General features: G+C 64.1%; 54 protein-coding genes, 1 tRNA gene and 2 pseudogenes (1 of these 57 only partly in view). 21 read left to right on the forward strand and 36 right to left on the reverse strand.

Features of this window, described 5'->3' with window-relative positions; all coding sequences use genetic code 11:
• Positions 1-262: 262 nt before the first annotated feature.
• On the reverse strand, positions 263-1,201 hold the full coding sequence (gene rpoH / locus EVC45_RS30610; protein WP_129961918.1) for an RNA polymerase sigma factor RpoH: 939 nt from the start codon (positions 1,199-1,201) through the stop codon (positions 263-265).
• A gap of 517 nt (positions 1,202-1,718) precedes the next feature.
• On the opposite strand from rpoH, the pseudogene EVC45_RS30615 reads away from it, so the two are divergent.
• Positions 1,719-1,790 (forward strand): annotated as a pseudogene (locus EVC45_RS30615) (acyloxyacyl hydrolase); the annotation flags it as partial.
• Between the two features lie 59 nt (positions 1,791-1,849).
• Positions 1,850-2,233 carry a nuclear transport factor 2 family protein gene (locus tag EVC45_RS30620; RefSeq protein ID WP_129961919.1) on the forward strand — a complete coding sequence of 128 codons (384 nt, stop codon included), beginning with the start codon at positions 1,850-1,852 and terminating at the stop codon, positions 2,231-2,233.
• 179 nt (positions 2,234-2,412) lie between these two features.
• Here EVC45_RS30620 and EVC45_RS30625 read toward each other — a convergent pair.
• Both EVC45_RS30625 and ybiB read right to left on the reverse strand, forming a co-directional pair.
• Positions 2,413-3,444, reverse strand: a pseudogene (locus EVC45_RS30625) (2-isopropylmalate synthase); the annotation flags it as partial.
• 451 nt (positions 3,445-3,895) lie between these two features.
• Entirely contained in the window at positions 3,896-4,867 is a 972-nt protein-coding gene (gene ybiB, locus EVC45_RS30630) for a DNA-binding protein YbiB (RefSeq protein ID WP_129961920.1), read from the reverse strand.
• Between the two features lie 221 nt (positions 4,868-5,088).
• On the opposite strand from ybiB, the gene EVC45_RS30635 reads away from it, so the two are divergent.
• On the forward strand, positions 5,089-5,787 hold the full coding sequence (locus EVC45_RS30635; protein WP_129961921.1) for a fumarylacetoacetate hydrolase family protein: 699 nt from the start codon (positions 5,089-5,091) through the stop codon (positions 5,785-5,787).
• A gap of 34 nt (positions 5,788-5,821) precedes the next feature.
• Positions 5,822-6,466: a maleylacetoacetate isomerase gene (gene maiA, locus EVC45_RS30640; protein WP_129961922.1), complete on the forward strand. Its 645-nt coding sequence runs from the start codon at positions 5,822-5,824 to the stop codon at positions 6,464-6,466.
• Between the two features lie 113 nt (positions 6,467-6,579).
• Here the strand turns inward: maiA and ftsY are convergent, their stop codons facing one another.
• A complete protein-coding gene (gene ftsY / locus EVC45_RS30645) occupies positions 6,580-7,737 on the reverse strand; it encodes a signal recognition particle-docking protein FtsY (protein WP_129961923.1) in 1,158 nt (385 codons plus the stop codon).
• 250 nt (positions 7,738-7,987) lie between these two features.
• Between ftsY and rsmD the strand changes: the two genes are divergently transcribed.
• Together rsmD and coaD are read left to right on the forward strand one after the other, a co-directional pair.
• Positions 7,988-8,602 carry a 16S rRNA (guanine(966)-N(2))-methyltransferase RsmD gene (gene rsmD / locus EVC45_RS30650; RefSeq protein WP_129961924.1) on the forward strand — a complete coding sequence of 205 codons (615 nt, stop codon included), beginning with the start codon at positions 7,988-7,990 and terminating at the stop codon, positions 8,600-8,602.
• Between the two features lie 100 nt (positions 8,603-8,702).
• A complete protein-coding gene (gene coaD / locus EVC45_RS30655) occupies positions 8,703-9,212 on the forward strand; it encodes a pantetheine-phosphate adenylyltransferase (RefSeq protein WP_129961925.1) in 510 nt (169 codons plus the stop codon).
• Positions 9,213-9,371: 159 nt separating this feature from the next.
• Here coaD and EVC45_RS30660 read toward each other — a convergent pair whose 3' ends face one another.
• A complete protein-coding gene (locus tag EVC45_RS30660; protein WP_129961926.1) occupies positions 9,372-9,596 on the reverse strand; it encodes a hypothetical protein in 225 nt (74 codons plus the stop codon).
• A gap of 338 nt (positions 9,597-9,934) precedes the next feature.
• Positions 9,935-10,282, reverse strand: a complete 348-nt coding sequence (locus tag EVC45_RS30665; protein ID WP_026228530.1) for a transcriptional regulator — start codon at positions 10,280-10,282, stop codon at positions 9,935-9,937.
• Positions 10,283-10,375: 93 nt separating this feature from the next.
• On the opposite strand from EVC45_RS30665, the gene EVC45_RS30670 reads away from it, so the two are divergent.
• The 3 genes from EVC45_RS30670 (at position 10,376) to EVC45_RS30680 (ending at position 12,499) form a co-directional block, all read left to right on the forward strand.
• On the forward strand, positions 10,376-10,573 hold the full coding sequence (locus EVC45_RS30670; protein ID WP_129961927.1) for a hypothetical protein: 198 nt from the start codon (positions 10,376-10,378) through the stop codon (positions 10,571-10,573).
• Between the two features lie 936 nt (positions 10,574-11,509).
• Complete coding sequence (locus EVC45_RS30675; protein ID WP_129961973.1) at positions 11,510-12,139, forward strand: hypothetical protein; 630 nt, start codon at positions 11,510-11,512, stop codon at positions 12,137-12,139.
• Between the two features lie 102 nt (positions 12,140-12,241).
• Positions 12,242-12,499, forward strand: coding sequence for a YfhL family 4Fe-4S dicluster ferredoxin (locus EVC45_RS30680; protein WP_129961928.1), 258 nt, complete (start codon positions 12,242-12,244; stop codon positions 12,497-12,499).
• Positions 12,500-12,573: 74 nt separating this feature from the next.
• On the opposite strand, the gene hisC is transcribed toward EVC45_RS30680, so the two are convergent.
• The 8 genes from hisC to EVC45_RS30720 all read right to left on the reverse strand — a co-directional run bounded on the left by hisC (position 12,574) and on the right by EVC45_RS30720 (position 19,833).
• Entirely contained in the window at positions 12,574-13,653 is a 1,080-nt protein-coding gene (gene hisC, locus EVC45_RS30685) for a histidinol-phosphate transaminase (RefSeq protein WP_129961929.1), read from the reverse strand.
• Positions 13,654-13,703: 50 nt separating this feature from the next.
• Positions 13,704-14,309, reverse strand: a complete 606-nt coding sequence (pth, locus tag EVC45_RS30690; RefSeq protein ID WP_129961930.1) for an aminoacyl-tRNA hydrolase — start codon at positions 14,307-14,309, stop codon at positions 13,704-13,706.
• Between the two features lie 149 nt (positions 14,310-14,458).
• On the reverse strand, positions 14,459-15,076 hold the full coding sequence (locus EVC45_RS30695) for a 50S ribosomal protein L25/general stress protein Ctc (protein ID WP_129961931.1): 618 nt from the start codon (positions 15,074-15,076) through the stop codon (positions 14,459-14,461).
• A gap of 163 nt (positions 15,077-15,239) precedes the next feature.
• Entirely contained in the window at positions 15,240-16,196 is a 957-nt protein-coding gene (locus tag EVC45_RS30700; RefSeq protein ID WP_129961932.1) for a ribose-phosphate pyrophosphokinase, read from the reverse strand.
• Positions 16,197-16,258: 62 nt separating this feature from the next.
• Positions 16,259-16,335 (reverse strand) — tRNA-Gln (locus tag EVC45_RS30705).
• A gap of 52 nt (positions 16,336-16,387) precedes the next feature.
• Complete coding sequence (gene ispE, locus EVC45_RS30710; protein WP_129961933.1) at positions 16,388-17,269, reverse strand: 4-(cytidine 5'-diphospho)-2-C-methyl-D-erythritol kinase; 882 nt, start codon at positions 17,267-17,269, stop codon at positions 16,388-16,390.
• 90 nt (positions 17,270-17,359) lie between these two features.
• Positions 17,360-17,992 carry a lipoprotein insertase outer membrane protein LolB gene (gene lolB / locus EVC45_RS30715; protein ID WP_129961974.1) on the reverse strand — a complete coding sequence of 211 codons (633 nt, stop codon included), beginning with the start codon at positions 17,990-17,992 and terminating at the stop codon, positions 17,360-17,362.
• On the reverse strand, positions 17,992-19,833 hold the full coding sequence (locus tag EVC45_RS30720; RefSeq protein WP_129961934.1) for a tetratricopeptide repeat protein: 1,842 nt from the start codon (positions 19,831-19,833) through the stop codon (positions 17,992-17,994). Before EVC45_RS30720 ends, lolB begins: the two co-directional genes overlap by 1 nt.
• A gap of 89 nt (positions 19,834-19,922) precedes the next feature.
• Between EVC45_RS30720 and mutM the strand changes: the two genes are divergently transcribed.
• On the forward strand, positions 19,923-20,753 hold the full coding sequence (mutM, locus tag EVC45_RS30725) for a bifunctional DNA-formamidopyrimidine glycosylase/DNA-(apurinic or apyrimidinic site) lyase (protein WP_129961935.1): 831 nt from the start codon (positions 19,923-19,925) through the stop codon (positions 20,751-20,753).
• Between the two features lie 7 nt (positions 20,754-20,760).
• Positions 20,761-21,894 (forward strand): A/G-specific adenine glycosylase, encoded by a 1,134-nt coding sequence (gene mutY, locus EVC45_RS30730; protein ID WP_211193500.1) that lies wholly within the window; start codon positions 20,761-20,763, stop codon positions 21,892-21,894.
• A gap of 67 nt (positions 21,895-21,961) precedes the next feature.
• On the opposite strand, the gene EVC45_RS30735 is transcribed toward mutY, so the two are convergent.
• The 11 genes from EVC45_RS30735 to kdsD all read right to left on the reverse strand — a co-directional run bounded on the left by EVC45_RS30735 (position 21,962) and on the right by kdsD (position 31,393).
• Positions 21,962-22,597 (reverse strand): LON peptidase substrate-binding domain-containing protein, encoded by a 636-nt coding sequence (locus tag EVC45_RS30735; protein WP_129961936.1) that lies wholly within the window; start codon positions 22,595-22,597, stop codon positions 21,962-21,964.
• 39 nt (positions 22,598-22,636) lie between these two features.
• Positions 22,637-23,530, reverse strand: coding sequence for an RNase adapter RapZ (rapZ, locus tag EVC45_RS30740; RefSeq protein ID WP_129961937.1), 894 nt, complete (start codon positions 23,528-23,530; stop codon positions 22,637-22,639).
• 98 nt (positions 23,531-23,628) lie between these two features.
• The gene (gene hprK, locus EVC45_RS30745) at positions 23,629-24,597 is read right to left on the reverse strand and encodes an HPr(Ser) kinase/phosphatase (RefSeq protein WP_008921706.1); all 969 of its coding nucleotides are present in this window, start codon (positions 24,595-24,597) and stop codon (positions 23,629-23,631) included.
• 78 nt (positions 24,598-24,675) lie between these two features.
• Positions 24,676-25,191 (reverse strand): PTS sugar transporter subunit IIA, encoded by a 516-nt coding sequence (locus EVC45_RS30750; protein WP_083421008.1) that lies wholly within the window; start codon positions 25,189-25,191, stop codon positions 24,676-24,678.
• A gap of 335 nt (positions 25,192-25,526) precedes the next feature.
• Positions 25,527-25,883, reverse strand: a complete 357-nt coding sequence (gene hpf / locus EVC45_RS30755; protein WP_027199628.1) for a ribosome hibernation-promoting factor, HPF/YfiA family — start codon at positions 25,881-25,883, stop codon at positions 25,527-25,529.
• A gap of 170 nt (positions 25,884-26,053) precedes the next feature.
• Positions 26,054-27,571, reverse strand: a complete 1,518-nt coding sequence (locus EVC45_RS30760) for an RNA polymerase factor sigma-54 (RefSeq protein WP_129961938.1) — start codon at positions 27,569-27,571, stop codon at positions 26,054-26,056.
• A 189-nt stretch (positions 27,572-27,760) separates the two neighbouring features.
• Positions 27,761-28,537: an LPS export ABC transporter ATP-binding protein gene (gene lptB / locus EVC45_RS30765; RefSeq protein WP_129961976.1), complete on the reverse strand. Its 777-nt coding sequence runs from the start codon at positions 28,535-28,537 to the stop codon at positions 27,761-27,763.
• A gap of 17 nt (positions 28,538-28,554) precedes the next feature.
• Positions 28,555-29,226, reverse strand: a complete 672-nt coding sequence (gene lptA, locus EVC45_RS30770; RefSeq protein ID WP_129961939.1) for a lipopolysaccharide transport periplasmic protein LptA — start codon at positions 29,224-29,226, stop codon at positions 28,555-28,557.
• A 39-nt stretch (positions 29,227-29,265) separates the two neighbouring features.
• Positions 29,266-29,853: an LPS export ABC transporter periplasmic protein LptC gene (gene lptC / locus EVC45_RS30775; RefSeq protein ID WP_129961940.1), complete on the reverse strand. Its 588-nt coding sequence runs from the start codon at positions 29,851-29,853 to the stop codon at positions 29,266-29,268.
• On the reverse strand, positions 29,850-30,410 hold the full coding sequence (locus tag EVC45_RS30780) for an HAD family hydrolase (RefSeq protein ID WP_129961941.1): 561 nt from the start codon (positions 30,408-30,410) through the stop codon (positions 29,850-29,852). Before EVC45_RS30780 ends, lptC begins: the two co-directional genes overlap by 4 nt.
• Complete coding sequence (gene kdsD / locus EVC45_RS30785) at positions 30,410-31,393, reverse strand: arabinose 5-phosphate isomerase KdsD (protein WP_129961942.1); 984 nt, start codon at positions 31,391-31,393, stop codon at positions 30,410-30,412. Before kdsD ends, EVC45_RS30780 begins: the two co-directional genes overlap by 1 nt.
• 205 nt (positions 31,394-31,598) lie before the next feature.
• Here kdsD and EVC45_RS30790 point away from each other — a divergent pair, with 205 nt between their 5' ends.
• The 5 genes from EVC45_RS30790 (at position 31,599) to purU (ending at position 36,914) form a co-directional block, all read left to right on the forward strand.
• Positions 31,599-33,596, forward strand: coding sequence for a monovalent cation:proton antiporter family protein (locus tag EVC45_RS30790; protein WP_129961977.1), 1,998 nt, complete (start codon positions 31,599-31,601; stop codon positions 33,594-33,596).
• 81 nt (positions 33,597-33,677) lie between these two features.
• Positions 33,678-34,244: an adenine phosphoribosyltransferase gene (locus EVC45_RS30795; RefSeq protein ID WP_129961943.1), complete on the forward strand. Its 567-nt coding sequence runs from the start codon at positions 33,678-33,680 to the stop codon at positions 34,242-34,244.
• Positions 34,245-34,403: 159 nt separating this feature from the next.
• Complete coding sequence (locus tag EVC45_RS30800; protein WP_129961978.1) at positions 34,404-35,018, forward strand: LysE family translocator; 615 nt, start codon at positions 34,404-34,406, stop codon at positions 35,016-35,018.
• Positions 35,019-35,090: 72 nt separating this feature from the next.
• Entirely contained in the window at positions 35,091-35,969 is an 879-nt protein-coding gene (locus tag EVC45_RS30805; protein ID WP_129961944.1) for a DUF4743 domain-containing protein, read from the forward strand.
• 75 nt (positions 35,970-36,044) lie between these two features.
• The gene (gene purU / locus EVC45_RS30810; RefSeq protein WP_129961945.1) at positions 36,045-36,914 is read left to right on the forward strand and encodes a formyltetrahydrofolate deformylase; all 870 of its coding nucleotides are present in this window, start codon (positions 36,045-36,047) and stop codon (positions 36,912-36,914) included.
• Positions 36,915-36,987: 73 nt separating this feature from the next.
• Here the strand turns inward: purU and EVC45_RS30815 are convergent, their stop codons facing one another.
• The 3 genes from EVC45_RS30815 to uvrA all read right to left on the reverse strand — a co-directional run bounded on the left by EVC45_RS30815 (position 36,988) and on the right by uvrA (position 42,496).
• Positions 36,988-38,214, reverse strand: coding sequence for a PepSY domain-containing protein (locus EVC45_RS30815; protein ID WP_129961946.1), 1,227 nt, complete (start codon positions 38,212-38,214; stop codon positions 36,988-36,990).
• 288 nt (positions 38,215-38,502) lie between these two features.
• Positions 38,503-39,588: an AI-2E family transporter gene (locus EVC45_RS30820; protein WP_129961947.1), complete on the reverse strand. Its 1,086-nt coding sequence runs from the start codon at positions 39,586-39,588 to the stop codon at positions 38,503-38,505.
• 34 nt (positions 39,589-39,622) lie between these two features.
• A complete protein-coding gene (gene uvrA / locus EVC45_RS30825; RefSeq protein ID WP_129961948.1) occupies positions 39,623-42,496 on the reverse strand; it encodes an excinuclease ABC subunit UvrA in 2,874 nt (957 codons plus the stop codon).
• 307 nt (positions 42,497-42,803) lie between these two features.
• Here uvrA and EVC45_RS30830 point away from each other — a divergent pair, with 307 nt between their 5' ends.
• Entirely contained in the window at positions 42,804-43,991 is a 1,188-nt protein-coding gene (locus EVC45_RS30830) for an MFS transporter (RefSeq protein ID WP_129961949.1), read from the forward strand.
• Between the two features lie 147 nt (positions 43,992-44,138).
• Positions 44,139-44,681, forward strand: coding sequence for a single-stranded DNA-binding protein (locus EVC45_RS30835; RefSeq protein WP_129961950.1), 543 nt, complete (start codon positions 44,139-44,141; stop codon positions 44,679-44,681).
• Positions 44,682-44,823: 142 nt separating this feature from the next.
• Here EVC45_RS30835 and EVC45_RS30840 read toward each other — a convergent pair whose 3' ends face one another.
• Positions 44,824-45,624 carry a DUF4239 domain-containing protein gene (locus EVC45_RS30840; protein WP_129961951.1) on the reverse strand — a complete coding sequence of 267 codons (801 nt, stop codon included), beginning with the start codon at positions 45,622-45,624 and terminating at the stop codon, positions 44,824-44,826.
• 261 nt (positions 45,625-45,885) lie between these two features.
• Here EVC45_RS30840 and EVC45_RS30845 point away from each other — a divergent pair, with 261 nt between their 5' ends.
• Entirely contained in the window at positions 45,886-47,607 is a 1,722-nt protein-coding gene (locus EVC45_RS30845) for a methyl-accepting chemotaxis protein (protein ID WP_306770806.1), read from the forward strand.
• Between the two features lie 172 nt (positions 47,608-47,779).
• Here the strand turns inward: EVC45_RS30845 and EVC45_RS30850 are convergent, their stop codons facing one another.
• The 7 genes from EVC45_RS30850 to EVC45_RS30875 all read right to left on the reverse strand — a co-directional run bounded on the left by EVC45_RS30850 (position 47,780) and on the right by EVC45_RS30875 (position 54,526).
• Positions 47,780-48,586, reverse strand: coding sequence for a c-type cytochrome (locus EVC45_RS30850; protein ID WP_129961952.1), 807 nt, complete (start codon positions 48,584-48,586; stop codon positions 47,780-47,782).
• Positions 48,583-50,208, reverse strand: coding sequence for a b(o/a)3-type cytochrome-c oxidase subunit 1 (locus EVC45_RS30855; protein WP_129961953.1), 1,626 nt, complete (start codon positions 50,206-50,208; stop codon positions 48,583-48,585). Before EVC45_RS30855 ends, EVC45_RS30850 begins: the two co-directional genes overlap by 4 nt.
• Complete coding sequence (locus EVC45_RS30860) at positions 50,195-50,767, reverse strand: cytochrome C oxidase subunit II (protein ID WP_129961954.1); 573 nt, start codon at positions 50,765-50,767, stop codon at positions 50,195-50,197. The genes EVC45_RS30855 and EVC45_RS30860 overlap by 14 nt, the downstream gene beginning before the upstream one ends.
• A 2-nt stretch (positions 50,768-50,769) precedes the next feature.
• A complete protein-coding gene (locus tag EVC45_RS45810) occupies positions 50,770-50,946 on the reverse strand; it encodes a hypothetical protein (protein ID WP_168991561.1) in 177 nt (58 codons plus the stop codon).
• Between the two features lie 51 nt (positions 50,947-50,997).
• Positions 50,998-52,347 (reverse strand): cytochrome c, encoded by a 1,350-nt coding sequence (locus EVC45_RS30865; protein WP_129961955.1) that lies wholly within the window; start codon positions 52,345-52,347, stop codon positions 50,998-51,000.
• Positions 52,344-53,069 (reverse strand): c-type cytochrome, encoded by a 726-nt coding sequence (locus tag EVC45_RS30870; protein WP_129961956.1) that lies wholly within the window; start codon positions 53,067-53,069, stop codon positions 52,344-52,346. The genes EVC45_RS30865 and EVC45_RS30870 overlap by 4 nt, the downstream gene beginning before the upstream one ends.
• Positions 53,070-53,623: 554 nt before the next feature.
• On the reverse strand, positions 53,624-54,526 hold the full coding sequence (locus tag EVC45_RS30875; protein ID WP_129961957.1) for a LysR family transcriptional regulator: 903 nt from the start codon (positions 54,524-54,526) through the stop codon (positions 53,624-53,626).
• Positions 54,527-54,621: 95 nt separating this feature from the next.
• On the opposite strand from EVC45_RS30875, the gene EVC45_RS30880 reads away from it, so the two are divergent.
• Positions 54,622-56,013: an MFS transporter gene (locus EVC45_RS30880; RefSeq protein ID WP_129961958.1), complete on the forward strand. Its 1,392-nt coding sequence runs from the start codon at positions 54,622-54,624 to the stop codon at positions 56,011-56,013.
• A gap of 205 nt (positions 56,014-56,218) precedes the next feature.
• Positions 56,219-56,460, forward strand: the 5' end (the start) of a protein-coding gene (locus tag EVC45_RS30885) for a response regulator transcription factor (protein ID WP_129961959.1). Its footprint extends 427 nt past the window's final position; only the first 242 of its 669 coding nucleotides appear in the window; the start codon lies at positions 56,219-56,221; the stop codon falls past the right edge of the window.

Consider the following 56,460-nt stretch of genomic DNA (forward strand, 5'->3'; position numbering starts at 1 on the left):
AGCGACTGGGGGCGAGAATCATGCCGGGCCCGGCTGGCCAAATCCCCAATTATCGGGGAGTGAAGATAGTAACGGGGCGGGCTGACACGAACGCGCGGCCGCGGAGATGCAGGAAGAAAGCGCAAAGAATAAAAAGCCCCGCCGTCTTGCGAGGGCGGGGCTTGAGCGCGCTGGTCGCCAAATGACGCGCGACCGACTAACGTGTGTCGTTCTTACCTATGTCATGCGCGGGACGCAGGTAAGCGCGCATGGCTTCGACGCTTTACGCGGCGTATTCGGTCAGCGCACCGCGCATCTTCTTCATGGCGCTGGCTTCGATCTGGCGGATACGTTCGGCCGACACACCGAACTCGTCGGCCAGCTCGTGCAACGTCGAGCCGCCCGAGCCGTCGTCGGCGACCTTCAGCCAGCGTGCTTCGATGATGCGGCGGCTGCGCGGATCGAGCGCATCGAGTGCGCTGGCGATGCCGTCGCTTTGCAGCCGGTCGCGCTGACGCGAAGCCAGCACGGCGGTCGGCTCGCTATGCGAGTCAGCCAGATAGGCGATCGGCGCATACGACTCTTCACCGTCTTCGACCTGCCCTTCGAGCGCGATATCGCCGCCCGACAGACGCGTTTCCATCTCCGCGACCTCTTCGCGCTTCACGTTCAGTTCCTTGGCGAGACCTTCGATCTCGTCCGGCGTGAACGCGCCGAGACCTTGCTTGTGGCTGCGCAGGTTGAAGAACAGCTTGCGCTGCGCCTTGGTGGTGGCGACCTTCACCATGCGCCAGTTGCGCAGGATGTATTCGTGGATCTCGGCCTTGATCCAGTGCATCGCGTACGACACGAGGCGCACGTTTTGCTCCGGATCGAAGCGCTTGACCGCTTTCATCAGGCCGATGTTGCCTTCCTGAATCAGGTCGGCGTGCGGCAACCCGTAACCGAGGTAGTTGCGCGCGATCGACACGACGAGCCGAAGGTGCGACAGCACGAGCCGGCGCGCGGACTCCAGATTGTCGTGTTCGCGCAATTCGGTGGCGAACTGGCGTTCTTCCGCCGGCGTCAGCATCGGGATCCGGTTGACCGCCTGGATGTAGGCGTCGATGTTGCCCAGTTGACCGGACAGCAGCGAGGAATGCGAGAGCGCCAGTGCACCTGCCGAAGCGGCCTTAGCCGATGACGGGCTCAAAGTACTCGGAAGGGTCATTGCATGGCTCACGTATGAAACTCCTTTGGAATCAGACAATAGCGTACTCAGTAAACGACTCCAGCGATGGATGTTAGCACTCTGATCTGCCGAGTGCTAATACTTAGAGGTCGCAGGGGTATCGAAGTTCCCAAAAATCCTATTGATTTTCTGCTTTTGATAGCCATCATACGCTCTATTTTGTCCGTCTGTTTGACCTATACAAGTTGCGGTCTTATTCCGTACGACTCTCGCAATTCGCTTATATATGCATATTTTGAAGTAGATAATTTCGAAAATTTTGACTGTCTTCGTTTAATGTGCGTCGCCGGATTTGCGCCTAAAGTAAAGGAAGCAGTCGCTTAATAACCCTAAGGTGAGGGGCCAAATCAACTGCCGCATTTTCGTTTTTGCGTGGACTTTCTCTAAATGCCAGCCTCACCCTCGAGTTCGGGTGTCAGGTGCGGCCTCCGCGCCCGAACCGGACTTCGTGGCAAACCTGCGACTTGCATTCCCTCCTGATCCGCGAGGCGCACCTTGCGTCACCGTCTACCGCCTTCAGCATGTTTCCAATCGCGGTATCAAAGAGCCGAATCCTGGTATAAATTTCAGCCAGCTATAGGTGCAATATCACGTCTGACCGTGGCCGCCTGCGGCTCGCGGTGTTCGAGGGGCTCTGCAATGGCGGCAAAGATGATCGAAGCGATTCGCGGACTCGAGCGAGAGCGTTTTCGCGCGATGGTCGACGGCGATGGGCAGTCGCTCGACACGCTGCTCGCGGACAACGTGAGCTACGTCCATACGAATGGCAAGCGCGAAACGAAGCGGCAGTTCATCGACGGGATCGTTGCGGGGCGCCGCCGTTATCGGCAGATCGAGGTGCAGTCGCAGGACGTGTTGCCGGCCGGGCGCGAAACCTACGTGGTCACGGGCCGCGCGCTGATCGAGATGGAGGCGAACAACGGCGCGCTGCTGTTTCCGATTGCCTATACCGCGATTCACACGCACGAAGACGGGCAATGGCGGCTGATCGCATGGCAGGCAACGCGCTGCGCGCTGGAGTGAGATTCCGAAGACGTGGGCGCGCCTCGTGAGCGGGCCCGCGGCGACGGCGCAATGCGAGGTGTGTGCACCCCGCTGCCGCAGGCTCGACGCTTAGTTCAGATTCACGCGGTCAAGCATTCGTCAGCTTTGTCGTGCCTGCTTGCGCCGTGCTTCCCCGCCTCGGCATTCGCGTCGCGCGCCTCGTGCGTGCCGCGCATCGCGGCCTCTCCCGCATACGGATGGCGCGTCGCCACCGGAAGCCGCGTGCAGCGTTCGGCCACGCGCCTGATCTTCGCGAGATCCGAGAAATCCAGAGCGCTGTCGATACCCATCGCGTCGAGATTCATCGCGAGCGTGACGAGATCGACGTTGCCGGTGCGCTCGCCGTTGCCGAACAGACAGCCTTCGATACGATCCGCGCCCGCCAGCAGCGCGAGCTGCGCCGCGGCCACGGCGGTGCCGCGATCGTTGTGCGGATGCACCGACAGCACGATGCTGTCGCGATACCCGAGATTGCGGTGCATCCATTCGATCTGGTCGGCAAACACGTTCGGCGTGGCCGCTTCGACGCTCGCCGGCAGGTTGACGATCATCTTGCGATCGCGTGTCGGCCGCCACGTTTGCGCGACCGCGTCGCATACCTCGCGCGCGACCGCGTCGCATACCTCGCGCGCGACCGGCAGCTCGGTCGTGTTGAAGGTCTCGGGCGAGTACTGGAAGGTCCAGTGCGTACCCGGCCGCGCCTGAGCGTGTTCCTTGATGAGACGCGTGCCTTCGACGGCGAGCGCCTTGATCTCGTCCTTCGACTGCTGGAACACGATGCGCCGGAACGACGGGCAGATCGCGTTGTACAGATGCACGATCGCGCGCGGCGCGCCGTCGAGCGCATCGAACGTGCGTGCGATCAGCTCCGCGCGCGACGGCACGAAGACTTCGATCGTGACGTCGTCGGGAATGCGCCGCTCGTCGATCAGCTTGCGCACGAAGTCGAAGTCGGTCTGCGACGCCGACGGAAAGCCGACTTCGATTTCCTTGAAACCGATCGCGACCAGCATCTCGAAGTAGTCGAGCTTCTGTGCGGCGCTCATCGGTTCGATCAGCGCCTGGTTGCCGTCGCGCAGGTCGGTGCTCATCCAGACGGGCGCGGCGTCGATCGTGCGACCCGGCCATTTGCGGCCGTTCAGCCGCACGGCGGGAAAGGGACGGTACTTTTCAGCGGGATTGCGCAACATGGTGAGGTGCCTCATTCGTGGTGTCGTCGGCGGAGGGTGGGGACGTCGAGCGGTTGGCCGACTGCCACGCATGCACGGTGTGCGTGCCGATGCCGGGCGGCAACGAGTGGGCGCGCAGCCTGCGGCGTCATGACGCCGCGGGCGAATGAACAGACGAACGCGGATGCGGCCCAGGCAACGTGCATTTGATCCTCTCGCATCGTCCGCGCGGTAAACGGACGAATGCAAACGACGACGGGTTGTGGAGTACTACGACGGGGGTGAAGCGAAACTGCGGGAAGGACCGCCGACGGCAACCGGAGCTGCCAGCGCGCGGCGCTACGCGTGACTTACGCCAGGCGTAGCGATAGGGGCCGCGCTAGGCGGCCGGAGATAATTCGGAGGGTGTTCGGAAGGGAACGCATGAGGCCAACTGTATGACGGTGCGCGCTGGCCTGTCAACCCGCGGCCGTCAGGCCGCCGTCTTCGCGATATCGACGATCAGCTCGACCTGCCGCTCGATCGCGCCCGGCACCGGCGCTTCGCCGCGCAGCACCGCGTCGATCCAGGCGGCCGTGGTCGCCGCGTCGCGTGCTTCGGGCAGCTCGACTTCGGGCGCATCGGGCGACGAGCGCTCGTGCGGCAGCCGCGTCTCGCAGATACCGTCATGCAGCCAGTCGACCTGCACCTGGCGGCGCGTATCGGCGACCGCCTCGCCTTCGGTGCCGCGCGCGAGCAGCGCACCGCCGACGGCCGCGTCGGGATGCGTGATGAACAGCTGCGTGAGACTGTCGCGATACGGCGGATGCGTGTAGTTCACGAGCCGCAAGCCTGCGGGCGCGAACGGCTGCAACAGCTTCACGAGCGTATGCGTCGAATTGCGCACGCCCATGCGCCGGCGCAGCGTGAGCAGGCGCGCGAGCTTGGGCGCGAGCACGTCGATCGACGCGAACGCGACGCGACGCTCCGCCAGACCCGCTTCGATCTGCGCGTGTGACTGCGCGTGGGCGATGCGCAGATGCGCGAAGATTTCCGCGCTGGTCACGCGCCCCGGATCCTCGGTGACGCCGTGCACGAGCACCGGCACACCTTCGCGCGCGAGCAGCAGCGCGAGCAGCGGCACGAGGTTCGGCTGCTTGCGCGCGCCGTTGTACGACGGAATCGACACCGGCCGGAACCCGCCGTGTGGCAGCCGCACCGGCTCGAACGACGTATGCGCGGCGGCCAGCATCGCGGCGAGTTCGTCGGCGGTTTCGCCTTTCACGCGATACGCGAGCAGCACCGCGCCGAGCTCGAGATCGGCGACGCGGCCGTCGAGCATCGCGGTGTAGAGCGCGCGGGTGTCGTCGGCGGTCAGCGCGCGGGCGCCGTTCGGGCCGCGGCCGATTTCCTTGATGAAGCGGGCGCAGGGGAAGGGGGAAGTGGTATCGGTGGAGTCGTTCATCGTGCGCAAGAGGCGGGTGGCGTGCCGCGCGTGGCGGTTTGCTACGCCATTCGGGGAGCTGTTCGGTGTCAGTATCGCATCTATGGCGAGCGCGCGAACAGCTACGAAGCGGCACCCGGCGACTGTCGACTGCCCGGCTGCCACGCACCCGCGCCGTGCCGCGCGTTACACTCGATGTTTCTCGCCGCCTCGGCGGCGCCCATCGAATAACGGAGAACGGGATGAGTTACGTATTTGCACCCGCACCGCAGGTCGCGGTGCCGGTCGTGGGGTCGAGCGAGCAGTTCGCGGTGCGGCGCATCTACTGCGTGGGGCGCAACTACGAGGCGCACGCGCGCGAAATGGGCCACGACCCGGACCGCGAGCCGCCGTTCTTCTTCACGAAGCCGGCCGATGCGGTCGTCTACGTCGCGCCGGGCACGACCGGCGAATTCCCGTATCCATCGCAGACGAAGAACGTCCATTTCGAAATGGAGATGGTCGCGGCGATCGGCGAGGGCGGCAAAGACATCCCCGTCGAGCGCGCGCTCGACCACGTCTACGGCTACGCGCTCGGTCTCGACATGACGCGCCGCGATCTGCAAGGCGAAGCGAAGAAGATGGGGCGTCCGTGGGATACCGCCAAGGGCTTCGATCACTCGGCGCCGCTCGGCCCGATCCATCCGGCCGCGACGGTCGGTCACATCGACAAGGGCGCGGTCTGGCTGTCGGTGAACGGCGAGGACAAACAGCGCGCGGATGTGTCGCAGCTGATCTGGTCGGTGGCCGAGACGATCGCGTATCTGTCGACGCTGTTCGAACTGCGGCCCGGCGACCTGATTTTTACCGGTACGCCGGAAGGCGTCGGCGCTATCGTGAAGGGCGACCTGATGAAGGGCGGCGTGGACGGACTCGGCGAGTTCAGCGTGCGCGTCGTCTGAGACGGCTTGCGGGCAGGTGGAGGAGGCAGACAACATGAAGCTCTACAGCTATTTCCGTAGCTCGGCGTCGTATCGCGTGCGCATCGCGCTGAACGTGAAGAACCTGACGTACGACTACGTGCCGGTGCACCTCGTGCGCGAAGGCGGCGAGCAGCTGAAGCCCGAGTATCGCAAGATCAACGCGGACGGTATCGTGCCGACGCTCGCCGACGGCAATCATCTGCTGCCGCAGTCGCTCGCGATCATCGAGTATCTCGAGGAGACGCATCCCGAGCCGCCGCTGCTGCCGAAGGCGCCGCTCGATCGCGCTTATGTGCGCTCGGTGGCGCTGCAGGTCGCGTGCGAGATTCATCCGCTGAACAATCTGCGCGTGCTGCGTTATCTGAAGCACTCGCTGCGCGTCGACGACGACGCGAAGGACGCGTGGTACCGGCACTGGATCGACGCGGGCTTCGCGACGCTGGAGATGCATCTCGCCGGCGAAGCGCGCACCGGCAAGCTGTGTTTCGGCGACACACCGACGCTCGCCGACGCGTGCCTGATTCCGCAGGTGTTCAACGCTCAGCGCTTCAAGGTCGACACCGCAAAGTTTCCGACGATCCAACGCATCTACGATCACGCGATGCAACTCGACGCGTTCGCACGCGCGGCACCGGGCGCGCAGCCGGATGCGGAGTGAGCGCGGCTTCGCGTGACACGTCGACGGCGGCTTGAAACGAAAAAAGGGCACTCCGTGGCGTGCCCTTTTCCTTTGGTTCGCCGCGAGTGCCGAGCGCCGCGGCAATGAATCGATCAGCCGCCCAACAGCGCGTCCGAAAACTCCTCCGCGCTGAACGGCTGCAGATCCTCGACCTTTTCGCCGACGCCGATGAAATACACCGGAATCGGCCGCTGCCGCGCGATCGCCGCGAGGATGCCGCCCTTCGCGGTGCCGTCGAGCTTGGTGACGATCAGGCCGGTGAGGCCGAGCGCGTCGTCGAATGCCTTGACCTGCGTGAGCGCGTTCTGGCCGGTGTTCGCGTCGATCACGAGCAGCACTTCGTGCGGCGCGCCGTCCTGCGCCTTGCCGATCACGCGCTTCACCTTGCGGAGTTCTTCCATCAGATGCAGCTGGGTGGGCAGACGGCCGGCCGTGTCGGCCATCATCACGTCGATTTTGCGCGCACGCGCGGCGCCGACCGCGTCGAAGATCACCGCCGCCGGATCGCCGCTTTCCTGCGCGACCACGGTCACATTGTTGCGCTGGCCCCAGATGGCGAGCTGCTCGCGCGCGGCGGCGCGGAATGTGTCGCCGGCGGCGAGCAGCACCGACTGGTGGAAGCTCTGCAGATGCTTCGCGAGCTTGCCGATGCTCGTGGTTTTGCCTGCACCGTTGACGCCGGCGATCATCATGACGAGCGGCTGCGCGCGGCCGAGCATCAGCGATTTTTCGAGCGGCTTCAGCAACTCGACGAGCAGCGTGCGCAACGCGGTCTTGACCTGCTGCGGGTCGGTCAGGCGTTCGCTACGCACCTTCTCGCGCAGCGCCTCGAGCAGGAATTCGGTCGCCTCGACGCCGGCGTCCGACATCAGCAGCGCGGCTTCGAGTTCCTCGTACAGGTCCTCGTCGATCTTCGCGCCGACGAAAATGCCGGTCAGGTTCGAACTGGTTTTCGCGAGGCCGCTCTTCAGGCGCGTGAGCCACGAGCGCTTCGCGCCGGCGTCCTGCACGGGCGGCGGAACGATCTCGACGGTATCGAGCACGGCGTCTCGCGGCTCGGGCTGGGGCTCGATGATGGTCGTGGCCACAGGGGGAACGGTGGGCGCAACCGGCTCGACAGGTGCAACCGGCTCGACACGCGCGGCTTTGGCCTCAGCCTCGGGTGCCGCGCCGTCTTGCGCCGCCAGCGATTCGTCTGCGGCGGTATCGGACTCTTTCGAACCCTTGAATCGTTTGAAAAAGCTGAACATGATCTGACGTCTTGGAGAGCGCGCCGATGCGCGCAGCCGGCACGGGACCGGCGAAGCGGTGGGCAGCGCCGGGATGCGAGAAAGCGGGGCGCTGGCAGCCGCACATTTTATCAGGCGTGCCGCGGTGCGTCGTATCGGCCGCTCGGCCAGGCTGGACGCGCGCCGCCCCTGTGGTAACGTGGGCGCTCCGGCCCGCGCGCATCGGCGCCGCGGGCGTGTTCATCACTCAGCTGAAACCGCACGATACTGCATGCCTCGTTTAGCCCCTTCACGCGCCGCTGGCGCTTCGTCCAAGAGCGGCAAGCCGCATGCCATTCGCATCATCGGCGGCGACTGGAAACGCACGCCGCTGCCCGTGCTCGATCTGGACGGCTTGCGCCCAACGCCCGACCGCGTCCGCGAAACGTTGTTCAACTGGCTCGGCCAGCGTCTGGACGGCCAGCACTGCCTCGATCTGTTCGCCGGCAGCGGCGCGCTCGGCTTCGAGGCCGCGTCGCGCGGCGCGGCTCGCGTGCTGATGGTGGAGCGCCATGCGCGCGCCGCCGGGCAGTTGCGCGCGAACCAACAACGGCTCGATGCACGCATGATCGAAATCGCCGAGGCGGACGGTCTGCGTCTCGCGGCGAGTCTCGCGCCAGGTTCGTTCGACGTCGTGTTCCTCGATCCGCCGTTCAATGCCGACCTGCTCGGCAAGGCGCTCGCTGTGGCCGTGCCGCTGCTGCGCGCCGGCGGCTATCTCTATGTCGAAGCCGGTGAAGCGCTCGAACCGGCCGCTCACGAGCCGCTCGCGGGCTGGGAGGTCGTGCGGCAGGGCAAGGCGGGTGCTGTGCACTTTCATTTGCTGCAGCGCGAAAATAAGGAATAATGCGCGTTCCAAAAAAGGGCCGGGCGGTTTATCTTGATCCGCGCCGGTGCCAAATGCGTCGCTTGGACGTGCCGTTTTGTCTGAAGAGAGGAGAAGTCTCATGGTAGTCGCCGTGTACCCGGGCACGTTCGACCCGCTGACGCGCGGTCACGAAGACCTCGTTCGGCGCGCGTCGAGCATTTTCGACACGCTGGTGGTGGGTGTGGCCGACAGCCGTGCCAAGCAGCCGTTTTTTACTCTCCAGGAGCGCCTCGCGATTGCGCATGAGGTGCTCGGCCACTACCCGAACGTCCAGGTGATGAGCTTCAAGGGGCTGCTCAAGGACTTCGTGCGAACCAACAACGCGCGGGTGATCGTCAGGGGGCTACGCGCGGTGTCGGACTTCGAGTATGAGTTCCAGATGGCGGGCATGAACCGCTATCTGCTGCCCGACGTCGAGACGATGTTCATGACGCCGTCCGATCAGTATCAGTTCATCTCGGGCACGATCGTGCGCGAGATCGCGCAATTGGGCGGCGACGTCAGCAAGTTCGTGTTCCCGTCGGTCGAAAAATGGCTGAAGGAGAAAGTCGCGTCGCTGGATCCGCAAGGCGGCGCTCAGGCGACGTGAGCCTGAGTCGCACAAGCGGCCGGTTTTGATGGATCAAGGCCGGTCGTCGGCGGCATCGGGCGCGAACAGCGTGGCTTCAATGAGCGGCGACGAGTGCGTCAGTTGGCTGTTCTAAGTAATGTCGGCGCGACCTGCTGGCGGCGAACGTCGAACCCGTCGTTACGCACGGGCATCGGTGTATTCGATGGTTTGTGCAAGTCGTGACGCGGGAATTCGGGCGATCTCCGTCTTGCCGAACCAGATCACGAACAGGCCGGGATCCGCGGCGCTTCGTTGCACTTTCACCTTCTTGCCCGCCTTGTGTGTGCGGCCAACGTCGAGTCCGATGTACTTGCTCTCGACGGCGACAAGCAATTTTGCGGGACGCGATAGCTCGTCGGTCACGGCGTTTCACCTTCTGCGTCAATCATGCGGTCGAAATCCCCGAACTTGCGATCTGCGAATCCGGACGAGATGCGAAACAGGCTGAACCTGCTGAACGTTATATTTTTTGTATCGATTCTGTCAAGGTGTTGGCCATGGGCAATCGATATACCTTTGTTCAACTCGCCGAGTATGGACTGACGAAGTGCACCGATCTGTACGGGACGGTGGATCTCAACAGGGCGACTGATGCCGCGATATGTGGAATTGCCAGGGCGGAGTAGCCGGGCGGGCTTTGCAATAGGAATGAGGCGTTTTTTCTAGACGGAGAGTGCCGGCTCAACCGACTCTGAACAATGTCAGCTACCCTTCGCTGCCTTGGTGAACGCCTCGGCAAGTTTGTCGAAGTGTCGGAGGGCGGCGGGCGTTAGTTCGACCTGTTTGCGGCGAGCGTCTTCGGTGTCGTTCAGCAGGAGCCAGCCCTTTTCGCGCATCGACGTGATACGGGCATGCAGGGTTGCCGGCGACCCGAGAGCGCTTTGGGCCATCATGTCTCGAACCGACAGCCGTTCGTTTTTTTGCCTCATACGGGCAACGAACTCCAGGATCTTTTCTTCGAGCGGATCGAGCGCGGGAAGTGAGGGCAGACCTCGCAGTGCTTCGGTCAATTGAAGAAATCGAAGATAGATATCAGCAGGGCGGGTCATGACCATCGCTCCAACGAAAACGCCGCTCACCCGAGCGCGCAAAGCGAACCTTGATGCTGCCCAGCGACGACCGGGCTTCGTTATTTTATCTCCATGGCTAGCTTACGTTTGCATTTCCTCTGGGTCGCGGGCACGGCCATCGCGTTCGTGCTGTCGCTCTGCATCAATCAGGAAGTCTTCGCGCGTTGGCAACGCTCGTACGGCTTGTCAATTGCTGTCGTCGTTGCAAGAAGCGCGACACGCATGCTTGCCGACACATTGGCCGCTTTCGGTGCGCTCGCCGTTACCTGAGCGCGTTGTTCCATACTGCATGGAGTGAAGCACACCGAACTGATAGTGGGGACGAAGGCGGGCTTTGCCTGGAACCCCAGCAGCGCGATGGCACTACGCTCAGGATCGCATCACTACGGAGTCCGTATGACACTGTGGTCGTCGATCGGGTGGCACGGGCTGTACCGCGCTACGTGCTCGTAAAGGACTGGCCAATCGACCGCGAGCAGCGGAATCGTTGGGTCTTTCCGACACCAGTACGCGATAAACCGCGCCCAGCCGCCGAGAAATATCCCTCTGCCAGAACTCAGCAGACACGGAGGGCGAGCGACGGGCGGAACCAGCATCCGCGGCATTCCCGCCGCCAGGATTTCAAGGGCGTCGGGCGACTCGCTTGACGCCGGCAGACGGTCCCCGGTGTCAGACAGGTATCTACGTACTTCTTCCGCTACAGGTGTGCTACGAAGTTCGAGGTACGAGGCTCGGATTTCATCGAGTACTGAACTGGGCACACACGAATAATGAGCGCCACCCAGTCTTTCCAGCGCAGCGCGCCTGACGAAGTCAGGAAGCGCCCCCAACATTGTCTCGCTGCCGAGTAACGCATCTTGAAAGACGGGATAGCGCGCGAGCCATGGAGCCGGCGCACGGCCCACTGGTCGGCGTGCCGATGCCCACCGGTTCGTCCGGATAGCGCGTTCCGTTCCAGCCTGTTCTCTCAGGTTCATCGCTATAAAAACCATATCAATGCGGACGTGGTTTGACGTTCTTGTCGTGGCCGGCATACAGCTACAAATGGGTTTTCGGTCGAATCGCGCCGAACTTGAGGGCCGCGCGAAATTATTTCCCCGAGCGTCACGATGTCTCCGACCGGAAGCCTGCTGCTCGCGCTCGCGGAACGCCATATGGGCACGCTATGATGCATTCGGCAAAAGCAACAGAGGATGGCTCACGGCAATGTCTAGCTTACGTTTGCATTTTTGGTCGATCGCTGGGACTCTGATCGCGTTCCTGGTGTCGCTGTGGATCAATCAGGAGGTGTTTACGCACACGTCTTTCGTGCGAGGCGTCAACTGGATTTTCCTGCCGTCTGGTGTTCGGCTTCTCAGCACGTTGCTGCTTGGGTTCGATGGTGCCATCGGCCTGCTGCTTGCCGGACTGATCACCGACTTTCTGTACTGGTTTCCGCATGACCCGGTGCGTGCAATTGCAGGTGCTTTGCTTGGGTCTTTGGCCCCGTATCTGGTCTACCGGTTTGCGCTCGAGTACTACGATTTGCGCGCATCGCTGTCGAACCTGACGCCGAAGCGGCTTCTGGTTCTGGCCGTCGCCTATTCGGTAGCAAACCCGCTGTTTCATCACCTGTGGTTCGCGCTGACCGGTACGACGAAAAACTGGTTCGAAAGCTTCTTCACGATGTTTGTCGGCGATCTGACCGGTGCGTTGATCATGCTGTACGTGATGAAGGGGCTGCTGGCCTTGTTGCCGAAACAGCCCGGCAATTCCCGCATGTCGAATGGCATGTTCAGCATCCAGTTGGCATTGAACAGCGCATACACCAACCAGTTGGCAACGAAGCTAACCTAACCGCGAAACGCGGCAGGCCATGATCCCAGCGCGGGATCGCACGACCGTGCGGGGGCGAAAAAGCTATAATGTATTGTTTTTACTAGCAAAGTTGGTGGCAGCATGGCCCTGATGATTACCGACGAGTGCATCAATTGCGACGTCTGCGAGCCCGAGTGCCCGAACGACGCGATTTCGATGGGCCCGGATATCTACGTGATCGATCCGAAGAAGTGCACTGAGTGTGTCGGTCATTTCGACGAGCCACAGTGCATTCAGGTGTGTCCGGTCGAGTGCATTCCGCGTGACCCGAACCACCTGGAAACGCGCGAAGGTTTGATGGCGAAATATCACGCACTGCAGGTCGCCAAGGGCGCCTGAAGTTCGCGGGTGACGCGCAAATAAAAACGGCGAAGGCTCGCGGGCCTTCGCCGTTTTTCTTTCGCGGCGTTTCGTTATCCGACGTAAGCGCTGAAAATGCCGCGCAACGCATCGAGCAGGATGTCGCATTCGGCGTCGGTGCCGACCGAGATCCGCAGATGTTGGTCAATGCGCGGAGCGTTGAAGTGCCGCACGAAAATTTCTTTTTCCCGCAGCCGCGACGCGAGCGTCGCCGCGTCGTACCCTTCATGCCGCGCGAACAGCAGATTCGCGGCCGACGGCACGACTTCGAAGCCGAGCGCAGTCAATTCCGCCGCGAGCCGTTCGCGGCTCGCAATCACCTTCGCGCAGCATTCGCGAAACCACGCGTCGTCTTCGTAGGCGGCGGTCGCCGCGGCTTGCGCGAGGCGGTCGAGCGGGTAGGAATTGAAACTGTCCTTCACGCGATTGAGCGCATCGATCAGCGTCGCATTGCCGAACGCAAAGCCCACGCGCATGCCAGCGAGCGAACGTGACTTCGACACGGTCTGCACGACGAGCAGATTCGGATAGCGATTGATCAGCGCAATCGCCGACTCGGCGCCGAAGTCGACATAGGCTTCGTCGATCACCACGACCGAATCAGGGTGGCTCGCGACGAGGCGTTCGATTTCCGTGAGCGGCAGCGGCCGGCCGGTCGGCGCGTTCGGATTTGGAAACAGGATGCCGCCATTGGGCACCGCGTAGTCGTCGACGTTGATCGCGAAGCGGTCGTCGAGCGGGATGGTGCGGTAGTCGACCTCGAACAGCTTCGCGTAGGTCGGATAGAAGCTGTACGTGATGTCGGGAAACAGCAGCGGCTTGTCGTGCTTGAGCAAGGCCTGGAACGTCAGCGCGAGCACTTCGTCCGAACCGTTGCCCGCGAATACCTGCTCGGCGCGGATGCCGTGATAAGCGGCGACCGTCTCGCGCAGCTTGCGTGCGCTTGGATCGGGATAGCGGCGCAGTGCGTCGGCCGTGTCGCCGAGTTCGCGACGGATCGCGTCGAGCACGCGCGGCGACGGCGGATACGGATTCTCGTTGGTGTTCAGCTTCACCGGATGCGCGAGCGCGGGCTGCTCGCCCGGTACATACGGCGTCAGACGATGAACGATGTCGCTCCAGTAGCGGCTCAAGCGATTCTCCTCGCGGGGGCGGTTGCAGGTGTCGATGGGTGTGGCGCGCGTCAGCTGTTGTTGCGATGCAGCTGCATCATCGCGCGTTCGAGCTCGCCTTTGATGACTTGCGGCATCACCGCAAGCGCGCGCTCGATCGACGCGTCGATGACCTCCTGCTCTTCGCGCCGTGGCGGCTTCAGCACATAGTTCGCGACGTCAGGCTTCGCGCCGGCGCGCGCGCTTTCGGGAATCAGATCGCGCGGATGGCCGATGCCGATCCGCAGCCGCCAGTATTGCTGCGACGACAGATGCGCGCTGATGTCCTTCAATCCATTATGCCCGCCGCTGCCGCCGCCGAGCTTCAGCTTGACGCTGCCGGGCGGCATGTCGAGCTCGTCATGCGCGACGAGGATCTCGTCGGGAAGAATCTTGAAGAATTGCGCGAGCGCGACGACCGATTGGCCAGAGCGGTTCATATAGGTCTGCGGCTCGAGCAGATGCACTTCCTCGCCGTGCAGCCGTGCCTTCGCGTAAAAGCCGTGAAAGCGCCGCTCGTCGCGCAGCGTCGTGCCTGCCTCGCGCGCGAGTTGATCGACCAGCCAGAAGCCGGCGTTGTGACGCGTCGCGGTGTATTCGGCGCCCGGATTGCCGAGCCCGACGATCAGCTTGATCATGGTTGCGTGAGTCCATCAGATCCGGAAGTGAAACGCACCCGGACTAAAAAAGCCGAAAAAAAACCCGCCAGGGCGAACCTCGGCGGGTCACATCGACCGTTTCATCGGAAACGGATCGAGAGGATTGCTTGCTTCGAACCGGAGGGCTCTTAAGCAGCCGGCGTTTCGCCGCCTTCAGGAGCAGCAGCTTCTTCAGCGATTGCGCCAGCCGGGACCGTTGCAGAAGCGACCACCGGGTTTTCCGCGTCGACGTGGGCGACGAGCGCCACACCTGCCGGCAGCGGGATGTCCTTCGCGTGAACCGATTGACCTGCTTCGATCTTCGCGAGGTCGACTTCGATGAATTCCGGCAGTGCCGACGGCAGGCACTCGATTTCGAGTTCGTTGAGGACGTGCGAGATCACCGCGCTCGACAGCTTCACTGCCGGGTTGGTTTCCTGGTTCATGAAGTGCAGCGGCACCTTGGTGTGCAGCTTCTTCGACGCGTCGACGCGCTGGAAGTCCACGTGCAGCACGAGCTGACGGAACGGGTGGTATTGCACGTCGCGCAGCAGAACCTGTTGCGACTTGCCTGCCACTTCCAGATCGAGGATCGACGAGTGGAAAACTTCTTTCTTCAGCGCGTGCCACAGGGCGTTGTGATCGAGTTCGATCAGTTGCGTGTCAGCACTTGCGCCATAAACGATACCCGGGGTCTTGCCCGAGTTACGCAGGCGGCGGCTCGCACCCGTACCTTGCAGGGAACGCTCGAAAGCGACTACTTTCATGTTGAATCTCCAATACACTGCCCGCGACCAGGCAGTAAAAACAGGGCCTCGAAGCCGTAATGGCTGAGGCCCAGGGTAGCGGCAAGAACCTTCGTTCGTTCATGCCGATTGTGCAAAAACGCCGCGTGTCGCATGAAGCGTTACGCGGCGTCTTCGCAAATGCTTAACTTTCAGCGAACAGCGACATCACCGAATCGCCGCGGCGGATACGCGAGAACGTTTCGGCCAGTAGACCAGCGCTCGTCAGCGAACGGATCTTCGCGCACGAACGGGCTTCTTCGCCGAGCGGGATCGTATCCGTGACCACGAGTTCGTCGAGTGCGGAAGCGGCGATACGCTCGCCCGCGCCGCCCGACAGAACCGGATGGGTGGCGTAAGCGAACACCTGCTTCGCGCCGCGTTCCTTCAGAACCTGCGCGGCCTTGCACAGTGTGCCGGCCGTGTCGACCATGTCGTCCATGATCACGCAGGTGCGGCCTTCGACTTCACCGATGATGTTCATCACCTCGGCGACGTTCGCCTTCGGACGACGCTTGTCGATGATCGCGAGATCGCAATTGAGTTGCTTCGCCAATGCACGGGCGCGCACCACGCCGCCGACGTCCGGCGAAACGACCAGCAGGTTGTCGTAGTTCTGCTTGCGCAGATCACCGAGCAGCACCGGCGTTGCGTAGATGTTGTCGACCGGGATGTCGAAGAAGCCTTGAATCTGGTCGGCGTGCAGATCCATCGTGATCATCCGCTCGACGCCGGCGATTTCCAGCATGTTCGCCACGACCTTCGCCGAGATGGCGACGCGCGCCGAACGCGGGCGACGATCCTGACGGGCATAACCGAAGTAGGGGATGGCTGCAGTGATCCGGCCTGCGGATGCGCGCTTGAGCGCATCGACCATGATCATCAGTTCCATCAGATTGTCGTTGGTCGGCGCACACGTGGATTGCAGGACGAAGACATCCTTGCCGCGCACGTTTTCCTGAATCTCGACCTGGATCTCGCCGTCCGAAAAACGGCTGACCATTGCTTTGCCGAGGGGAATACCGAGGTTTTTGACGACTTCCTGTGCAAGCGCGGGATTTGCGTTGCCAGTAAAAACCATCAGGCCGTCATGGCTGCTCATCGTGCACCTACTTCAGGCTGGGGGCGGGAGAAATGCGAACTACAGCGAACTACGAGAATTTTTGGCAGGGGAGAAAGGATTCGAACCTTTGCATGCCGGAATCAAAATCCGGTGCCTTAACCAGCTTGGCGACTCCCCTACACTAACTTTGAGCTCCGCCGAACATGGAGTTTCGTTCGACGACGCAAAACTTATGACGCGAAAGCAAAGAGTGGATGCTGATCCAGGCCCGCTGCTACTGCGCTGCTCCATTCGCCGGGCAGTTTGGCTTGCGCCGCCTCTGCTTCAGCTTTGCTACGGAACGCTGCAAAAACACTGGCACCCGATCCGGACATCCGCGCTGGCGCGATGTCTTCAAACCATCGCAGCACTTGCGCCACTTCCGCGTACTTTCCTACGACAACCTGCTGCATGTCATTCCGGCCGAAGCTTTCAGGCCATTCAGTATTGCAGCTGTGTTCTGCAGGAAAGTCCGTAATTATGAGGGGCTTTGTATCTCTTGTCAACGCTTTTTCGGAGAAAATCGCTGCAGTTGGAACCTGCACCCTCGGCGTCACTACCAGGAAGTAACGCGGCGGCAATTGTACAACGTCTAATGATTCTCCGACACCCTCTGCGAAAGCATTTTTTCCAAATACAAAGAAAGGAACATCGGCGCCGAGCTTCAACGCAAGATCCTGCAACTCCTGACGCGGCAGATCGAGCTTCCACAGCCGATTGAGCGCGAGCAGCGTCGTCGCCGCATCGGAACTGCCGCCGCCGAGGCCCGCGCCCATCGGCAGGCGTTTGTCGATTTCAATATCGACGCCTTCGCGGGAGCCGGTATGCGCCTTCAGCAACGTCGCGGCACGCACGGTCAGATCATGCTCGGGTGGCACGTCGGCGATATCGGTACGGCGCGTGATGAGCCCGTCGTCTCGTCGCGTGAAGTGCAGCGTGTCGCCCCAGTCCAGCAACTGGAAGACCGTTTGCAACGTGTGATAACCATCCGGCCGACGACCGGTGATGTGCAGGAAGAGATTGAGTTTCGCTGGCGCGAGACAGTCGCGCAGCGAATCGGTTGTTTCGATCATGAGTGAAGGCTACATGCGCCACGATGGCGCAAAAACGGGTAGCAAGGTTACGTGAGCGGCTCACGGGGCAAAAGCCCCGGCAATGACGACTCACTGATCCAGCACGAGCTTGATGTCGAGCGGCGGCTCCGAGCGGCTCAGATTGAGGCGCTTCACACCGGTGGCTGGCGCATCGGCATAGGCGACGTAGTCGATCGTCCAGCCGTCCTGGGTGATCTGCTTCAGGTGCGACGGCTGCTCCGGATCCTTCTCGGTCGTTGCGCGCGACGTCGGCGCCGGCGACGGCTGCAACCAGTAGCGCAACCCTTCGACCGGCAACTCGAAGCCGAGCGCGTTCTGCATCAGCGTGGATACGTTATCGGCGGTGAGCGGTGCGCGGTTCGGCAACTCGAGCGTGGCCGAAGCAGGCGACGAGGTCACGATGGCCAGCGTCTGGCCGAGCGGATTGCGCAATTGCAGCGTGACGGTGTCGCCGGTTTCCTGCCAGGAGAAATTGCCGTAGGCGTTGCGCTGCTGGCCGTTCTGATCGTTGTACTGGATCGCGAAGCGGCCCTGATACGAGCGGCTCGTCTGCGCGGTGACCTCGGTCGCGGCGTTCGACGTGGACGGCCCCTGCGGCTTCACCGACGCGCAGCCAGCCAGCGTGACAACTGCTGCCGCCGCGAAACCAAGCGCAATGCCGCGCGGCGCCCTGGAAAAAGAAATCAAACGGGAAAGACGTATCAAAGATCGTTTACCTGAAGACGTTGCAACGTTTTGACGAGAGTTTCGTTGTCGGGTTCGAGCTTGCGCGCCTCGCGAAACGCGGCGCGCGCCTGTTCCTGCTCGCCGGCTTTCCACAGCACTTCACCGAGGTGCGCGCCGATTTCGGCGTTCGGCTGGAGGCTGTACGCCTTGCGCAGCAGCTTGATCGCATCGGCCGTGTCGCCCATCCGGTACTTGACCCAGCCGACGCTGTCCATGATGAACGCATCGTTCGGTGCAAGCGCCGAGGCCTTCTCGACCAGCTTGTCCGCCTCCGGCAGGCGCTGGTTGCGATCTGCGAGCGAATAGCCGAGCGCGTTATACGCCTGCGGATTGTCCGGCTGCGTCTGGATCAGCTTGCGCAACTGCGCTTCCATCACGTCGTAATGGCCGGTTTTCTCGGCGGCCATCGCGTAGTCGTAGGTGAGGTCGGGGTCGTCGGGGAAGTTCGCCGTGGCTTGCTGCAGGCGAGCTTCGGCCTCCGGGTAGCGCTTCGCGTCGAACAGGATCGCCGCGTCGGTGCGCGCGATCAGCGCCACGTCACGCGGATCGGAGGTCTGCAGGTTGGCGAGCAACTGGCGCGCTTCCTCGGTCTTGCCCTGCTTCGCGAGCAGTTGCGCACGCGTGATCTGCGCGGCCAGGTATTGTTGACTCGCCGGCGAGATCTTGTTCAGCCAGTCGCTCGCGGCCGCTTCGTTCTTCTGTTCGAGCGCTAGCTGCGCGAGATAGATGTAGGCCTGGCCCGCATCGGCGCCCGGGGTCTTCTCGGCCTGCTGCGCGTATTGAATCAGATAGGTCTGCGCTTCGGGGAGATTCTTCTGCTGGATCTTGATCAGCGCGAGCGCCATCAACGGCGTCAGGTCGTTGGCGTTCGCCTTGCGCATGATCTCGAACTGCTTCTGCGCGTCGTCGAGACGGTCGCTCGCGAGATACATCTGCGCGAGCGCGAGCCGCGCGTCATGCGATTTCGGATTTTGCTGCACGTACTTCTCGAGCGATGCGATGCCTTCCTTGCGCTCTTCCGGGCCCATCTGCGACAGCATCAACGCGGCCGGCAAATAGTCGGGCTTGATCGCGAGCGCCTGCTCGAGCGACTTGTGCGCACCCGGCGCGTCGTCGGCCAGCAATTGCTGGCGTGCAACGGCCAGTTGCGCTTCCGGCCGGTTCATGTCGTTCTTCAGCAGGTCCTGCAACACGTGCAGGCCACCGACGCGATTCGGGCCGCGCGACAGCAGCAGTTGCAGCGCGAGGATCGCGCTGCCACGATTTTCTTCAGGTACCTTCGCGAGTTCTTGCGACAGGATCGGCGACGCATCGTCGGGCTTGCCGGACAGCACGAGCAGCGACGCGTCGAGCTGGGCGGCGCGTTCCGAACTCGGTGCGTACTGTAGCCACAATTGCGCGGCGGCCAGCGCGTCCGACGGGCTCTGCGCGGCCAGCGCGATTTCGGTGGCGCGTTGCGCCATGCGCGGGTCGTGGGTGTCGCGCGCGAGCGCGAGGTAGGTCTGATAGGCCGGTGCCGGCTCGTCGCGCTGCAGCGCGATTTCGGCGGCCAGCACCTGGAAGACGATCTGGCTCGACAGCGGTACGCCGGGCAGCGATCTTTCGTCTTCAGGCGTCGACGGCCCCAGCGGGTCCGGCAACGTAACCGACGTGTCGTCCGAATCCGGCGACGGGTCCTGCGCATGCGCGGGCACGGCCGCCAGCGCCCACAATGCGAGCGCGGCTGCGCCGAGCATCCGGCGTGCGGACACGGCGAGCGGCACGTTGGACACGCGCGCGCGGCGCCTTGAAAGCAGCTTCACGAAGGACACGTTCATGGAAATCCGTTCAATGTTTCAGTCGATTGTAACGCGCTCGCTACAATACGCGCACCACCACTCACGCAAGTAGCAGACCAATATCAGCCATGCCAGAGTTGCCAGAAGTCGAGGTTACCCGACGAGGGATCGAACCGTATGTGTCCGGCCGCAAGGTTGAGCGCGTGGATGTGCGGACGGCCGCACTGCGCTGGCCAATTCCTGCCGACCTTGCGAAAACCTTGCGCGGCCACGTGGTGCGCAAGGTCGAGCGACGCGGCAAGTATCTGCTGTTCGAAATCGACGCGGGATGGTTCATCGTGCACCTGGGTATGACGGGCACGTTGCGCGTTTTGCGTCATGTGCCGCATCCGCCGGCCGCGGCGAAGCACGATCATATCGACTGGATCTTCGACGACTTCATCCTGCGCTATCGGGATCCGCGCCGCTTCGGCGCGGTGCTCTGGCATCCACGTGAAGAAGGCGACATCCTCGAGCATCCGCTGCTCGCGAGCCTTGGCGTCGAGCCTTTTTCGCCGGCGTTTTCGGGCGCGCTGATGCATCGGTTGACGCGCGGGCGCAAGGTGTCGGTGAAGCAGGCGCTGCTGGCGGGGGACATCGTGGTCGGCGTAGGCAATATCTACGCGTCGGAAAGTCTGTTTCGCGCGGGCATCCGGCCGACCACCGCGGCGGGCCGCGTGTCGCTGGTGCGCTATGAACTGCTGGCCGATGCCGTGCGCGTGACGCTTGCCGCCGCAATCGACAAGGGCGGCAGCACACTGCGCGATTTCGTCGGCAGCGATGGCGAAAGCGGCTATTTCCAGCTCGACTACTTCGTCTATGATCGCGCGGGCCTGCCCTGCCGCGTGTGTGGAACACCAATCAAACAGATCGTGCAGGGGCAGCGCTCCACGTACTTCTGTCCCACTTGCCAGCGCTAGATTCTCGATGCCCTCCCGTCTGACTCCAACCACCGGCGCGCGCTCCAGCGCGTCCGACGCCACGCTGCCGTTTCAGCCGCTGCCGGATTTTGCCGCACGCCTGATCGCGTGGCAGCGCCAGCATGGCCGTCACGATCTGCCGTGGCAGAACACGCGTGATCCGTATCGCATCTGGCTATCTGAAATCATGCTGCAGCAGACCCAGGTGTCGACGGTGATTCCGTACTACGCGAAATTTCTCGCGCGTTTCCCGGATGTCGCCGCGCTCGCCGCCGCGCCGTCCGATGACGTGATGGCGCTGTGGGCCGGCCTCGGCTACTACACGCGCGCGCGCAATCTGCATCGCTGCTCGCAGGTCGTCGTCGAGCAGCACGGCGGCGCGTTTCCGGCGTCGGTCGATGAGCTCGCCGAGCTGCCCGGCATCGGCCGTTCGACGGCCGCGGCGATTGCGTCGTTCGCGTTCGGCGCGCGCGCGACGATTCTCGATGGCAACGTCAAGCGCGTGCTCGCGCGCGTGTTCGGCGTCGAAGGTTTTCCGGGCGAGAAGAAGGTCGAGAACGCGATGTGGACGCTCGCGGAATCATTGCTGCCAGCGAATGCGTCGAGCGCGGAGGTCAGCGCGTACACGCAGGGCTTGATGGATCTCGGCGCGACCTTGTGCGTGCGCGGCAAACCCGATTGCACGCGCTGTCCGTTCGCGCCGGACTGCGTTGCCAACGTCACCGGACGTCAACGCGAATTGCCGACCGCGCGCCCGAAGAAAGCGGTGCCGACGCGTCGCACGTGGATGCTGGTGCTGCGCGACGGCAATGCGGTGATGCTCGAGCGGCGTCCGCCGTCGGGCATCTGGGGCGGCCTGTGGAGTCTGCCCGAAGCTACCGACGAAGTATCGCTGGCCGAGCGGGCGCGGGCGTTCGGCGGCGACGGCGAAGTGTCGCCGCTCGCGTCGTTCTCGCACGTATTCACGCATTTCAAGCTCGATATCGAGCCGCGGCTTGCCGAGTTCGATCGCGGTGTCGGCGCCCTGGCCGCGCTCAACGATACGGACACCGCATGGGTCGCGCTCAGCGATCTGGATTCGTTCGGCGTGCCGGCGCCGGTGCGCAAGCTGCTCGCCAGCCTGCATGGTTCGTTGATCTAGCGGCAGGGGCCGTTGGGGCTGCGTGGGCGACTTGCGTCGGGCGCTGCCCCTTCACGGCTTCAGGATTTCACAGCAACTGATGCTGCTGCATGTAGTGATGCACGACGTCGATGCGCGCGCCGGCATCGGTCAATTCCATCAGCTTTTGGCGCGCGCGCAGCGCGATCGGCAGCACCTCGGCGAGACGGTTCGATACCCACGACGGATCGTCGAGCCGGAATGGCTCGGCGAAAGGCAGGCTGTCGGGATCGCGTTCGCGGATGGTCGCGATGATCCGCTCGAGCACTTCGGCGCATGCGCCGAATTTGGCCAATAGCTCATTACCTTCGAGCGGCAGGTCGTCGGCGAGCGGCTCGGCCATGCCGACCAGCAGACCGCTCGCTTCGACGCGGTGCGACAACAGACGAAAGCGCTTCGTGCCGCGTGCCCGAATCAGCAACATGCCGAATGCTTCGACGTCGCACTCGTCGATTTCGGCGAGACAGCCGATCGTTTCGGGCACCGAAGGTTCTTCCTCGCGCGCGACTTCGGCGCCGCTTTTCAGCATGCACACACCGAACGCCCTTTTTTCGCGCAGACAGTCGCGCGCCATGTCGAGATAGCGCGCTTCGAAGATCTTGAGCGGCAGCAAGCCATCGGGGAACAGCACCGTATGCAGCGGAAACAGCGGCAAATCGGCGTACACAGTAGGCGTAGAGGACATGGCGCAACGCTTCGGGTTAAGGCCGCGCGATGCGGCCGGTTAAGCCACCAGCTTCGATGATTCGCCGACGTCGACCGGCGCATCGCGGTGCCGCACAATCACATTCGCCGATGTTGCAAGACGCGCGGCAAGCGTCTCCGCGATGAATACCGAGCGGTGCTGGCCGCCCGTGCAACCGATTGCGACGGTCAGATAGCTGCGATTGTCGTCGCGGAAATGCGGCAGCCACTTGGATAGATACTTCTCGATGTCGTCGATCATCTCGTGGACGACCGGCTGAGCATCGAGAAAATCCATCACCGGTTTGTCGAGCCCGGTGAGCGGTCTCAATTCATGATCGTAGTATGGGTTCGGCAGCGTGCGTACGTCGAATACGAAATCCGCGTCGAGCGGCACGCCGCGCTTGAAGCCGAACGACTCGAACATCAGCACGAGCCCCGCGTCCTCCTGCTCGATGAAGCGCTTGACCCATGCGCGCAGAACGTTCGCACGCAGATTGCTCGTGTCGATCTGATGGCCGAATTCGGCCAGTCCCGCGACCAGTTCGCGCTCGCGTTCGATCGCCTCGGCGAGCGACGTGAGCAGGCCGACGTCCGCGTCGTGCGCGGGTGAGCCGGACAGCGGATGGCGGCGACGCGTTTCGGAAAAGCGTTGAATCAGCGACTGCGTGCTCGCGCTCAGGAACAGCACGCGCACGTCGTGCGAGCGCTTGAGATCGTGGATCATCGCGGGCATTTCGTCGAGCGACGAGCCGGAGCGTGCGTCGATCGCGACCGCAAGACGATCCTGGCCGTCCGCGGCGAGGTAGGTGGCGAGTTGCTGCAGAAAACGCGGCGGCAGATTGTCGACGCAGTAATAACCCGCGTCTTCGAGCGCGTTCAGGGCAACCGATTTGCCGGAGCCGGAGATACCGGTGATCAGAATTATGCGCATGGAGTCGTCGAGAGCGTAGATTTCATCATAGCATCTGGCCTCCATGCGCGCGCCCTCGGCCTGCCTTCTACGGGCGCTTCACGGCGCTGCAGTCCGCTTCAGATCAGCTTGCCGGGAAACTGGCTATCGGGATCCTGCATGGCGAGACGTTGCCGATCCATGAAATCGCGCAGCGTGTCGATCCCGCGCAACTGCAGGATCGTATTGCGCACGGCCGCTTCGACCAGCACCGCGAGGTTGCGGCCCGCGGCGACCTGGATCGTCACCTTGCTGATCGGCAGGCCGAGCACGTCGACGGTCTGGCTTTCGAGCGGCAGCCGCTGGAATTCGCCGTCGGGGCGGCGCACCAGTTGCACGATCAGCTTCAGCTTCATCTTGCGGCGCACCGCCGTTTCGCCGAAGATCGTCTTGATGTCGAGCAGACCGAGGCCGCGCACTTCGAGCAGATTCTGCAGCAGCGGCGGACAGCGTCCTTCGACGAAGTCCGGGCCGAGGCGCACGAAGTCGACCGCGTCGTCGGCGACGAGACCATGGCCGCGGCTGATCAGTTCGAGGCCGAGTTCGCTCTTGCCGAGACCCGAGTCGCCGGTCAGCAGCACGCCCATACCGAGGATGTCGAGAAACACGCCGTGCAGCGTGGCGCGCGGCGCGAGAATGCGCGACATGTAAAGACGCAGGCTGTCGATCACCGCGGCCGCCGAGGTCGGCGTCGTGAACAGCGGCGTCGACGAGCGCGTGCAGCGCAGCACCAGCTCCGGCGGCGCCGCGACCCCGCCCGCAACCACCAGAAACGGCGGCTCCAGCGCGATCAGCTCGGCCATGTGGCGCGAGCGGTCTTCGTCGGTCTGACGTTTGTAGTAGTCGATTTCAGCGTCGCCGAGCACCTGGATCCGGTTCGGGTGGATCAGGTTCAGGTGGCCGACGAGGTCGGCGCTCGACGTGGCATTGGCGACCGATTCCGAAGAAAAGCCGCGCTCCCAGCCTTCATGCCCCGTGAGCCAGCTGAGCTTCAGCATGGCGGCGTTATCGTCGAAAATGCTCTGGGCGTTGATGCTGGACGTATCCATGAGTCAGTGACTCCAGTGTGAGCCGCTTGTCGGGCCTTACCTGCGTGTGTGCGCGGATGAACTACCGTCGCCTTTGCATCAAGGTTGCCACTGAGTAAGCAGGCGATGCAACGATTCGCGGTCTTCTTCAGTGTGCAGCCGCTCGCGGGCGTCGCGATCGGACAGCAATTGCGCGATCTCGGAAAGAATTTCGAGGTGCTGTTGAGTGGCCTGTTCGGGGACGAGCAGGAAGATCAGCAGCGAGACCGGCTGGCCGTCCGGTGCTTCGAAGGGGATGGGTTCCGCGAGTCTGACGAATGCGGCGAGCGGCTGCTTGAGGCCCTTGATCCGCCCATGCGGAATCGCGACGCCTTCGCCGAGCCCGGTCGAGCCGAGTCGTTCTCGCGCAAAAAGATTGTCTGTGACGGTACTGCGGGCGATGCCGTTCTGGTTCTCGAAGATCAGGCCCGCTTGCTCGAACACGCGTTTCTTGCTGGTGACCGATAGTCCGATGACGACGTTCTCGAGGGGAAGAAATTTGGCTAAACGATTCATGTTGACAGGCGAAAACGTGGCCTGAGTTCTCCCCACCGGGGCGGTTGAGTGACGTTCCATTCGTTCGATTCTGGCGAAGACGGACGGTGAGAGTCGATCGCGAAACCGTGAGATATCGACCGGCCGCACTTCAGCAGAGCTGGCTTGACCCCGATGGTAACCGGAACATTATAGATCAGGGTGACGGCCGATGGTGCGGCGCGCCATCTATGCATATCAGGTTTTTCACCGGTTGCGGCGCGGCACATGTCGCGCTGCGCAAAGGTCTACGGGATTGGCTAAACGTGGCCTGAACGAGGCGCGGCGGCGGTGAGCTGTGCGCCGAAACGAAAAACCGCCCGATCGCGGGCGGTTTGACGAGCTCCGGGGAAATGAGGAATTCCCTCTAATTGCTCCTATTGCGGCGGCACGTCCAGTTGCGGTGCCGGCTGATACTTGATCGCTTCGTGCTGATGGCCTTGCAGACGATCCTTGTGGCGTATCACCTGCCTGTCGAGCTTGTCGATCATCAGATCGATCGCAGCGTACAAATCACTGTCACAACTCTCGACGAAGATATCCTTACCCTTTAGATGGAGGTTGATTTCCACCTTTTGACGCTTGTCCTTTTCCTTATGGTTGTCGACCGAGAGGACCACACTGCCGTCGATGACCTGATCGAAATGTCTTAGCACCCTGTCCAGTTTGGTGATCACGTATTCGCGCAACGCAGGCGTTACTTCGAGGTGGTGTCCACTGATCTTGAGATTCATAGTGCTTCTCCAAGCTAATGGCCGCTTGGTCCGCACAATGGCAAAGGTCCGGTCGATCTGACGGCTTGCCTATGTCGCCCCCCGGTGACGGACATCTGGCAGGTCGCAGCGGCCGGCCTGTCCGCCAGGTGCGGAGCGGCCGGTAAATGCCCGCTGCAAAACGCGGCGGGCTACAGAGACTTGCGCAGGTTGACTGCCGGGATTTTGAGCGCCTCACGGTATTTCGCAACGGTACGTCGTGCGACCACGAAGCCCTGTTCCGCCAGCAGTTCGGCTATGCGACTGTCTGAAAGTGGCGATTTCGGGTTTTCCGCTCCTATCAGTTGTTTGATCAGCGCGCGAATGGCCGTGGAGGAGGCCGCGCCGCCGGTGTCCGTCGAAACGTGTGAGCCGAAAAAGTACTTGAATTCCAGCGTCCCGAATGGGGTCAGCATGTATTTACCGGTTGTCACACGCGAGACAGTCGACTCGTGTAGGCCCAGCGTATCAGCTATTTCCCGCAAAACCAAGGGGCGCATGGCAATTTCGCCGTGCACAAAAAAGCTCTTTTGACGCTCGACAATTGCCTGCGCAACTCGCAGGATCGTCTCGAAACGCTGCTGGATATTTTTGATCAGCCAGCGTGCTTCCTGCAGTTGCTGGCGCAACGAACCACTGCCCGGATCGCCGCGGTTATTGCGCAGAATATTCGCGTACAGATGGTTAATTCGCAGCTTCGGCACCACCTCGGGATTCAGCTCCGCCTGCCAGCCCTGTGCCGTTTTGCGCACCATGATGTCCGGCACCACGTAGTCCGCTTCGGCCTTGCCGTAGGCGGCGCCCGGAAACGGTTCGAGCGAGCGGATCAGCGCATGTGCGTCGCGCAGATCGTCGTCGCTGGCCTTCAGGTGCTTGCGCAGCCGCGTGAAATCGCGCGCGGCGAGCAGCTCCAGGTAATGGCCGACAATGTCTAGCGCGAGCGTGCGCGTGGACGATGGCTCGAGTCGCAACAGTTGCAGCTTCAGACATTCAGACGCGGAACGCGCGCCGACGCCGGGCGGGTCGAAGCTGTGCAGTAGCGCGAGCGCCGCGTTCAGTTCGTCGACATCGACCTCGAGTTCTTCAGGCAGGTCGGCCAGCACTTCGTCGAGCGTGGCGGCGAGATAGCCGTCGTCGTCTAGCGATTCGATCAGGAACGTGATGAGCGCGCGGTCGCGCTGGCTCGCCTGGGTGACGCGCAGTTGCGCCATCAGGTGGTCGCGCAGCGACGTGCTCGATTCGTGGATTTGCAGTGGGGGCAGGTCGTCGTCGTCCGACGCGTTGCCGGAGCGGCCGTAGTCGTCGAGGTTCCACTGCGACGTATCGCCGCCGCCGTCGCCCGAGAGGCCGTTGTATTCGTCGACACCCTGCGGCTCGCCGCTTTCGGCTCGCTCGCCGCTGCCCTCGGACGATGACGAACCGTTGCCGGCCATCGGGTCGGCCGGTGCCGAGGAGCCCGGTGTCTGGGCGATCACGGAACCGTCGCCTGCCACACGCAAAGGGCTCGCGATCCACTCGTCTTCGTTTTCGAGGAGTGGATTCTGCGAGATCGCCATGGCGACTTCCTGCTGCAATTCGAGCGTCGACAACTGAAGCAGCCGGATGGACTGTTGCAGTTGCGGCGTCAGCGCAAGATGCTGCGATAGGCGGAGTTGGAGGCTGGCTTTCATGGCAAGTTGAGATTCATTGTAGAGAGTTTGCCACGACCGCGATACCTTGCGGCACTCGCATTTTTTGGGTACGCGCGATTGGCGCCCCGCGCGGCGCCAGCCTGCGCCGCCTGACGGCTAATGTGCGGGTGCCGCAAAAACGGCGTCCCCGGCCGCGCGAGTTCGCGTGGCCGGGGACGCCGTGTGTGCTTACATGCGGAAATGCTCGCCCAGATAGACGCGCCGCACGCTTTCGTTTTCGATGATGTCGCTGGGGGCGCCGGCGGCCAGCACGCTGCCGTCGCTGATGATGTACGCGTGATCGCAGATGCCGAGCGTTTCGCGCACGTTGTGGTCGGTAATCAGGACGCCGATATTGCGCTGCTTCAAGAACTTGACGATTTTCTGGATTTCCAGAACCGCGATCGGATCGACGCCGGCGAACGGTTCGTCGAGCAGAATGAAGCTCGGGTTGGTTGCCAGCGCGCGCGCAATTTCAACCCGCCGACGCTCGCCGCCCGACAGCGACAGCGCCGGATTTTCACGCAGATGCGCGATCTGAAGTTCATCGAGCAGCGCTTCGGTGCGTGACGTGATCACGTCCTTGCTGAGGCGCTTGCCGTTTTCGTCGACCTGCAATTCCAGCACGGCGCGAATATTCTGCTCGACGCTCAACTTGCGGAACACCGACGCTTCCTGCGGCAGATACGACAGTCCGAGCGACGCGCGCTTGTGAATGGGCAGCAGGCTGATCGACTTGCCGTCCAGATCGATTTCGCCGGCGTCGAGCGGCACGAGGCCGACGATCATGTAGAACGACGTGGTTTTGCCGGCACCGTTCGGGCCGAGCAGGCCGACCACTTCGCCGCTCTTCACGTCGAGCGACACGTCCTTGACGACCGTGCGCGAGCCATAGCGCTTCTTCAGATTGCGCACGACCAGCGAACTGCTGGTGCCGGCCGGCTTGCGATGGGGGAGCGGCGTGATGGTGCTGCTTATGGTGCTCACTGGTTCGGCGCTCCCTGAATCGAGTTGGACGGCGCGAGCGTGGCCGACGCGCCGGTCAGCGGCGCGGCGCCGCCGTTGCGCGGCGCCAGCATCGCGCGGACGCGGCCGGTCGGGTTGCCCGGACCGGCGACGTCCTTGCCCGCTTTCGCGGTGTAGAAGTCGTTCTGGCCGTCGTAGGTGATCACGCTGCCGTGCACTTGGTCGAGCAGCGTCGTCATGCTCTGCAGACGGCGCACCGTCGCGTTGGTGGTCAGCGTGGTCAGATCCTGCTTGCCATCGTAGTCGATTCGGATGGCCGTACCCTCGATGTATTCGTCGAGCCCCTCGCGCTTCTGGCGGAAATACGACAGATTGCCGCCGCTCGAGGTGCCGGTCGCGTACTGGTAACCCTGCGGATCTTGCGACACTTCGACACGATCGGCCTTGATCAGGATCGTCCCTTTGGTCGCGACCACGTGGCCGGTAAAGATGCTGACCTGCCGCAGGTCGTCGTAAGTCATGTTGTCCGCTTCGATGTTCAGCGGCTTGTCCTTGTCGGCGCGGTCCGCGTGCGCGAGCGGCGCGAAGCCGACGAGCGGCAGCGCGACGACGAGCGCGGCGAGTGCCGCGCGGCACGCTGACAGCGCGCGCGAACGGCCGGTATCAAAACGGGGGAGCGATTCGTTCATGCAGTCACGCCTGGAATGGATTACCCGGTATGCGTTGGCTTAGTGGCCGGAATCGGACGCGGCGATGGCGCCTCTTACATTACCGAACAGCTGCATAAACCGGGTGACATTGTTGTATTTCATGCCGCTGGCAGTCATCACCGACATGCCGCGCTGAAGTTTAACTGGCTTTTCAGTCTCGATCACATCGTCGTTGACGAGGACCCTGAAATGCTCGGAATCGGCCTGCATCTGCGGATCGCCGCCGCCGGGCGCGCGCAGGATGCGCGCGTTCTGGTACAGATTGACGATCGACGCATCCGCGTTGACCGTGCCGGTATCGCCGGTCGCGGTGACGATCGGCTTGCCGGGCTGGAACGCGCGCATGGCCGGCTTGACGAGGTCGCTCATTTCGTCGTCCTCGTAATGGATCAGCGACTGCGCGGTCAGCCGGTACTGCGTTGCGCCCGACTGGTCGAGCTCGGACACCGAGAAGTTGTCCGCGAAGTAGTCCGGCGTGTGTTCCTTCGGGCGCACTTCGTCGTCGGTCTTGCGCGGCAGCGTGGCTTGCAGCAGCCACCACGTGATGCCGGCGAGCGCCGCCATCGCGATGAGCGGGATCAGCGAAGTCAGGCGAAACTGGTTCATCCGACGAGGCCCCGTTGCTCGCCGCTGCACGCCGCGGCAAGCAGCGCTTCATATTTGTGCTGCGCGCGCAGCAGCGTGTCGACCACTTCGCGGGCCGCGCCGTGGCCGCCGCGCGCTTCGCTGACCCAATGCGCACGCGCGATCACTTCGGGATGCGAATTGGCCGGCGCGGCCGCGAAGCCGACGCGCAGCATCACCGCCAGATCGACCCAGTCGTCGCCCATGTAGCCGCAGTCCTCGGCGCTGAGCCCGGTTTGCTGCAGCAGGTCGGCGAACGCCTGCGGCTTGTCCTGCACACCCTGATAGACGTGCGTGATGTTCAACTCTTTCACCCGCGCCGCCACGATACCCGACTGACGCCCGGTGATGATCGCCGTTTCGATGCCGGCCTGGCGCAGCAGCTTCATGCCGTGGCCGTCCATCGAATTGAAGCCTTTCATCGTGTCGCCTTCCGCCGTGAACAGCAAGCCGCCGTCGGTCAGCACGCCGTCGACGTCGAAAATCATCAGCTTCACGCGGCTTGCGCGTTCGGTAGCGGTAGGGGGAGCAACGGCCATCAGATCACCTTCTTCGAGAACAGGTCGTGCATGTTGAGCGCGCCGATCAGCTTGCCCGTTTCGTCGACGACCAGCATCTGATTGATGCGATAACGCTCCATCAGTTCCACGGCTTCGACCGCGAGATGGTCGGGGCCGATCGTGCGCGGGCCCTCGGTCATCACCGAGCCGATCGGCAACTGGCGGAAATCGCCATCGCGTTCTAGCACGCGGCGCAGGTCGCCATCGGTGAAGATGCCCATCACACGGCCCTCGTGGTCGACGACCGAGGTCATGCCCATGCGCTTCGCGGTCAGCTGGAAGAGGGCATCGCTGACGGTCGCCTCTGGGGTGACCTGCGGCAACTGGTCGCCGGTGCGCATCACGTCGCGCACATAGGTGAGCAGGCGTCGGCCGAGCGCGCCGCCCGGATGCGAGCGCGCGAAGTCGTCGCGGCCGAAGCCGCGCGCGTCGAGGACGGCGACCGCGAGCGCGTCGCCGAGCGCGAGCGCGGCGGTGGTGCTGGCGGTGGGCGCGAGATTCATCGGACAGGCTTCCTTCGCGACGCCGGAATTCAGATGCACGTCCGCGAGCTGAGCGAGGCTGGAGCCGGGGCGGCCCGTCATCGCGATCAGCTTCGCGCCGATCCGCTTGATGAGCGGCAGGATCGCCATCAATTCCTCGGTTTCGCCTGAATTGGAGAGCGCGAGGAATACGTCGTCGGCGGTGACCATGCCGAGGTCGCCATGGCTCGCTTCCGCCGGATGCACGAAGAACGCCGGCGTGCCGGTGCTCGCCAGCGTGGCCGCGAGCTTGCGGGCCACGTGGCCGGATTTACCGATGCCGGAGACGACCACGCGGCCACTGCAACCCAGGATGAAATCGACCGCGCCGACGAAACTGTCGTCTAGCTGGTCGCGAAGCGCGCGCACGGCGTCCGCTTCGATGTCGAGTACGTCGCGAGCAAGCTTGAGTGCCCTGTCGCCATTGATTTTCGCTATCATTCGCGGAGTATAGCAAAGGCGCCTGTTCGCCGCGCCGGGCCAGCCGTGCCGGGCCGCTGTCTGCAGCGGCCTGTCGGCAATCCCTTTTTCAGCTGCCTGGCCGCCCTTTGGCAGCTTTTTTCCGGCCCAATCCATCATGTCGCACGGCGTTCTCGTGCGCGGTTCCGCTGACGAACGAGGACGCTTCACCCATGCGTTTTTGCCGATGATTTCCCCGCTCGAAATGACGCTGTTTCTGCTGCTGGCATCGGTGGCGGGCGTGGTGATCTTTCGCTTCCTGAATCTGCCGCCGATGCTCGGCTACCTGACGGTCGGCATCATCGTCGGTCCGCATGCGTTCGGGCTGGTTCCCGATTCGGCGGGCGCGCAGAATCTCGCGGAATTCGGCGTCGTGTTCCTGATGTTCTCGATCGGGCTCGAGTTTTCGCTCGCCAAGCTGCGCACGATGCGCCGACTGGTGTTTGGACTCGGCTTGCTGCAGGTGATCGGCACGGTCGCGGTGGCGGTGTCGCTGGGCTTCGTGCTCGAGCGTTGGGTGCATATCACGTGGCAGGCGAGCGTCGCGTTGGGCGGCGCGCTGGCGATGTCGTCGACGGCGATCGTCAGCAAGATGCTCGCGGAGCGGCTCGAGATCGAAACCGAACATGGCCGCAATATCTTCGGCGTGCTGCTGTTTCAGGACCTCGCGGTGGTACCGCTGCTGATCATCATCGCGGCGCTCGGCGGCCGCTCGGAGAATCTGGTCGGCGCGCTCGGCGTCGCGGCGATCAAGATCGTCGTGGCCCTGGCACTGCTGCTGATCGTCGGGCAGCGCTTCATGACGCGCTGGTTCAACGTGGTCGCGCGACGCCGCTCGCAGGAACTGTTCATCCTCAATCTGCTGCTGGTGACGCTCGGCGCCGCGTTCATCACCGACAAATTCGGCCTGTCGCTCGCGCTCGGCGCGTTCATCGCCGGCATGCTGATCGCCGAGACGCCGTACCGGCATCAGGTGGAAGAGGACATCAAGCCGTTTCGCGACGTGCTGCTCGGGCTCTTCTTCGTGACCACCGGCATGCTGCTCAATCCGCGCGTGATCTGGGAGCATCCGCTGATCGTGCTGGCGTTTTTCGTCGGCCCGGTGCTGCTGAAGATAGTCATGATCACCGGCCTCGCGCGGCTTTTCGGCGCGACGCCGGGTGTCGCGATGCGCACCGGCATCGGTCTCGCGCAGGCGGGCGAATTCGGCTTCGTGCTGCTGAACCTGATCCTCGACCGGCATCTGGTCGACGCGACGCTGCTGCAGGCGATTCTCGCCGCGATGCTGCTGTCGATGCTCGCCGCGCCGTTCATGATCCAGAACGCGGACCGCGTCGTGCTGCGGCTGTCATCGACCGAATGGATGATGCAGTCGTTGCAGATGACGCGCATCGCAACGCAAAGCCTGAAGCAGAGCGGGCACGTGATCATCTGCGGCTATGGCCGCGCCGGGCAGAACCTCGCGCGCATGCTCGAGCACGAAGGTCTTTCGTATGTCGCGCTCGACCTCGATCCCGACCGCGTCGCGGCGGCCGCGGCGGCCGGCGAATCGGTCGTGTTCGGCGACGCGGGGCGGCGCGAGTCGCTGCTGGCGGCGGGCCTGCATCGCGCGGCCGCGATCGCGATCACCTATGCAAACACACCGTCGGCATTGCGCGTGCTGCACAACATTCACGAAATGGAGCCGACGCTGCCGGTCATCGTGCGTACCGTCGACGACGCCGATCTGGAGAAACTGCTCGCCGCCGGCGCGACGGAGGTGATTCCGGAGATCGTCGAGGGTAGCCTGATGCTTGCGTCGCACACGCTCGTCGTGATGGGCGTGCCGATGCGGCGGGTGGTGCGGCGCGTCGAGGAAATGCGCGACGAACGCTACTCGCTGCTGCGCGGCTATTTCCACGGCGCCGACGACATCGACGACGACGACGGCCACGAGCAGGTGCGGCTACAATCGGTGCCGGTCGACGAGAGCGCCGACGCGGTGGGGCGCACGCTCGCGGAGCTGGGCCTTTTCGAACTGGGCGTCGAAGTGACCGCGATCCGCCGGCACGGCATCCGCGGCGTCGAACCGGACCCGTCCACGAAACTGCGCGCGAGCGACATCGTGGTGCTGCGCGGTCTGCCCGAGCAGCTGGCGCAAGCGGAGGAGCGGCTGTCGAAGCATCGCCGCGCCGCCGCGGCCTGAACCCGCGTGTCGGGCGCGTTCGATCGGGCGACCCTGATTCAAGCTTTTCACCGGACCCGTCGAGGTCCATCCGGAGACATCATGTCCAACGCGCTCGCGAGCGCGCCGCTCGATGCGGCCGACTACATCAGAAGTCACATTCGCACGGTGCCCGACTGGCCGCAGCCGGGCGTGCAGTTCCGCGACATCACGCCGCTGTTGCAAGAGCCGAAGTCGCTGCGCGTACTGATCGACCTGTTCGTGCAGCGCTATATCGACGCGAAGCTCGACTACATCGCCGGGCTCGATGCGCGCGGCTTCATCTTCGGGCCGATCGTCGCGCACGAGTTGAGCATCGGCTTCATCCCGATTCGCAAGGCGGGCAAGCTGCCGTACAAGCGGATCTCGCAATCGTATGAACTGGAGTACGGCACCGCGACCGTCGAGATCCACGAGGATGCGTGCGAGCCGGGCGACCGCGTCGTGATCATCGACGACCTGATCGCGACCGGCGGCACGATGATGGCCGGCAAGATGCTGCTCGAGCGGCTCGGCGCGGTCGTCGTGGAAGGCGCGGCGATCGTCGATCTGCCGGAACTGGGCGGCTCGAAGCTGCTGGGCGAGGGCGGTCTTGCGCTCTATACCGTGACGAGTTTCGACGGTCATTGAGCCGGGCGGCCGTCACGGCGCGCACCGTGACGCGCGATCGAGTTTCCCGCCGTACAAGCCGCATGAGCCGCACGAGCCCCGTTGGTCGCGCAAGACCAACAAGGCTCGACGTGGCTGAACAACAGGGCTCACCAGCCGCCCAACCAGAAGGCCACCACGATGCCCAACTTCCTGCTGTTTCTCGCCACCTCGATCGCGATCACCGTGGCGCCCGGCCCCGACAACCTGCAGGTGCTCGCGCGCGGCATCTCGCAGGGCCGCGCGGCCGGCCTGGTCGCCGCGCTCGGCTTTGCCGCCGGCATCACGTTTCATACGACACTGGCGGCCCTCGGCGTGGCGGCGCTGCTGCGTTCGTCGCCGCTCGCGTTCGAAGCGATCAAGCTTGCGGGCGCCGCGTATCTGGTGTGGATCGGCATCAAGGCGTTGCGCAGCCAGGGCCTCGCGACCGCGCACGAGCGTGCGCCGCAGCCGTTGTCGACGGTGTTTCGTCAGAGCGTGCTCGGCAATCTGATGAATCCGAAGGTCACGCTGTTCTTCGTCGTGTTTCTGCCGCAGTTCGTGCAGCCGCTCGGCGCGCAGAGCGTGACCGTGCAGATGCTGGAACTCGGCGCGCTGTTCATGCTGCAGACCGTCGTGGTGTTTTCGCTGTTCGGGGTGTGCGCGGGCATCATCGGGGGCTGGCTCAGACGGCGGCCGCGCATGGGCCTGTGGCTCGATCGCGTGGCCGGCGCGACCTTCATCGCGATCGGGATTCGCGTCGCGTTGCGCGACTGACGCGCGTCAGGCAACACCCCCGCTTCTGCTTTGCCCTGGTCCGCCACGCCGGCGGACAGTTTGGAGTTTTCGATGACTTTGCCTTGCATCACCGCCGCGCGCCGCTTCGACGCGAACGCGCATCGGCCGTTTCTGATCGGCGCGGAACAGGTCGGCTGGATTCGCGAGCGCGACGTGGCGCTGCTCGCGCGCTGGCCCGAAGTGTTCCAGATCTCGAACGACGGCGTAACGCTCTCCGCCACGTTCGATACCGTCGATCTGCGCAGCGCGGCGCTCGCTTCCGTGATCGGCGCGCTCGCCGCCGATGGCTGCATCCCCGGCTGGCGCAACGAGACCTACGCGATCCGCAATGCGTTCGACGCGCCGCCGCTCGCGTATATCGAGCGCGCGGCGTCGCGCTTCTTCGGCACGATGACCTACGCGGTGCATCTGAACGGCGTCGTAGAATATGTCGATGGCGGAGCGCCCTCTGGCGGAGCGTCCCGTGGCGCGCCGCAATTGTGGATCGCGCGCCGCAGCGACACCAAGGCGACCGACCCCGGCATGCTCGACAATGTCGTCGCGGGCGGGATCGGCTGGGGCTTCGGCATCGCCGAGACGATCGTCAAGGAGTGCTGGGAAGAAGCAGGCATTCCGTCGGAGATTGCAGAGCGGGCGGTCGCGGGCCGCACCGCGCATGTGCTGCAATCGCTGCCGGAAGGCACGCAGGCCGAGCAGATTTTCATCTACGACCTCGCGCTGCCCGTCGACTTCGCGCCGCGCAACCAGGACGGCGAAGTGGGCGAACACCGGCTCGCGCGCATCGACGAAGTGGCGCGCTGGATCGAGGAGGGCGCGCTGACGGTCGATGCGAGCCTCGCGACGCTCGATTGTCTGCTGCGCCGCCGCTGGATCGACGAGGACGCGTGCGAGGGCATCGACGCGCTGTTCGCGCCGCCGGCGCTGGGCTAGTTTTTGCTCACGAGTCGGGCACAGCCAGTACGTACTGAAACAAACCACGCATTGAAGAAGGGAGTCACCGAGGTCATGTCGACCGATCACAGCTTTATCCTCAAACTGTCGTGCGCCGACCGGCCCGGCATCGTTCACGCCGTGTCGGGCTTTCTGTTCGAGCGGGGCAGCAATATTCTCGACTCCGCGCAGTTCGGCGACAGCCGCACCGGCGAGTTCTTCATGCGCGTGCATTTTCAGCAGGTGGGCGGCGATCCGGGGCTCGACGCGCTGCGCGCGTCGTTCGTGACTCTCGCCGAGCAGTTCGGCATGAGCTGGGAGTTGCACGACGCGAACGTGAAGCCGCGTGTCGTGATCATGGTGTCGAAGATCGGCCACTGCCTGAACGATCTGCTGTTCCGCTACCGCACCGGTCAGTTGAACATCGAGATCCCGGCGATCATCTCGAACCACAAGGAGTTCTACCAGCTCGCCGCGAGCTACGACATCCCGTTCCATCACTTCCCCCTGCTCGGCGGCACGCCCGAAGCAAAAACCGCGCAGGAAGCGCGCGTGCTCGAAGTGATCAACGAGCATCAGGCGGACCTCGTGGTGCTCGCGCGCTACATGCAGATTCTGTCGCCGAACCTGTGCGAGGCGCTCGCCGGCCGCGCGATCAACATCCATCACTCGTTCCTGCCGAGCTTCAAGGGCGCGAAACCGTACTACCAGGCGTTCGACCGCGGCGTGAAGCTGATCGGCGCGACCGCTCACTACGTGACGACCGATCTCGACGAAGGTCCGATCATCGAGCAGGAAGTCGAGCGCGTGGACCACAGCATGACGCCGGAGCAACTGACGGCGATCGGCCGCGACGTCGAGTGCGTAACGCTCGCGCGCGCGGTGAAGTGGCACGTCGAGCATCGCGTCGTGCTGAACGGCAGCAAGACGGTGGTGTTCCGCTAAACATTGCGCCGGTGAAACGGCGCCAGTAAAAACTGCGCCGGTCGAGGCCGGCGCAATCCTTTCCCCGCTTGCATTACGAGCGCGCTGCCGCGCCGCCCGTGCTTCTCGCGAGATTCGCGTTTTGCGCGGAACGGCGGCGCGCGTTCAGCTTCTTCAGCCAGATCAGCAGGCCCGTGACACTCAGCACGGTCACCGCGACGCCCACCAGACTGATCAGAATCCGCCCGCCAAGACCGAGGATGCGGCCCGAGTGCAGCGGGAATTGCACCTGCAGAAAGATGTCGCCGGCCGTGCCCCTACCGGGGATCTGTGCGGAGAGCCGTTTGCCGGTGGCGGCGTCCCAATACATCCACGGGTTGCCGAGACCGGTGTCGCCGTGGTCGTTGCCCGGCGTGTAGAAGCCGACGCCGTACGCGTGCATGAATTCGGCGTAGTAGAGCCCGCCCGGCGGCGCGGCGACATGCAACTCCTTGCCGGCCTGCCCGGCGAGTTCGACGATGCGCTCGCGGCTCAGCACCGGGTCGCCCGGTTGCGGCGCGCGCAGGATTTCGGGGTTGCTGAACGGATCGGGCGTCAGCGTCGACAGTCGTGACACGATCGGCCGCACCACCTGCGACGACAGATTCATCGATATCGACGTCAGCGCGACGATCGCCAGCAGGCCCCAGATCCATACGCCGCCGGAGCGGTGCAGGTCGAACGTCAGCGCATAGCCGCCGCGTTTCAGGCGGAACGCGAACGACTTGCGCCAGGCCTTCAGGCTCGGAAACGACAGACCCAGCGCAATCACGCTATCAAAGAGCCACACGATGCCGACGATCCCCATCAGCCACGTGCCGAGGTCGACACCGCCGGCAAACGGCAGCTGCAGCGTGTAGTGCAGCTTGTAGATGAACGGAATCAGGTTGAGCCGCGTGAGCGACACGGCGCCCCATTCGCGACGTCCCTGGATCGCGCCGGTGACGGGATCGACGGCGATCTGGTTGAAGTCGAGCGGGTAGGGCTGCTTCGTCGCCGGATCGGTGCGCGGCAGCACCATCATTTGCAGCGTGCGGCCCGGTTCGACCGCCAGCGGCAGATAGGTCACCCGAAGACGCGGATCGGCGGCTTCGACGCGATTCGCCAGTTCGAGGCCGGACAGCGTCGGGCCGGCCGTGCGAGCCTGATAAAAGGACGGGTTCAGTGCGGCGTCGAGTTCATGATCCCACGCGATGACCGCTCCGGTAAGGCCCGCGACGAACAGAAACAGTGCGGTCGCGACACCGAACCAGCGGTGCAGGCGGACAAGCTGGCGTCTCATGCGCGAGCTGGCATCGCGTAACAGGAACTCGAGCGGAAGCGCAGGCGGGAAATCAGGTGAAGCGTCACGATGCGGATTTTGTGTAAATAGGAATTGTTCGCATCTTAGGGGGTGGAGCCGTCGGCTGCAAGTCTTCTGTCAGCAAGAGGGAACGATGCGGTGTCGCGGAAAGCTCAAAAAAAACGGCACCGAAGTGCCGCTTTTGCTTTCCTGGCCCTTGTGGGCCGCAGGGCTTAAGTGCCAGTGAGCGCTAGTGAGTGCTGACTTTTGCTAGCCGACCCGGCCCAGCTACACCAACCGCAAATAAATCAGCTCCCGCTTCACATACGCATAAAAAATCGGCGCCGCGATGACCCCGGCGATACCAAACGCCGCTTCCATCACCAGCATCGCGATCAACAGCTCCCACGCGCGCGCCTCGATTTGTCCGCCGACGATCCGCGCGTTCAGGAAGTACTCGAGCTTGTGAATCAGGATCAGGAACACGAGCGACATGATCGCCGCCGGAAAGCTCACCGACAGCGCGACCGCGACGATGATCGTGTTCGAGATCAGATTGCCGATCACCGGCAGCAGACCGACGATGAACGTGACGAGCACCAGCGTCTTCGACAGCGGGAGCCGGTCGTGGAACGTCGGCAGGATCACGAGCAGGAAGATCGCCGTGAACGTCGCGTTGAGCGCGGAAATCTTCACCTGCGCGAACACGATGCGGCGAAACGCGTCGGCAAAACGCGTGACCCGCGTGACGAACGCGGTGGACAGCGGCAGCCGCTGGATATGCGTCTGCGCACCGACCGCGATGATCGCGCCGATGATCATGCCGAGCAGCACGTGGGTGAACGCGCGCGCCACGGTCGTGCCGCTTTGCTGCAGCATGTTCGCGTGCGTGTGCATCAGTTCCGCGGCCTTCGTCTTCATCTGCTCGGTGTCGACCGGCAGATAGTTCGCGACGAATTGCGGAATTCTGCCGCGCGCCTGGTCGATCAGCTGCATGGCCTGATCGAGCAGCGCCTGCACGCTCGGCACGTCGTTCTCGAAATGCGAGATGATGCCGAGCGTGAGCCCCGTCAGCGCGCCGACGATCACCGTCGACAGGATTACCACCGCGAGCCAGCGCGCCCGCTTGCTGGACATGTGCCGCTCGATGCGCGGCGCGATCATATGCACGAGCTGGAACACCAGCAGCCCGGCTAGCAGGCAGCCGAGCAGCTTCAGTTCGATGACCGCCCACATGCCGAACAGCATCACCACGTAGCTGCCGATTTCGACCGCCGACAGCTTCGGCAGACTCATGTCGCTGGTCAGCCTGACCGGGCGCGGGCGCAGGTCCTGCACCCGATCTTCTTCGCGCGCCTGATTACGCTTGGTCATGGCTTTTCCCGTCTCCAACCTCGATAGTGCAGCGTTACTTTGTGCTGGCGGCCCGTTTGAGCAGCGGCGCCAGATATTTGCCGGTAAAACTGGCCTTCGACTTCGCGATCTGCTCGGGCGTGCCCTGGGCGATGATCTGTCCGCCGCCGGCGCCGCCTTCGGGGCCGAGATCGATGACCCAGTCCGCAGTTTTGATTACATCGAGATTATGTTCGATGATCACGACGGTATTACCCTGGTCTCGTAACCGATGTATGACTTCCAGCAACTGCGCAATATCGTGAAAGTGCAGTCCGGTGGTCGGTTCGTCAAGGATGTATAGCGTGCGACCGGTATCACGCTTGCTCAGTTCCAGCGACAGTTTCACGCGCTGCGCCTCGCCGCCCGACAGCGTGGTGGCCGACTGACCCAGGCGAATATAGCCCAGACCCACGTCCAGCAGGGTTTTCAGCTTGCGCGCGACGACCGGCACGGCCTTGAAGAACTCGTACGCGTGCTCGACCGTCATGTCGAGCACTTCGCTGATGTTGCTGCCCTTGTACTGGATATCGAGCGTTTCGCGGTTGTAGCGCTTGCCGTGGCACACGTCGCACGGCACGTACACGTCGGGCAGGAAGTGCATTTCGACCTTCAGCACGCCGTCGCCCTGGCATGATTCGCAGCGTCCGCCCTTCACGTTGAACGAGAAGCGGCCCGGATCGTAGCCGCGCTCCTTGGCGGCGGGCACGCCCGCGAACAGCTCGCGGATCGGCGTGAAAAGGCCCGTATAAGTAGCCGGGTTCGAGCGCGGCGTGCGGCCGATCGGCGACTGGTCGACGTTGATCACCTTGTCGAAGTGCTCGAGACCCTCGATCGACTCGTACGGCGCCGGCTCCGTGGAGGAGCCGTACAGGTGATGCGCGACCGCCTGATACAGCGTGTCGTTGATCAGCGTCGACTTGCCCGAGCCGGACACGCCGGTCACGCAGGTCAGCAGACCCACCGGCAGATCGAGCGTCACGTGGTGCAGATTGTTGCCGTGCGCCTCGACGATGCGCAGGTGGCGCTCGTCGGGTTCCCTGCGCTCGTCGGGGTATTCGATCGTGCGCGCGCCGGACATGTATTGGCCCGTCAGCGACGCCGCGTTCTTCTGCACCTCTTTCGGCGTGCCCTCGGCGATCACCATGCCGCCGTGCTCGCCGGCGCCCGGACCCATGTCGACCACGTAGTCGGCCATGCGGATCATGTCCTCGTCGTGCTCGACGACGATCACCGAGTTGCCGAGATCGCGCAGATGCTTGAGCGTCGAGATCAGCCGGTCGTTGTCGCGCTGATGCAGCCCGATCGACGGTTCGTCGAGCACGTACATCACGCCGGTCAGCCCCGAGCCGATCTGGGAAGCGAGCCGAATGCGCTGCGCCTCGCCGCCCGAAAGCGTTTCCGCGCTGCGTTCGAGCGACAGGTAATCGAGCCCGACGTTGTTGAGGAACATCAGACGCGCGACGATTTCCTTGACGACCTTGTCGGCGATCTCGCGCTTCGAGCCTTCGAGGCGCAGTGTCTGGAAGTAGCCGAGCGCGTCGCGCAACGGCCAGCCGCTGATCTCGAAGATGCCGCGCGCGTCGCTGTCGGCGCCGATGCGCACGAAGCGCGCCTCGCGACGCAGCCGCGTGCCCGCGCACGCCGGGCACGGCTGGTTGTTCTGGTACTTGGCGAGCTCTTCGCGCACCGCGGACGAATCGGTTTCGCGGTAGCGCCGCTCCAGATTCGGGATGATCCCTTCGAACACGTGCTCGCGCACCGACGTACGGCCGCGCTCGTTGATGTACGAGAACGGAATTTCCTGCTTGCCCGAACCGTACAGCAGGATCTTGCGGACTTTCTCCGGCAGGTCTTCGACCGCGGTGTCGATGTCGAAGTCGTAGAACGCCGCGAGGCTCTGCAGCATCTGGAAGTAGAACTGGTTGCGCCGGTCCCAGCCCTTCACCGCCCCCGCCGCGAGCGACAGCGACGGATGCGCGACCACCCGCTTCGGATCGAAGAACGTGATCTGGCCAAGACCGTCGCATTCCGGGCACGCGCCCATCGGGTTGTTGAACGAGAACAGGCGCGGCTCGAGTTCCTGCAGCGAATACGAGCAGATCGGGCAGGCGAACTTCGAGCTGAACAGGTGCTCCTTGTCCGTATCCATTTCGAGCGCGATCGCGCGGCCGTCGGCGAGACGCAGCGCCGTTTCGAACGATTCGGCGAGGCGCTGCTTCATGTCGGGGCGCACGCGCAGACGATCGATCACGACGTCGATCGTGTGCTTGTCGTTTTTCTTCAGCTTCGGCAGCGACTCGACCTCGTAGATTTTCGCGGTGCCTTCGTTGGCGGTGCCGCCGCCCGAGCGCACGCGAAAGCGCACGAAGCCTTGCGCCTGCATGTCCTCGAACAGATCCGTGTGCTCGCCCTTGCGATCGCTGACGACGGGCGCGAGGATCATCACGCGCGTTTCTTCGGGCAGCGCGAGCGCCGCGTCGACCATCTGCGACACGCTTTGCGCTTCGAGCGGAATCTCGTGATCGGGGCAGTAGGGCGTGCCGACGCGCGCGAACAGCAGACGCAGATAATCGTGGATTTCGGTGACGGTGCCGACCGTCGAGCGCGGATTGTGCGAGGTCGCCTTCTGTTCGATCGAGATAGCCGGCGACAAACCTTCGATCAGGTCGACGTCGGGCTTTTCCATCAGCTGCAGGAACTGCCGCGCATACGCGGACAGACTTTCGACGTAGCGGCGCTGCCCTTCCGCATACAGCGTATCGAACGCCAGCGACGATTTGCCGGAGCCGGAAAGCCCCGTGATAACGACGAGCTTGTGACGCGGTAGGTCGAGATTGACGTTCTTCAGGTTGTGGGTGCGAGCCCCACGAATACGGATTTGTTCCACGGATCTATTCCATGAACTGCGGAAAGGGAAAGAGGCCAAACCTGCTACTATAACGACTTTTCCAGACCGCCGTTACGGCGTGCTGACAGCGGGAAAGAGGCGTAACTGGGGCCGTTTTCCGTGAGTACAAGATGCCGCGAGGGGCGAGCGTCAGCGGGGGCGGTAGGGCACGGGCTTTGCGCGTCTCGCCGGCGCGGACCTGCCGATATGCCGGCGCAAGCCGCCCGCCTGTTCGTCGTGCTCCACCATGCCGGCGGCCAAGGCTGTCCCCACGGCTCGCCGCCCGGTTCATTCAAACAACGCTTCGATGTCCAATCCGTCCGCCATCTCCACACGCATGAGCGCGCCTGAATTGCGCGCGACCGTGTCGCTTGCCGCCATCTTCGCGCTGCGCATGCTGGGTCTCTTCATGATCATGCCGGTGTTCTCGATCTACGCGAAGACCATTCCCGGCGGCGAAAACGTGCTGCTCGTCGGTATCGCGCTCGGCGCGTACGGCGTCACGCAGTCGATGCTCTACATCTTCTACGGCTGGATCTCCGACAAGGTCGGCCGCAAGCCGGTGATCGCAACGGGCCTGCTGATCTTCGCGATCGGCAGCTTCGTCGCGGCGGGCGCGCACGACATGACGTGGATCATCGTCGGCCGGGTGATTCAGGGGATGGGGGCGGTGTCGTCGGCGGTGATCGCGTTCATCGCCGATCTGACCTCGGAGGAACATCGCACCAAGGCGATGGCGATGGTCGGCGCCAGCATCGGCGTGTCGTTCGCGGTCGCGATCGTCGGCGCGCCGATCGTGTTCCACTGGCTCGGCATGAGCGGGCTTTTCACGCTGGTCGGCGTGTTCGCGATCCTCGCGATCGGCGTCGTGGTGTGGGTCGTGCCCGATGCGCCGAAGCCGGTGCACGTGCGCGCGCCGTTCGCCGAAGTGCTGCACAACGTCGAGCTGCTGCGCCTGAATTTCGGCGTGCTCGTGCTGCATGCGACGCAGACCGCGCTGTTCCTCGTCGTGCCGCGCATTCTCGAAGCGGGCGGCCTGCCGGTCGCTTCGCACTGGAAGGTGTATCTGCCGGTGATGGGGCTGTCGTTCGTGATGATGGTGCCGGCGATCATCGCCGCCGAGAAGCGCGGCAAGATGAAGATCGTGCTGCTGTCGGCGATCGCTCTTATCCTGATCGGTCAGTTGTTATTGGGCGTTGCTCCGCATACGATTCTGACTGTGGCGGCGATCCTGTTCGTGTACTTTCTCGGCTTCAATATTCTCGAAGCCTCGCAGCCTTCGCTGGTGTCGAAGCTGGCGCCGGGCACCCGCAAAGGGGCCGCGGCCGGCGTGTACAACACCACGCAGTCCATCGGTCTTGCACTGGGCGGGGTGGTCGGCGGCTGGCTGCTGAAGGTGGACGGCCCGAGCGCGGTTTTCTTCGCCTGCTCCGGGCTGGTATTTTGCTGGCTTATAATCGCCGCCAAGATGAAACAGCCGCCGCGCAAGGCATAACACAGCGTACTCGGGGCGCGGCCCCGAATCATCCAGAACTCACCCGGCGGCGGGCAGAGACGCTCTTCTGGTCTCCGGCCTGCCGGTCGTGAGACGCGAACCGCGTAGTGCCGCGCCGCCCGCAACAGGAATCAACAGGAGAAACACATGGCATCCGTGAACAAGGTCATTCTGGTCGGCAACCTCGGCGCCGATCCGGAAGTCCGCTATCTTCCGAGCGGCGACGCAGTGGCGAACATCCGCCTCGCGACGACGGACCGCTACAAGGACAAGGCGTCGGGCGAGATGAAGGAAGCCACCGAGTGGCACCGCGTCTCGTTCTTCGGCCGCCTCGCGGAAATCGTGTCGGAATATCTGAAGAAGGGCTCGTCGGTGTACATCGAAGGGCGCATTCGCACGCGCAAGTGGCAGGCGCAGGATGGCACCGATCGTTACTCGACCGAGATCGTCGCGGAGCAGATGCAGATGCTCGGCGGCCGTGGCGGCGCATCGATGGGTGGCGGCGATGACGGCGGTTATAGTCGTGGCGAGCCGTCGGAGCGTAGCGGCGGCGGTGGCGGTCGCGCGATGTCGTCGGGCGGCGGCTCGCGTGGCGGTAGCGGCGGTGGCGGTGGCGGTGGCGGCGCGAGCCGTCCGAGCGCGCCGGCTGGCGGCGGCTTCGACGAGATGGACGACGATATTCCGTTTTGACCGTTCCGGCGCGATGCCGACTCCACCAGCGTCGCGCTGATCGACACAACAAGAAAGGCCCGCTTTCTGTCAGGAAAGCGGGCCTTTCTGTTTCCAGGCATTTTTTACGTCACACGCGCGGACGCGAGCATTGCCTCGAAACTCACCGCCTCAAATGCTCCAACGTATCCCGCAACGGCAGACTGGAAACCACGATCGGCCCGGTGAACGGCGTATCCAGATCGACGATCACATAAACCGCCGAAGCAATCGATACCGCCCCCAGCATGATGGTCACCAGCGCCAACGCATTACGCGGCGCGATCAACCCGAAGCTCATGAAAATTACGCCTAGCCAGAACGACAGCGTTTTGAAGAACGGCTGCGAAATCGAGCCGTGCGCTTCCTCGATGATTTTCCAGCGCGCGTCGACGACGCGCCGGTATTGCATCAACGCGTCATCGAGCGCGCGTTGCTGCAACGCATCCTGCGTGTGCAGTTGTCGCAATTGCCGTCCCACCGTGGTCAGCATGTCGCCCAGACGCACGTCTTCGAGTTGCTGCGAATTGGGCGGCGGCTCAGGGGTGCGCGGATAGTCGCCGCTCGGCGCGGGTTCCTGTGGCCACGTCGACGCGATCGCCGCCGCCGTGTACTGGCGCAACAGACGCCGCGATCCGTCGGCCGCGCTGCCGAGCTCGCGCAGCGTCGTGTCGAACTCGATCAGCTCGGCCGCATAGGTGCGCACATCGTTCGACACGGTATCGAAGCTCGTCTTCGCCGACGCCGTCAACAAACCCAGCACCAGCGCGGCGAATGTCACCAGCATGCCGATCACGAGCTGCACGAGCTGTACGGTCTCGTGCGCCTTGTGTTCCTCCGGCAAGAGCGGCCGCACCCCGACGCCGAGGCCGGTGGCGATCAGCAGCAGCGCGAACACGAGTACGGCCGAACCGATTTCCGACATGGGCGCGCTCCGGGCAGGAAGGGCTTCGACAGAAGAGCTGCAGCAAACGGGGCTTCGAGACTCCATTGATGTAACGCAAGCCGGGCCAGCGATCAACCATAAAGTTTTCGGCCGATACGCCGTTGTCCCGAATGTGCTGTTTGCTTAATTTTCAGTCATGTTGCGGACCGGGCCGAACGGCGTGGGCGCAGCCTGCGTGGCCGTGAAGATATCGTGAACGATACGGAACCATCGGCCGGGCAGCCCAAGGAGACCAGTCCGATGTTGAAAAAGCTGTCGATTCGCACCAGCCTCACCTTGATCATCGTGTTCTTCGGCATCGCGCTGCTGCTCGGCGCGGCCGCGGGATTGTTGTCGCTGCGCTCGTCCAACGCGTCGCTGCAACAAATGTACACGGTCGACACACCCGCCGTCGCCGACCTCGAAGGCAGCTCCGGCCAGTTGCTGCGTCTGCGTCTGGCGCTCGCGACCTACGCGTCGCTCGTCGCGCTGAACGATCAGGACGGCGCGAACGCCGTGCTGCAGCGCTTCGATCAGTACCGCAAAGCCTCCGACGAGCGACTCGCCCACTATTTGAGCCATGCGGGTACGGATGCCGGCGAGCAGCGCCTGATCGCCGACATGCAGAAGAAGCGCGACGCGTTCCTGCACGACGGCGTCGAGCCGACGCTCGCCGCGCTCAAGTCGAGCGACGCCAACGCGTTCCAGCAATTGCAGGCGCATAAGCTGCCGTCGTTGTACAGCGCGTACGAGAAGGCCATGCTCGCGCTCGAGCAGTTGCAGCTCGATCACGGCGCGCAGCGCTATCAGGATGCACAGGACCTGTTCTACGCGATCAGCATGGCAGTGGCGATCGGCATTGCGCTGTCGCTGGTCGGCGGCTTGCTCGCCCGCTTCGTGCTCGTGCGCGCGATCGTCACGCCGGTCGATGCGACGATCGCGCAATTCCAGCGCATCGCCAACGGCGACCTGAGCGGCCGCATCGAGGTGCGGGGCGGCAACGAAATGGGCCGCCTCGCGGCCGCGCTGCGCAAGATGCAGGAGTCGCTGATCGCGACCGTCAACGCGGTGCGTCAAGGCACCGAATCGATCGATACCGGCGTCAGCGAGATCGCGGCCGGCAACGCCGATCTGTCGCAGCGCACCGAGGAGCAGGCCGCGGCGCTCGAGGAAACGGCCGCGAGCATCGAAGAGCTGACCTCGACGGTCAAGCAGACGGCCGACAACGCGAAGCAGGCGAGCTCGCTCGCGCAGGGCGCCTCGACGCTGGCCGCGCAGGGCGGCGAGCTGACCGAGCAGGTGGTCGGCACGATGCACGGCATCGTCGACGATTCGCGGCGGATTGCCGATATCGTCGGCGTGATCGAGGGGATCGCGTTCCAGACCAACATTCTCGCGCTCAACGCCGCGGTCGAGGCGGCGCGCGCCGGCGAGCAGGGACGCGGCTTCGCGGTCGTCGCGAGCGAAGTGCGCTCGCTCGCGCAGCGCAGCGCGGCGGCGGCCAAGGAGATCAAGGGCTTGATCGACGCGTCGACCGCCCGGGTGGAGCAGGGCTCGCAGCTCGTCGAACGCTCGGGCACGACGATGAACGACATCGTCAGCGCGATCGCGCGGGTCAGTTCGATCATGAACGAGATCGCGGCGGCGGCGCACGAACAGAGCAACGGTATCGATCAGGTCAATCTCGCTGTCGGTCAGATGGACGAAGTCACGCAGCAGAACGCGGCGCTCGTCGAGCAGGCGGCCGCGGCGGCGAGTTCGCTGGAAGATCAGGCGCGGCGCCTGTCGACGGCGGTAGCGGTGTTCCGCACTGGCAGCGAGTCGCGCGGCGATGCTTCGGCGGCCGGTGCGAAGCGGGCCGGTGATGCTGGCGCGCGGAGAGTGGATAACGGGTTGGTCGCGGCGTGTGGTGAGCCGTTGCTGACGAGTTTGTCGCGGCGTGTGGTGAGCCGTTGCGAACGAGTTGGTAGCAGCTTGAGGTGAGCCGTGCGAACGGATTCGTCGCAGCGTGAAGTGAGCCGTTGCTGACGAGTTGATCGCGGCGTGCGGTGAACCGTTGCTGACGACTTGGCCGCGACGTGATACGACCAATGGCTAACGAATTGGTCGCGGCGTGACGCGCGCCGCGTCCGCCGCGCCACCCCTCACCGTCCTACTACTGCATCGCCGCGTAATACCTCGCCACGGCATCGATTTCCTCGGGCGTCATCTGCCGCGCGACATTGCGCATCTGCTCGTTGATGTCGTTGTGCCGTTCGCCCGAAGCAAATGCGTGCAACTGCGCGGCCACATAGGCCGCCGACAGTCCGCCGAGCCACGGCGCCGCGCCCTTGCGATCGAGTTGGCCATGACACGCGGCGCACGGTGCGATATTGCGTTGCGGGTCGCCCTGCATCACGAGCCTGGTTGCGGTTGCATCCGGTCCTTCGCCGGCCCGGGCTTTCTCGACCGCAGGGGCGGGCGGCAGCGACGCGTAGTACACCGCCAGATCGTGCAGGTCCTGGTCGCTGCGTCCCGCGATGATCTCCTGCATGACCGCGTTTTGCCGCTGGCCGCTCTGGAAGTCGCGCAATTCCTTGTAGATCACGTCGGCGTACTGCCCGGCGAGCGAGGGCGCGGTGACCGGCGCGGGCGCGACGACGTTATGGCACATCGAGCAGTGCTGCGTCGCGAGCGTCGCGCCGCGGCCGATCGAATCCGCCATCGGGTGAGTCGTGCCCGAAGGCGGCAACACGACGACGTTGCTTGGCACCTTGCTGGTGTCGTTGCCGCCGTACCAGCTCGACGGCACGCCAGCGGCGCCGCAAATCCTCGCCCACAGGCTGAGATCGCCGAATGCGGTGCTCCGCGCCGGCAGCCACACGAAGCCGATCAGGATCGCGACGATCGCGATCGCAATCGTGCTGCCGACGCTCCACACGAACCACGGATTGCGCAGGGTGAACAGCCGTTCTTCGTTCATCGCGGCGCTCCGATGACGACCGCCGGCACCGAAGTCTGCGGCAGTCTGAGCAACTGGACGATCGGCACGCTGTAGTTGACGACCGTGAGCCCGATCATCAGCGCGACCCACAGGCCGAAGCTGTTGAGCGCGACGGGCACGCGCTCGACCGGTTGCGCGGCGCTCGCGAACTGGAACGTCTGCTGCTCTTCGACGGGTCCGAATTGCGACTTCGCGAGGATATAGACGAACAGCAGGCCGGACACCAGCAGGATCAGCCCGCCGATCGCCGACACGCCGACCCAGAATCCCTGCCCCTGCACGCCGGCCATCGCGTAGTCGTAGTAGGCCATGCGGCGCGGCGCGCCGAGCAGGCCGACCCAATGCCACGGGATCGTGACCACCATCATGCCGATGAACCACAGCCACAACTGAGTGCGCACCAGCTTCGCCGAAATGATCGCGCGGCCGGTCAGCTGCGGCCACAGTTCGTACGCGATCGCGAAGTACATGATGACGATCGCGCCGCCGAAAATCAGGTGGAAGTGGCCGGTCACCCACTGCGTGTTGTGCACGGTCGCGTTCATCTGGTAGCTCATGTTGATGAGCCCGCCCGCGCCGCCGAAGCCGAGCATCACGAACGAGAACGCGAGCACCAGCATCATCGGATTGCTCCACGGCAGCGCGGTGAGCCAGCCGAGCGCGCCCTTGCCGCCGCGCAGCCGGCCGGCGATTTCCACCGACGCGCAGATCGTGAACACGGTTAGCAGCGTCGGCACCGACACCATGCCGGTGAACACCGCGTGCACGAACTTGAAGCCCGCGCCGACCTGCGGATCGACGAACAGGTGATGGATGCCGATCGGCATCGCGAACACGAGGAACAGGATGAACGACACGCGCGCCATCGAATCGCTGTAGAGCCGTCCGCCGATCGCGCGCGGCACCAGCGTGTAGTACGCGATGTAAGCCGGAATCAGCCAGAAGTAGACGATCGCGTGCAGCGTCCACGAGAACAGCACGCGCGCTAGACCGGCGTCGATCGTGTGGGCGAGGGCGAGCGCGACCGGCAGGATCTGGAACAGGATCTCGAGCGCCGCGCCGACCGCGGTCCACGCCCACAGGTAGGCGCCCGCGACGTTGGCGAACATCGCGAGCGGCACGGGCTTGCCGGGATTCGCGCGCTTCCAGATGCGCAGGTTCACGTGCATCAGCGCGACCCAGATCCACGAGCCGACCACCACGAGCACGACGCCGAGGTAGTAGAACGGACTGCCGATCATCGGCGGATAGAACGTGAACAGCACCGAGGCTCTGCCGAGCGCGACCGGCACCATCGCCATCACCGCGCCGACCAGCAGCATGATCAAAGCGGCCCACGCCCATTTGAGTCCGACTAGGCGCTGCGCGAGCGCGAGTTCGACGATCGCGTAGCCGAAGCCCATCGCGACCAGCGTCGGCAACACGTAGGCCATCACGGTGCCGTGTGCGGTCACCGACCGATAGTACAGCTCAGGATCGCCGATCCACGGCATCAGGGGGCTGCGCACCAGCATCTGCCACGCGCCGAGGCATAGCGCGACTGCGAAAGCGATGAAGGCGAGCCAGAAATGCGCGAGTACGAGTCGCTTAGCGTGGAACACAGCTCAGTCTCCGTGATTGTCGTGCCTGCTCGAAGAAGGCGGCTTTGTCGATCACCTTCACGTGCGCCCACATGGTCTGATGGCCGAAGCCGCAGAATTCGTGGCACGGCATCGTGTGATCGGCGGGGTGGTCGAACTGCGTGTTCAGCGTCGCGACGTAGCCGGGGACGACCATCGTGTTGATGTTGGTATCGGTGACGAGCAAGCCGTGCACGACGTCGGCACTCGTGGTGCGGATCGTGATCGGCGTATCGGCGGGCACCAGCAGACATTGCGGCGTGAACGAGTACTGCTGCGCGATGAAGCGCACGATCACCGAGCCGTCCGGCTGCACCGCGGTGCCGAGATTGTCCTCGGCGAATTCGCCGGACAGCTGCAGGCGCGAGGGATCGATCGTCTCGACGCGCGAAGGCGGCATCCAGGCCCAATGCACGCCCTGGTACACGATCGCGGCGAGCATTATCGCGATCAGCGCGACCGCGAAGACGGCCCAGCGCCGCTCGGCGCGCAATGCGACCTCGTGGCCGCTACCGGGTTGATGAGAAGAGTCGGTCGACATGGTCAGTGGATGATGCCGCGCGGCAGAAATGCGAAAAAGTAGAAGGCGAACCAGATCGCCATCACGATCACCGTGGCGATGCCGGCCAGCGCGATCGCGCCGCGCGGACCGGCCGCGACGACGCGTTCGACTTCTTCGTCGGTCGGCGGGGCGGCGCTGTGCGGGTCGTTCGCTTTCATGTCGATGGTTCTCCTATGCGGCGCTTCGGTATGGCGCTTCGGTGCGGCGCCTCAGTGCAGCGGCGCCTTGCGCAACTCGTTGACCTCGTGGGCCGTGACCGGCAGGCCGTGATTGCCCCACGCCGTGCGGATGAACGTGACGACGGCGGCCGCCTCGGTGTCGTTCAACTCCTGGCCGAACGGCGGCATGCCGAACGGCTGCGGATTCTGTTTGGTGCCGGGCGGGAAGCCGCCGTTGAGCACGATGCGGATCGGATTGACGTTCGAGTCCATTTCGATCGATTGATTGCGCGCGAGCGGCGGGTAATGCGGCAACTGTCCCTCGCCGTTGTCGCCGTGGCAGATCGCGCATTTCTCCGCGTAGATCCGCTTGCCGAGTGCGAACACCGACGGGTCCGGCGTCACGCTCGGTCCGGTCTTGCGGCCGCCCTGGTCGGGCAGCGACTTCAGATAGACGGCCATCGCACGGACGTCTTCGTCGCTCAGATACTGCAGGCTGTGATAGGTGACCTCGGCCATCGGACCATAAACGGCGCCGCGCTTGGAGACCCCCGTGCGCAACAGATCGACGATGTCCTCGATGCTCCAGTCGCCGAGGCCGCCGTCCTTGTCCGAAGTCAGCGACGGCGCGTACCAGTTCTGCACCGGAATCAGCCCGCCCGCGAACTGCTCGCGCGGCGACGAACCGCCCAGCATGTTGATGCGCGTGTGGCACATCGTGCAGTGCCCGAGACCTTCGACCAGATATGCGCCGCGATTCCATTCGACCGATTTGGTCGGATCGGGCTGGAACTCACCCTCGCGGAAATACAGCGTGCGCCAGCCGTACAGCAGATCGCGCTGATTGAACGGAAAGCGCAGCGTGTGAGGGCGGTTCGGCTGACGTACCGGCTCGACGGTCTTCAGGAACGCGAAGATCGCGTTCGAATCCTCGCGCGTGACCTTGGTGTACTGGGCAATCGGCATCGCCGGATAGATCAGCGCGCCATCCGGCTTGCGGCCGGTGCGCATCATCTTGAAGAACGCTTCCTCGCTCCACGTGCCGATGCCGTACTGCGGGTCCGGCGTGATGTTCGGCGAGTACAGCGTGCCGAACGGCGTTTCCATCGCGAGGCCGCCGGCGAACAGCCGGCCGCGCGGCGCGGTGTGGCACGCAATGCAGTCGCCCGCGCGCGCCAGATATTCGCCGCGTCTGACGATCTCCGGGCGGGTGTCGGGGGCGCCTGCGGCCGTGGTTGCCGGGGCGGTCGTCTGCGCGCCTTGGGGCGCGGCGGTCGCGGCATGCGCGGTGGTCGCGAGCGGTGCGTGGACCAGCAGCGCGAGCGCGAGGCCGCCGATCGCAAGAACGCTAGCCATGCTTGCCGGGCGCAGCCAGCCGGACGGGCGAAGTGTCGGCTTCATTGCGGTTGGCTCCCGCAAGCGAGGGGCAGCCGCTCGGCGGATGCCGGTACTGGCCGGGGATCGGCGGGACGCGGCTGGCGCGCGAGCCAGTTCGATACCGCGGCGATGTCGTTGTCGTTCAGCTTGAGCGCGATCGTGTGCATGCAGTCCGGCGCGAGTGCGTGGCGGGTACCCGAGCGCCAGGTACCCATCTGTCCGGCGATGTAGCTCGCGTGCAAGCCGAGCAGGCCCGGAATGCCCGGCTGCGTGCCGGTCATGCGCGCGCCGTGACAGGCGATGCACGCCGGTATGCCGCGCGCCGGGTCGCCGTGCGTCACAAGCTTTTCACCGGCGGCGAGCAGCTTCGGCGACACGGCGGCGTGGTCGGATTCGGGGTAGGGCGGCTGCAAGGCCGCGAAATACTCGCTGATCTGACGCAGGTAGTCGTCGGGCAGGAATGCGAGCAGATAGCCCATCGGCGGGTAAGTGCGGCCGCCGTCGCGAAATGCGATCAGCTGATTGAACAGGTACTCGGCCGGTTTGCCGGCGATGCGCGGGAAGTAGTCGTTTTTGCGGCCCTGGCCCTGCTCGCCGTGACACGACGTGCAGGCGCGTACGCGCTGGTCCATCGACGGGGGCATCGCGCCGGACGCGTCGCTGGCCGCGAACGCCGCGCCGCTCCACAGCGCGTGAAGCGCGCACAGCACGAACAGAACCGCAGAGCCGATAGTTTTGCGATACACACCGGGCCTCGTTGGAGAACTTTCTTATCGCTCGATTTATATACCCGGTGCGCGTGTACGGATTGCCATATGAATCCGGAAATGACGCATCTCGGGACTACCTGCTTATAATTGACTTGCTATTAACCGCAATTCGAAACGGGCTTGTTCGGGACCGCGAACTACAGAAGCGCAATGATGATGCAATTGTCCGGCCAAAACTTTGATCTGCGACAATGATTCGCGCTGGATGCGCCTGGGGACGGCGACTTTCGGGCTGCAAGGAGCGACGCATGAGGCGCTGAAAACGCGCGGTAGCGAGTAGCAGCGTGCAACAATTTATCGGATGCGTCAATAGAGAATACAAAGGAAAACGGGCGTTCCGATAATCGCGGGTTTGCATGGATGCGGGCCCGTGCGCTCGGGTTTTTGTGGCCCGCAACTTATCGATCTCAATGCATCACGTGAATGTGATTATCTGATGTCGACCGATAAATTCTGCTGCGAATTTCATTTGCGCCTGTATTTGCGTCTCATTCGCGGGGCTTCACGTTTTGCGCAATCGACGGCGCGCGTCACGCGAAGAGCCGCACGAGCGCATCACGTGCATTGCTGACCAGTTCGCTTTCGCCCGGCCGCCGCGGCAGCAGATGAAACTCGATGGCGGGCAGGGGCGGCAAGCCGATGTTCGCGGCGCACGCCACCACGCCGCCGCCGAGCGACGATTCGTTCAGACAGGAAATGCCGAGCCCCGCCTTCAAGGCGAGCTGCAGGCCCGCGACGCCGGACGCCGAATGCGATACCACGTACGGTACCTTGTGTTCGTCGAGCAGCTTGACGACGAAGCGCTGCAACTGACACGTCGACGGCAGCAGCACCAGCTGATACGGCGCGGCGGGGCGGGTGGCGGCATCGGCGCAACTGGCCCAGAGCAGCTTTTCGCGCCGCACGACGATGCTCGCGGCACCGGCACCACCCGCACTGGCACCCGCGCTGCGTGCGCGCGGCTGGCCCGTGACGAGTCGCGCCGACAAACCGATGTCGAACGACGCGTGATCGTCCGCGCCGCTGTCGATCACCGCGCTCGGCAGCACCGTCACGTGCAGCTTCAGCCGCGGATGCTGCTCCGAGAACGTCTTGAGGATGCGCGCGATGTCGTGCGGACGGTAGTAATCGGTGATCGCGATGCGCAGCTCGCCGTCGAGCGAGCGGCCTTGCAGGTCGTCGAAAGCCGCTTCGCTCATCGCGATGATGCGGCGCGCGTGCTCGAGCAGACGCTCGCCCGCGGGCGTCGGGCTCACACCCTGCCGGCCGCGCACGAAAAGCGGCTGGCCGGCGCGCTCCTCGAGCTTCTTCAGCTGCTCGCTCACCGACGACTGCGACAGGAACACGCGTTCGGCGCCCGCCGACACGCCGCCCGATTCGGCGACGGCGACGAAGGTCCGCAACTGTGCAAGGTCGAAACCGCGCTGGCTCATGATTCGGTTTTTCCGATGATGACGATCTGAATTTCCGGCTTTTCCGATGGAAAGCCCAGCCGTAGCATACCCCCGAATGACACTCGGAGGGCGTGATGGAAAACGGATCGATAACAGCGTCGCGCGGCACCGGCGAACGCGGCGCGCAGCATCGCTGGAAGGTGCTGGGCGTGGGCTTTGCCGCGAATGCGAGCTTTTCGGCGGCATTTTCCGGGATTCCGACGACGGCGGTGTTCCTCCGCTCGGACTACCACCTCGGCAACCACGGGCTCGGACTCGTGCTCGGCATGCTCGGGCTTGGCATCGCGGTCAGCGAGTTGCCGTGGGGACTGCTGACCGACCGCTGGGGCGACCGTCGCGTGCTGCTGCTCGGCTTGCTTTCGACCGCGGCCGCGCTCGCCGGTCTCGCGTTGTTCGTGTCGCCGGGCGGCGTGCACGTGCCCGGCATCGTGGCGCTCGCGCTCGGGCTGCTGCTGGTCGGACTGCTGGGCGGTAGCGTCAACGGGTCGAGCGGCCGGGCGGTGATGGCGTGGTTTCGCGAAGGCGAGCGCGGCCTCGCGATGAGCATTCGCCAAACCGCCGTGCCGGCGGGCGGGGGAATCGGCGCACTGGTGCTGCCGGTGCTCGCCTCGCACTTCGGTTTCGCGAGCGCCTATGCGGCGCTGGCACTGGCGTGCGCGGTCACCGCATGGTTCGCGTGGCGCTGGTTGCATGAACCCGCGCCCGCGGACCCTACGTCGGCGGCCAAAGAAGCGCGCGCGACCGCGACGGCCCGTGCAGTGCCGGCCAGCGGGCGGAGCGTGGACGCCTCCAACGTCAGCGCGCCGCCGCGGTTGATTTCCCCGTTGCGCGACCTCGCGATCTGGCGTGTCGCGTTCGGGGCGGGCGCGCTGTGCGTGCCGCAGATCGCCGTGATCACGTTCGGTACGGTGTTCCTGCACGACTTCGGGCGTGCCGGCGTGTTCGCGATCAGCGCGACGATGGCCGCGGTGCAGACCGGTGCGGCCGTCGCACGGGTCTGGAGCGGCGCGTGGACCGACCGGCGCGGTAACCGTCGCGCGTATATGCGGACATGCAGTCTGCTCACCGCCGTGCTGTTCGTGCTGCTTGCGCTCGCAACCGGGCTGATCGGCATGCATCGCGCCGGGGCGGTCGCGGCGTTCGCGCTGATGATCGTGCTCGGTGGGGTCAGCGCATCGGCGTGGCACGGCGTCGCTTTCACCGAACTCGCGACGCTCGCCGGTACGCGCCGCGCCGGGACTGCGCTCGCGATGGGCAACACCTGCGTGTTCCTCACGCTGTTCTTGACGCCGCTCGCGATTCCGGCGCTGCTGTCGATCGGAGCATGGCCGCTGGTGTGGGCGGTGGCGAGCGCCTGCGCGTTGCTCGCGTTGCCGGTGTTCCCGCGCGCCGCGTCGACGCGTGCGATGCGCGCGACGCGTGCTTGTGATGCGGTGCGAGCCATGGGATCGGACAGCGCCCGCTGATTGCTTGGTAGAACTATGAATTGTCCCGATTCTTAAGCCGAATTAGGAGCGCTCCGATTGTCGTGAATTTGCGAGGGTGGTCAGATGGCTTTTCCGGCGCGTCGCTTGAGTGCCGCGACGCTGGTCGAGGCTGCCGGCTGCACAGCCCCGTGCATAGCCGTTCCCGCGCGCATTCCGACCATTCCTATAACGAGCGAGACTCATCGTGGCAAACCTTCGAATCATTCTGGCGGACGATCATCCGCTTGTCCTGCTTGGCCTGAAATCGACCCTGGAGGGGCACGAAGGTCTATCTGTCGTCGGCGAGGCGCAGATGCCCGCCGGGTTGATCGCACTGTTGCAGCACACGCCGTGCGACGTGCTCGTCATCGATCCTTCCATGACGGAGTCCGCCGGCGAAAATGACGGCGGAGTGGGCCTCATCCGGCGCATTCGTGGCGAGTGGCC

The organism is Paraburkholderia sp. UYCP14C (genome assembly GCF_004197395.1).
Taxonomy (GTDB): domain Bacteria; phylum Pseudomonadota; class Gammaproteobacteria; order Burkholderiales; family Burkholderiaceae; genus Paraburkholderia.

Coding starts and splice junctions, on each gene's coding strand:
- EVC45_RS30800 (WP_129961978.1), top strand. CDS start 34,404: ATGCCCAACTTCCTGCTGTTTCTCGCCACCTCGATCGCGATCACCGTG.
- EVC45_RS30790 (WP_129961977.1), top strand. CDS start 31,599: ATGATTTCCCCGCTCGAAATGACGCTGTTTCTGCTGCTGGCATCGGTG.
- EVC45_RS30815 (WP_129961946.1), bottom strand. CDS start 38,214: ATGAGACGCCAGCTTGTCCGCCTGCACCGCTGGTTCGGTGTCGCGACC.
- EVC45_RS30620 (WP_129961919.1), top strand. CDS start 1,850: ATGGCGGCAAAGATGATCGAAGCGATTCGCGGACTCGAGCGAGAGCGT.
- EVC45_RS30720 (WP_129961934.1), bottom strand. CDS start 19,833: ATGAACGTGTCCTTCGTGAAGCTGCTTTCAAGGCGCCGCGCGCGCGTG.
- maiA (WP_129961922.1), top strand. CDS start 5,822: ATGAAGCTCTACAGCTATTTCCGTAGCTCGGCGTCGTATCGCGTGCGC.
- ybiB (WP_129961920.1), bottom strand. CDS start 4,867: ATGAACGACTCCACCGATACCACTTCCCCCTTCCCCTGCGCCCGCTTC.
- EVC45_RS30880 (WP_129961958.1), top strand. CDS start 54,622: ATGGAAAACGGATCGATAACAGCGTCGCGCGGCACCGGCGAACGCGGC.
- EVC45_RS30875 (WP_129961957.1), bottom strand. CDS start 54,526: ATGAGCCAGCGCGGTTTCGACCTTGCACAGTTGCGGACCTTCGTCGCC.
- pth (WP_129961930.1), bottom strand. CDS start 14,309: ATGATCAAGCTGATCGTCGGGCTCGGCAATCCGGGCGCCGAATACACC.
- hpf (WP_027199628.1), bottom strand. CDS start 25,883: ATGAATCTCAAGATCAGTGGACACCACCTCGAAGTAACGCCTGCGTTG.
- EVC45_RS30680 (WP_129961928.1), top strand. CDS start 12,242: ATGGCCCTGATGATTACCGACGAGTGCATCAATTGCGACGTCTGCGAG.
- rsmD (WP_129961924.1), top strand. CDS start 7,988: ATGCCTCGTTTAGCCCCTTCACGCGCCGCTGGCGCTTCGTCCAAGAGC.
- mutY (WP_211193500.1), top strand. CDS start 20,761: ATGCCCTCCCGTCTGACTCCAACCACCGGCGCGCGCTCCAGCGCGTCC.
- EVC45_RS30695 (WP_129961931.1), bottom strand. CDS start 15,076: ATGAAAGTAGTCGCTTTCGAGCGTTCCCTGCAAGGTACGGGTGCGAGC.
- EVC45_RS30670 (WP_129961927.1), top strand. CDS start 10,376: ATGGCTAGCTTACGTTTGCATTTCCTCTGGGTCGCGGGCACGGCCATC.
- EVC45_RS30820 (WP_129961947.1), bottom strand. CDS start 39,588: ATGACCAAGCGTAATCAGGCGCGCGAAGAAGATCGGGTGCAGGACCTG.
- EVC45_RS30675 (WP_129961973.1), top strand. CDS start 11,510: ATGTCTAGCTTACGTTTGCATTTTTGGTCGATCGCTGGGACTCTGATC.
- EVC45_RS45810 (WP_168991561.1), bottom strand. CDS start 50,946: ATGAAAGCGAACGACCCGCACAGCGCCGCCCCGCCGACCGACGAAGAA.
- EVC45_RS30830 (WP_129961949.1), top strand. CDS start 42,804: ATGTCCAATCCGTCCGCCATCTCCACACGCATGAGCGCGCCTGAATTG.
- EVC45_RS30845 (WP_306770806.1), top strand. CDS start 45,886: ATGTTGAAAAAGCTGTCGATTCGCACCAGCCTCACCTTGATCATCGTG.
- ispE (WP_129961933.1), bottom strand. CDS start 17,269: ATGATCGAAACAACCGATTCGCTGCGCGACTGTCTCGCGCCAGCGAAA.
- EVC45_RS30795 (WP_129961943.1), top strand. CDS start 33,678: ATGTCCAACGCGCTCGCGAGCGCGCCGCTCGATGCGGCCGACTACATC.
- EVC45_RS30700 (WP_129961932.1), bottom strand. CDS start 16,196: ATGAGCAGCCATGACGGCCTGATGGTTTTTACTGGCAACGCAAATCCC.
- coaD (WP_129961925.1), top strand. CDS start 8,703: ATGGTAGTCGCCGTGTACCCGGGCACGTTCGACCCGCTGACGCGCGGT.
- EVC45_RS30860 (WP_129961954.1), bottom strand. CDS start 50,767: ATGTCGACCGACTCTTCTCATCAACCCGGTAGCGGCCACGAGGTCGCA.
- EVC45_RS30635 (WP_129961921.1), top strand. CDS start 5,089: ATGAGTTACGTATTTGCACCCGCACCGCAGGTCGCGGTGCCGGTCGTG.
- EVC45_RS30750 (WP_083421008.1), bottom strand. CDS start 25,191: ATGGAACGTCACTCAACCGCCCCGGTGGGGAGAACTCAGGCCACGTTT.
- EVC45_RS30805 (WP_129961944.1), top strand. CDS start 35,091: ATGACTTTGCCTTGCATCACCGCCGCGCGCCGCTTCGACGCGAACGCG.
- EVC45_RS30865 (WP_129961955.1), bottom strand. CDS start 52,347: ATGAAGCCGACACTTCGCCCGTCCGGCTGGCTGCGCCCGGCAAGCATG.
- EVC45_RS30840 (WP_129961951.1), bottom strand. CDS start 45,624: ATGTCGGAAATCGGTTCGGCCGTACTCGTGTTCGCGCTGCTGCTGATC.
- hprK (WP_008921706.1), bottom strand. CDS start 24,597: ATGGATACGTCCAGCATCAACGCCCAGAGCATTTTCGACGATAACGCC.
- mutM (WP_129961935.1), top strand. CDS start 19,923: ATGCCAGAGTTGCCAGAAGTCGAGGTTACCCGACGAGGGATCGAACCG.
- rapZ (WP_129961937.1), bottom strand. CDS start 23,530: ATGCGCATAATTCTGATCACCGGTATCTCCGGCTCCGGCAAATCGGTT.
- kdsD (WP_129961942.1), bottom strand. CDS start 31,393: ATGATAGCGAAAATCAATGGCGACAGGGCACTCAAGCTTGCTCGCGAC.
- EVC45_RS30850 (WP_129961952.1), bottom strand. CDS start 48,586: ATGAACGAAGAACGGCTGTTCACCCTGCGCAATCCGTGGTTCGTGTGG.
- EVC45_RS30665 (WP_026228530.1), bottom strand. CDS start 10,282: ATGACCCGCCCTGCTGATATCTATCTTCGATTTCTTCAATTGACCGAA.
- EVC45_RS30760 (WP_129961938.1), bottom strand. CDS start 27,571: ATGAAAGCCAGCCTCCAACTCCGCCTATCGCAGCATCTTGCGCTGACG.
- ftsY (WP_129961923.1), bottom strand. CDS start 7,737: ATGTTCAGCTTTTTCAAACGATTCAAGGGTTCGAAAGAGTCCGATACC.
- purU (WP_129961945.1), top strand. CDS start 36,045: ATGTCGACCGATCACAGCTTTATCCTCAAACTGTCGTGCGCCGACCGG.
- lptC (WP_129961940.1), bottom strand. CDS start 29,853: ATGAACCAGTTTCGCCTGACTTCGCTGATCCCGCTCATCGCGATGGCG.
- EVC45_RS30780 (WP_129961941.1), bottom strand. CDS start 30,410: ATGGCCGTTGCTCCCCCTACCGCTACCGAACGCGCAAGCCGCGTGAAG.
- lptA (WP_129961939.1), bottom strand. CDS start 29,226: ATGAACGAATCGCTCCCCCGTTTTGATACCGGCCGTTCGCGCGCGCTG.
- EVC45_RS30735 (WP_129961936.1), bottom strand. CDS start 22,597: ATGTCCTCTACGCCTACTGTGTACGCCGATTTGCCGCTGTTTCCGCTG.
- EVC45_RS30835 (WP_129961950.1), top strand. CDS start 44,139: ATGGCATCCGTGAACAAGGTCATTCTGGTCGGCAACCTCGGCGCCGAT.